General features: G+C 62.4%; 39 protein-coding genes. 10 read left to right on the top strand and 29 right to left on the bottom strand.

Translation table 11 applies throughout. From position 1 onward, the window contains the following. Nucleotides 1–26 precede the first annotated feature (26 nt). The gene (locus tag ACJO2E_RS12275; protein WP_406964178.1) at nucleotides 27–254 is read left to right on the top strand and encodes a hypothetical protein; all 228 of its coding nucleotides are present in this window, start codon (nucleotides 27–29) and stop codon (nucleotides 252–254) included. An 81-nt stretch (nucleotides 255–335) separates the two neighbouring features. On the opposite strand, the gene ACJO2E_RS12270 is transcribed toward ACJO2E_RS12275, so the two are convergent. From ACJO2E_RS12270 to cysM, 5 genes are all read right to left on the bottom strand, one after another. Next, complete coding sequence (locus tag ACJO2E_RS12270; protein ID WP_328185410.1) at nucleotides 336–680, bottom strand: pilin assembly protein; 345 nt, start codon at nucleotides 678–680, stop codon at nucleotides 336–338. A gap of 192 nt (nucleotides 681–872) precedes the next feature. Continuing rightward, nucleotides 873–1,718 carry a nucleoside triphosphate pyrophosphohydrolase gene (mazG, locus tag ACJO2E_RS12265; protein ID WP_406964177.1) on the bottom strand — a complete coding sequence of 282 codons (846 nt, stop codon included), beginning with the start codon at nucleotides 1,716–1,718 and terminating at the stop codon, nucleotides 873–875. Then, nucleotides 1,715–3,952: a GTP diphosphokinase gene (gene relA / locus ACJO2E_RS12260; protein WP_406964176.1), complete on the bottom strand. Its 2,238-nt coding sequence runs from the start codon at nucleotides 3,950–3,952 to the stop codon at nucleotides 1,715–1,717. Before relA ends, mazG begins: the two co-directional genes overlap by 4 nt. 42 nt (nucleotides 3,953–3,994) lie before the next feature. Beyond that, nucleotides 3,995–5,326 (bottom strand): 23S rRNA (uracil(1939)-C(5))-methyltransferase RlmD, encoded by a 1,332-nt coding sequence (gene rlmD, locus ACJO2E_RS12255; protein ID WP_406964175.1) that lies wholly within the window; start codon nucleotides 5,324–5,326, stop codon nucleotides 3,995–3,997. 28 nt (nucleotides 5,327–5,354) lie between these two features. Continuing rightward, entirely contained in the window at nucleotides 5,355–6,248 is an 894-nt protein-coding gene (cysM, locus tag ACJO2E_RS12250) for a cysteine synthase CysM (RefSeq protein WP_406964174.1), read from the bottom strand. A 480-nt stretch (nucleotides 6,249–6,728) separates the two neighbouring features. On the opposite strand from cysM, the gene ACJO2E_RS12245 reads away from it, so the two are divergent. After that, nucleotides 6,729–9,620, top strand: coding sequence for an ATP-binding protein (locus tag ACJO2E_RS12245; protein WP_406964173.1), 2,892 nt, complete (start codon nucleotides 6,729–6,731; stop codon nucleotides 9,618–9,620). 191 nt (nucleotides 9,621–9,811) lie between these two features. On the opposite strand, the gene pdxJ is transcribed toward ACJO2E_RS12245, so the two are convergent. The 13 genes from pdxJ to rpoE all read right to left on the bottom strand — a co-directional run bounded on the left by pdxJ (nucleotide 9,812) and on the right by rpoE (nucleotide 23,505). Further along, entirely contained in the window at nucleotides 9,812–10,546 is a 735-nt protein-coding gene (gene pdxJ / locus ACJO2E_RS12240; RefSeq protein WP_406964172.1) for a pyridoxine 5'-phosphate synthase, read from the bottom strand. A gap of 13 nt (nucleotides 10,547–10,559) precedes the next feature. Continuing rightward, complete coding sequence (recO, locus tag ACJO2E_RS12235; protein WP_406964171.1) at nucleotides 10,560–11,279, bottom strand: DNA repair protein RecO; 720 nt, start codon at nucleotides 11,277–11,279, stop codon at nucleotides 10,560–10,562. Between the two features lie 7 nt (nucleotides 11,280–11,286). Continuing rightward, nucleotides 11,287–12,204 (bottom strand): GTPase Era, encoded by a 918-nt coding sequence (gene era / locus ACJO2E_RS12230; protein WP_406964170.1) that lies wholly within the window; start codon nucleotides 12,202–12,204, stop codon nucleotides 11,287–11,289. Next, nucleotides 12,201–12,893 carry a ribonuclease III gene (gene rnc, locus ACJO2E_RS12225; RefSeq protein ID WP_406964169.1) on the bottom strand — a complete coding sequence of 231 codons (693 nt, stop codon included), beginning with the start codon at nucleotides 12,891–12,893 and terminating at the stop codon, nucleotides 12,201–12,203. The genes era and rnc overlap by 4 nt, the downstream gene beginning before the upstream one ends. Beyond that, nucleotides 12,890–13,264 carry a DUF4845 domain-containing protein gene (locus ACJO2E_RS12220; protein ID WP_406964168.1) on the bottom strand — a complete coding sequence of 125 codons (375 nt, stop codon included), beginning with the start codon at nucleotides 13,262–13,264 and terminating at the stop codon, nucleotides 12,890–12,892. Before ACJO2E_RS12220 ends, rnc begins: the two co-directional genes overlap by 4 nt. A 39-nt stretch (nucleotides 13,265–13,303) precedes the next feature. Then, entirely contained in the window at nucleotides 13,304–14,140 is an 837-nt protein-coding gene (gene lepB, locus ACJO2E_RS12215; RefSeq protein ID WP_406964167.1) for a signal peptidase I, read from the bottom strand. Between the two features lie 11 nt (nucleotides 14,141–14,151). Beyond that, nucleotides 14,152–15,954: a translation elongation factor 4 gene (lepA, locus tag ACJO2E_RS12210; protein ID WP_406964166.1), complete on the bottom strand. Its 1,803-nt coding sequence runs from the start codon at nucleotides 15,952–15,954 to the stop codon at nucleotides 14,152–14,154. A gap of 213 nt (nucleotides 15,955–16,167) precedes the next feature. Next, a complete protein-coding gene (locus ACJO2E_RS12205) occupies nucleotides 16,168–18,891 on the bottom strand; it encodes a bifunctional diguanylate cyclase/phosphodiesterase (RefSeq protein WP_406964165.1) in 2,724 nt (907 codons plus the stop codon). Between the two features lie 271 nt (nucleotides 18,892–19,162). Continuing rightward, nucleotides 19,163–20,596: a DegQ family serine endoprotease gene (locus ACJO2E_RS12200; RefSeq protein ID WP_406964164.1), complete on the bottom strand. Its 1,434-nt coding sequence runs from the start codon at nucleotides 20,594–20,596 to the stop codon at nucleotides 19,163–19,165. 146 nt (nucleotides 20,597–20,742) lie between these two features. Then, nucleotides 20,743–21,186, bottom strand: coding sequence for a SoxR reducing system RseC family protein (locus tag ACJO2E_RS12195; RefSeq protein ID WP_406964163.1), 444 nt, complete (start codon nucleotides 21,184–21,186; stop codon nucleotides 20,743–20,745). A gap of 10 nt (nucleotides 21,187–21,196) precedes the next feature. Continuing rightward, nucleotides 21,197–22,216: a MucB/RseB C-terminal domain-containing protein gene (locus tag ACJO2E_RS12190; protein ID WP_406964162.1), complete on the bottom strand. Its 1,020-nt coding sequence runs from the start codon at nucleotides 22,214–22,216 to the stop codon at nucleotides 21,197–21,199. A gap of 81 nt (nucleotides 22,217–22,297) precedes the next feature. Further along, nucleotides 22,298–22,897 (bottom strand): sigma-E factor negative regulatory protein, encoded by a 600-nt coding sequence (locus ACJO2E_RS12185; RefSeq protein ID WP_406964161.1) that lies wholly within the window; start codon nucleotides 22,895–22,897, stop codon nucleotides 22,298–22,300. Beyond that, nucleotides 22,894–23,505, bottom strand: coding sequence for an RNA polymerase sigma factor RpoE (gene rpoE, locus ACJO2E_RS12180; RefSeq protein ID WP_406964181.1), 612 nt, complete (start codon nucleotides 23,503–23,505; stop codon nucleotides 22,894–22,896). The genes ACJO2E_RS12185 and rpoE overlap by 4 nt, the downstream gene beginning before the upstream one ends. Nucleotides 23,506–23,719: 214 nt before the next feature. Between rpoE and nadB the strand changes: the two genes are divergently transcribed. The 5 genes from nadB to ACJO2E_RS12155 all read left to right on the top strand — a co-directional run bounded on the left by nadB (nucleotide 23,720) and on the right by ACJO2E_RS12155 (nucleotide 28,031). Next, nucleotides 23,720–25,324: an L-aspartate oxidase gene (gene nadB / locus ACJO2E_RS12175; protein ID WP_406964160.1), complete on the top strand. Its 1,605-nt coding sequence runs from the start codon at nucleotides 23,720–23,722 to the stop codon at nucleotides 25,322–25,324. 46 nt (nucleotides 25,325–25,370) lie between these two features. Next, nucleotides 25,371–25,631 carry an FAD assembly factor SdhE gene (locus ACJO2E_RS12170; RefSeq protein ID WP_406964159.1) on the top strand — a complete coding sequence of 87 codons (261 nt, stop codon included), beginning with the start codon at nucleotides 25,371–25,373 and terminating at the stop codon, nucleotides 25,629–25,631. Beyond that, complete coding sequence (locus ACJO2E_RS12165) at nucleotides 25,615–26,136, top strand: hypothetical protein (RefSeq protein ID WP_406964158.1); 522 nt, start codon at nucleotides 25,615–25,617, stop codon at nucleotides 26,134–26,136. Before ACJO2E_RS12170 ends, ACJO2E_RS12165 begins: the two co-directional genes overlap by 17 nt. Then, nucleotides 26,126–27,121, top strand: a complete 996-nt coding sequence (gene ygfZ, locus ACJO2E_RS12160; protein WP_406964157.1) for a CAF17-like 4Fe-4S cluster assembly/insertion protein YgfZ — start codon at nucleotides 26,126–26,128, stop codon at nucleotides 27,119–27,121. Before ACJO2E_RS12165 ends, ygfZ begins: the two co-directional genes overlap by 11 nt. A 76-nt stretch (nucleotides 27,122–27,197) precedes the next feature. Continuing rightward, entirely contained in the window at nucleotides 27,198–28,031 is an 834-nt protein-coding gene (locus tag ACJO2E_RS12155) for an HDOD domain-containing protein (protein WP_406964156.1), read from the top strand. 120 nt (nucleotides 28,032–28,151) lie between these two features. On the opposite strand, the gene ung is transcribed toward ACJO2E_RS12155, so the two are convergent. The 6 genes from ung to ACJO2E_RS12125 all read right to left on the bottom strand — a co-directional run bounded on the left by ung (nucleotide 28,152) and on the right by ACJO2E_RS12125 (nucleotide 33,702). Next, nucleotides 28,152–28,886 carry a uracil-DNA glycosylase gene (ung, locus tag ACJO2E_RS12150; RefSeq protein WP_406964155.1) on the bottom strand — a complete coding sequence of 245 codons (735 nt, stop codon included), beginning with the start codon at nucleotides 28,884–28,886 and terminating at the stop codon, nucleotides 28,152–28,154. 3 nt (nucleotides 28,887–28,889) lie between these two features. Beyond that, nucleotides 28,890–30,422: a lysine--tRNA ligase gene (gene lysS / locus ACJO2E_RS12145; protein ID WP_406964154.1), complete on the bottom strand. Its 1,533-nt coding sequence runs from the start codon at nucleotides 30,420–30,422 to the stop codon at nucleotides 28,890–28,892. Between the two features lie 54 nt (nucleotides 30,423–30,476). Continuing rightward, a protein-coding gene (gene prfB / locus ACJO2E_RS12140; protein ID WP_406964153.1) for a peptide chain release factor 2 occupies nucleotides 30,477–31,572 on the bottom strand; the annotation gives its coding sequence in 2 pieces (ribosomal slippage) (nucleotides 30,477–31,499 and nucleotides 31,501–31,572; 1,095 coding nt in all). 120 nt (nucleotides 31,573–31,692) lie between these two features. Then, nucleotides 31,693–32,199: a pilin gene (locus ACJO2E_RS12135; RefSeq protein ID WP_406964152.1), complete on the bottom strand. Its 507-nt coding sequence runs from the start codon at nucleotides 32,197–32,199 to the stop codon at nucleotides 31,693–31,695. Next, nucleotides 32,196–33,020: a hypothetical protein gene (locus ACJO2E_RS12130; protein ID WP_406964150.1), complete on the bottom strand. Its 825-nt coding sequence runs from the start codon at nucleotides 33,018–33,020 to the stop codon at nucleotides 32,196–32,198. Before ACJO2E_RS12130 ends, ACJO2E_RS12135 begins: the two co-directional genes overlap by 4 nt. A 124-nt stretch (nucleotides 33,021–33,144) precedes the next feature. Further along, on the bottom strand, nucleotides 33,145–33,702 hold the full coding sequence (locus tag ACJO2E_RS12125; RefSeq protein ID WP_406964149.1) for a zinc ribbon-containing protein: 558 nt from the start codon (nucleotides 33,700–33,702) through the stop codon (nucleotides 33,145–33,147). Between the two features lie 227 nt (nucleotides 33,703–33,929). Between ACJO2E_RS12125 and leuS the strand changes: the two genes are divergently transcribed. The 3 genes from leuS to holA are packed head-to-tail and all read left to right on the top strand — an operon-like array spanning nucleotide 33,930 to nucleotide 38,104. Then, nucleotides 33,930–36,515, top strand: a complete 2,586-nt coding sequence (gene leuS / locus ACJO2E_RS12120) for a leucine--tRNA ligase (RefSeq protein WP_406964180.1) — start codon at nucleotides 33,930–33,932, stop codon at nucleotides 36,513–36,515. Nucleotides 36,516–36,548: 33 nt separating this feature from the next. Beyond that, complete coding sequence (locus tag ACJO2E_RS12115) at nucleotides 36,549–37,106, top strand: LPS-assembly lipoprotein LptE (protein ID WP_406964148.1); 558 nt, start codon at nucleotides 36,549–36,551, stop codon at nucleotides 37,104–37,106. Next, entirely contained in the window at nucleotides 37,103–38,104 is a 1,002-nt protein-coding gene (holA, locus tag ACJO2E_RS12110; RefSeq protein WP_406964147.1) for a DNA polymerase III subunit delta, read from the top strand. The genes ACJO2E_RS12115 and holA overlap by 4 nt, the downstream gene beginning before the upstream one ends. Nucleotides 38,105–38,108: 4 nt before the next feature. On the opposite strand, the gene ACJO2E_RS12105 is transcribed toward holA, so the two are convergent. The 5 genes from ACJO2E_RS12105 to ACJO2E_RS12085 all read right to left on the bottom strand — a co-directional run bounded on the left by ACJO2E_RS12105 (nucleotide 38,109) and on the right by ACJO2E_RS12085 (nucleotide 43,562). Continuing rightward, nucleotides 38,109–38,372: a hypothetical protein gene (locus ACJO2E_RS12105; RefSeq protein ID WP_406964146.1), complete on the bottom strand. Its 264-nt coding sequence runs from the start codon at nucleotides 38,370–38,372 to the stop codon at nucleotides 38,109–38,111. A 136-nt stretch (nucleotides 38,373–38,508) separates the two neighbouring features. Continuing rightward, nucleotides 38,509–40,299: an acyl-CoA dehydrogenase C-terminal domain-containing protein gene (locus ACJO2E_RS12100; protein ID WP_406964145.1), complete on the bottom strand. Its 1,791-nt coding sequence runs from the start codon at nucleotides 40,297–40,299 to the stop codon at nucleotides 38,509–38,511. Between the two features lie 240 nt (nucleotides 40,300–40,539). Then, nucleotides 40,540–42,339: an acyl-CoA dehydrogenase C-terminal domain-containing protein gene (locus ACJO2E_RS12095; RefSeq protein ID WP_406964144.1), complete on the bottom strand. Its 1,800-nt coding sequence runs from the start codon at nucleotides 42,337–42,339 to the stop codon at nucleotides 40,540–40,542. Nucleotides 42,340–42,593: 254 nt separating this feature from the next. Continuing rightward, a complete protein-coding gene (locus tag ACJO2E_RS12090; protein WP_406964143.1) occupies nucleotides 42,594–43,295 on the bottom strand; it encodes a putative metalloprotease CJM1_0395 family protein in 702 nt (233 codons plus the stop codon). A gap of 21 nt (nucleotides 43,296–43,316) precedes the next feature. After that, nucleotides 43,317–43,562 carry a flagellar biosynthesis protein FlgE gene (locus tag ACJO2E_RS12085; protein ID WP_406964179.1) on the bottom strand — a complete coding sequence of 82 codons (246 nt, stop codon included), beginning with the start codon at nucleotides 43,560–43,562 and terminating at the stop codon, nucleotides 43,317–43,319. Nucleotides 43,563–43,698: the final 136 nt, after the last annotated feature.

Here is a 43,698-nt window from a genome sequence, read left to right as displayed (position 1 = left end):
CACACCAGGGGTTAAAAGGAGATTCCATGAAAGTAACCGACCTTCCCAAGCACTGGCAGGAAGAAAAGAAACCCGCCGACCGTACCCATGACTACAATCTGAGACTGCCGCTGGAAGACGCGGCACGGGTGGCTGCCCTGGCGGAGATGTACCCGGACCGCAGTGAGGCGGATATCCTCAACGACATGATTGCCGCGGCGCTGGATGATCTGGCGGAGAGTACGCCGCTGAAGGAGAAGCTGAAGCGGTCTTGAGGTGTAGCCCCTCTCCCTCCGGAGGGAGAGGGGCTGTTCTGAGCGAGCCTTGGGGGGAGCCCCGGCTTCTACTTGCCGGTATCAGGCCACCGACACCAGCTGTCGGTGCTTGAGATCTTCCATGTGCTTCTGGCTCAGGGCCACGAACCGGGGTGTCAGGCCCACGTCCTCGTAGATCTCGAAACCGTCTTCGTCGTAGGCCACCACCTTGTCGCCTTCCACGTAGGGGAAGGAGGTTTCCAGCTCATCAAGGGCGGCGGAAATAAGGTCCCGCATCAGGTCCTGGGGAGACTTCATCGGGTAGAGGGCAGCAAGTCGCGACAGTTCCTCGTGGTGGCTGTCGGCCAGCTTGACGTAATAGGCGTCCCGGGTCAGACGACCCTTGGCGTGTTTATCCCAATGACTAACCAGATCGCGGATCTTCATATGCTTCGACTCCTGCCTTCGACTGCGCCCGATCAAATTGGTGGCTGAGGGCGGGAGAGTCCGGTTTCAGGCCCCCTGGCCTGGGAACTCCCCTTACCCCGCAGTGTAGTTGAATGGTGCAGAATACAAGCGTTGAAATCGGTAAAGATTTGTACCTATTTGCGGGTTTTGCGTATCAGATCGCCCATGGCCTTACGAGCGCTCCACACCCTTGACGCGGTTCCAGATCTCATCGAGGGCCTCCAGGGATTCGTCATCCATGTCCCTGCCCTGCTCCCGCAGTATGCCCTCAATGGCACGGAAGCGGGCCTCGAACTTGCGGTTGGTCCGCCGCAACGCCTGTTCCGGGTTAACCTTCAGGAACCGCGCCAGGTTGACACAGACGAACATCAGGTCGCCCAGCTCATCCTCCACCTCATCCCGGGCGGCGGGGTCCTGCTGAGCGTTCTGCCAGGCCACTTTTAACTCGGCGATTTCCTCCTGCAGCTTGTCGAACACCGGTTCGATATCCGGCCAGTCAAAGCCGTGGCGGGAGGCGCGGCGCTGCAGCTTGTCCGCCCGTGTCAGGGCCGGCAGGGAGGCGGGGATGTCGTCGAGCCGGCTGGCCGGTTGCGCGGGTCTGGTCTCGCCTTTTTCCGCCCGCTCCTCGGCCTTGATCCGTTCCCAGCTCGCCGCGATCCATTCATCGGTGGGCCGGTTGTCGGGATCCACCCGGCTTTCCAGGGTGCCTTCGGGGAATACGTGGGGGTGCCGGCGCAGCAGTTTGCGCACCAGGGTGTGTACCACGGCATCAAAATTGAACAGATCCTGTTCCTGGCCCAGTTGCGAATAGAAGATCACCTGGAACAACAGGTCCCCCAGTTCCTCCTTCAGGTGGGCATAGTCCTCCCGCTCGATGGTGTCGGCCACTTCATGGGCCTCTTCCAGGGTGTGGGGCACGATGGTGCGGAAGGTCTGTTTGGTGTCCCAGGGGCAGCCGGTGTCCGGGTCCCGCAGTCGGGCCATCAGGGTCTTCAGGTCCTCGATGCTGTAATTCATGACCGTTTGCGCCTTACCTCGATGATGTTGGGCAGGTTGCGGATCTGGGCCAGCAGCCGGGCCAGTTGCTCCAGGCTGTGAATTTCCACGGTGACCAGCATGGTGGCGGTATTATCGTCCACATTGGACAGGGTGTTCAGGGACAGCACGTTGCTCCGGGACGCGGTCAGCACCTGGGTGATGTCCCGCAGCAGGCCGTAGCGGTCATAGGCCTCGATCTCGATATCCACCGGATAGGTGGCCTCGGGCCGTCCACCCCAGCTGACCTCGATAATCCGGTTGGGCTCGTACTCCTTGTGGTGCAAAAAGGTCAGGCAGTCCTGACGGTGCACGGTGACCCCCCGGCCCACAGTGATATAGCCCCCGATGGCGTCCCCGGGCAGCGGCTTGCAGCACTTGGCCACCTGGGTCTTGAGCTTGCCCACGCCGCGGATCTGGATGTCCGAGTCGGTGTCGTACTTGCGGTTGCGGCTGCCCAGCAACTTGAGGTCAAGCTGCTTCTCCCGGGGTTCCAGCATCTCCTGGCCGACGTTGGCCACGTGGGTGGGACGCAGGTCGCCAGCACCGATGGCGGCGAACATGTCATCCGCCGCCGGGTAGTTCACCTTGCGGGCCAGTTCGTTCAGGTCCAGGTCGTAGATGGACAGGCGCTTGAACTCGTCCTCCAGGATCGCCCGCCCGTCCGCGATGTTCCGGCCCCGGTCCTGCTGCTTGAACCAGTGGGTGACCTTCGCCCGTGCCCGGGGCGTCTGGATGTACCCCAGACTGGGATTGAGCCAGTCCCGGCTCGGCGCCTGGTTGTTGGAGGTGAGGATGTACACCTGGTCCCCGGTCTGCAACGGATAGGTCAACGGCACGATGCGGCCATTGACCCGGGCACCCCGGCAGGCATGCCCCACCTCGGTATGCACCCGGTAGGCAAAGTCCACCGGTGTGGCCCCCTGGGGCAGGTCCACCACGTGGCCCTCTGGGGTGAACACGTAGACCCGGTCCGAGGCGATATCGCCGGTGAGGTGGTCCTCCAGCCCGGACAGGTCACCCAGATCCTCCTGCCACTCCAGCACCTGGCGCAGCCAGTTGATCTTGGCCTCGTAGCCGGTGGAGCGATTGCCGGTATCGGTGCCCTTATAGAGCCAGTGGGCACAGACTCCCAGTTCCGCTTCCTCGTGCATCTTGTGGGTGCGGATCTGCACCTCCATAACCTTGCCCCCGGGCCCGATCACGGCGGTGTGGAGCGACTGGTAACCGTTCTCCTTGGGGTTGGCGATGTAGTCGTCGAACTCGTTGGGAATATGCCGCCAGAGGCTATGCACAATGCCCAGGGCGGCGTAGCAGTCCCGCATTTCAGGCACCAGCAGGCGCACGGCGCGGACGTCGTAGACCTGGGAGAAGTCGATGCCCTTGCGCCGCATCTTCCGCCAGATGCTGTAGATATGCTTGGCCCGGCCCGACAGCTCAGCGTTGATACCGGAGCGGCGCAATTCGTCCCCCAGTTCCCGGAGTACTTTCTGGATGTAACCCTCACGGTCCAGTCGCTTCTCGTCGAGCTGCTTGGCGATCTTCTTGTAGGCGGTCTCGTGCAGATAACGGAAGGACAGATCCTCCAGCTCCCACTTGATGTGACCGATACCCAGCCGGTGCGCCAGCGGTGCATAGATGTCGAACACCTCCCGGGCTACCCGCATGCGTTTCTCGTAGGCAGTATCCTTCACCGCCCGCAGGGCGCAGGTCCGCTCCGCCAGCTTGATCAGCGCCACCCGGACATCGTCGATCATGGTGACCAGCATCTTTCGGACGTTGTCCAGCTGGCCCTCGGTCTGGCCCAGCACATTGCCCTTGAGGGGGTGATGGATAGCGGAAATGGCAGCCATCTGGGCCACGCCCTCGATCAGGCCGGCCACTTCGTCGCCGAACTCTTTCTGGATCTCCTCCAGACCAATACGACCCTCCCGGACCGCCCGGTAGAGGATGGCGGCCACCAGGCTGGCCTGGTCCAGGTGCAGCTCCACCAGCACCTGGGCCATCTCGATGCCAGTCCGGAAACTGCTGGCGCCAGGGGCCCAGAGGCGGTCTTCCTGCACGGCACGGCGGTCGATCTCGGCACTGAGCTCACAGGCCCGGCGGAACTGGTCCGGGTTCTCCAGGCGGGTCTGGGCCGCGATATGGCGTACCCAGCCTTCGATATCCACCTGTCCGTCCGCGGTAACCGCGTAGTCTTCCCGTACTTTTACCATGCTGTTGCTGCCGTTTGTGTCCGAACAAAAGCCCGCCGCTGGTCAGTCCCTCTCGAACAGCGCGATGGACTCCACATGGGTGGTGTGGGGGAACATATCCATCACACCCGCCTGCTTCAGGCGATACCCCTTGCTGACGATCACCCCCGCATCCCGTGCCAGGGTGGCGGGGTTGCAGGAAACATAGACGATTCTCCGGGCACCGAAAGCAGTCAGGTGCTCACAGATCTCCTGGGCGCCGGACCGGGGCGGATCAATCAGAATGCGATCAAAGCCCTCCGAGGCCCAGCTCTCACGGGTGAAGTCCCCCTGCAGGTTGGCGCCGTGGAAGGTGACATTGTCCAGCCCGTTGCGTTCAGCATTTTCCCGCCCCCGTACCACCATGGCATCGTCGCCTTCCACGCCTACCACCTGGCCGGCCTTGCGGGCCAGTGGCAGGGTGAAGTTGCCCAGGCCGCAGAACAGATCCAGCACCCGCTCGCCAGGCTGCACATCCAGCCACTCGATGGCCCGGTGTACCATGCGCTGGTTGATGTCAGCATTGACCTGGGTGAAATCCATGGGATGGAAGCTCATGGTCAGGTCGAATTCCGGCAGCCGGTAGCTCAACCGTTCCTCGCCGCCGTCCGGCCAGATCCGGTGGACCGTATCCGGCCCCTTCGGCTGCAGGTAGATATGCAAGTCATGGGCCTTGCCGAATGCCACCAGCGCCTCGCGATCCGATTCGCTCAGGGGAATCATGTTGCGGAAAATCATGGCGGCGTCATCGTCGCCACAGGCCACTTCCACCTGGGCGATGTGCTGGTAGGCCTCCAGCCCATAGAGCAGGACACGAAGGTCGTCAATGCGGTCACCGATGCGAGGGTCCAGCACCACGCAGCGGTTGATGTCCGCCAGGAAGCTGTTGCGCTTCTCCCGGAAACCCACCAGCACCGAATCCCGCTTGACCACGAACCGCACCCCCAGCCGCGCCTTGCGGCGATAGCCCAGGGAGGGCGAGCGCATGGGCTCGATCCACTGCTCCGGCTCGATGCCCCCGAAATGGGCAAAGTGTTCCCGCAGGGTGTTCTCCTTGAACCGGATCTGGGCATCCGGCGCCATGTGCTGCAGGCTGCAGCCGCCACAGAGGTCGGCGAAATCACAGGGCGGTTCGGTCCGCTCCGGTGACGCCTCCAGCACCTCTTCGGTACGCAGCTCATCAAACTTGCTGCGGGTGGAGATCATCTTCGCCATCACCCGCTCGCCGGGCAGGGCACCGTCCACGAATCGGGTCTTGCCCTCCTCGCGGGCGATGCCGCGCCCATCGTGACTGAACGCCTCAATGGCACACGGCAGCGGTTCCCTGGGCAGGGGTTTCCTGCGTCTACGACTCATACACAATGTCTCTGGTAGGAAAATACAGTCAGGCGCCCGGAAACACCCCGGTGGAGAGATAGCGGTCGCCACGGTCACAGATAATGGCCACGATCACCGCGTTTTCAACCTGCTCCGACAGCTTGAGGGCGGCCGCGATGGACCCGCCGGAAGACACTCCGCAGAAGATACCCTCTTCCCGGGCCAGGGCCCGCATGGTGTTCTCGGCATCCTCCTGGCTGACATCCAGCACCTCGTCCACCCGTGAGGCATCGTAGATCTTCGGCAGGTATTCCTCGGGCCAGCGGCGGATACCGGGGATGGACGAGCCTTCCTTCGGTTGCAGGCCGATGATGCGGATATCCGGGTTGCATTCCTTCAGGTACCGGGACACGCCCATGATGGTGCCGGTGGTGCCCATGGAGCTGACGAAGTGGGTGATATGGCCCTGGGTCTGTTCCCAGATCTCCGGCCCTGTGGTCCGGTAGTGGGACAGCGGGTTGTCCTGGTTTGCAAACTGGTCGAGTACCAGCCCTTCCCCCTGTTCCTGCATGCGGGACGCCAGGTCGCGGGCGCCTTCCATGCCCTCCTCCTTCGATACGGTAATGATCTCGGCACCATAGGCCCGCATGGAGGCCCGGCGTTCCTCGCTCATGTTGGCGGGCATGATCAGCTTCATGCGGTACCCCTTGATGGCCGCTGCCATGGCCAGCGCGATACCGGTGTTGCCACTGGTGGCCTCGATCAGGGTATCCCCCGGTCGGATATCCCCCCGCTGTTCCGCCTCCTGGATCATGCTGATGGCGGGGCGGTCCTTGACCGAACCGGCAGGATTATTGCCCTCCAGCTTGGCCAGGATGACATTGCTGGTATCACCGGGCAGTCTCTGCAACCGGACCAGCGGGGTATGGCCGACGTAGTCCTCGATGGTGGGGAAATGCATGGCGTGGGTGCTCCTCGTCGAGATGGGCTGCACAGCTTTTCAAAACGCTTATGTTACACTTGAGGCGTTTTTGAGACAGTTTTGAGTTGTTAAGTTCAACAGGTTGTTAAGTTCAACAGATTGTCAGGACGGTTTCGATGGTCCTGTTGCCCCACCTGGCTGGTTCGTTAACGTGCAGGGGCACCAGGGTGCACATCATACGCATAACCAGGCAACTCGCCCAATACAGGTTCCCGCTATAACCATTGCCGTGGGCTATAAGAAAAAAGCGGCCGGCCACTTCAGGGTGGGAACGCCAAGGACCGGCAGGCGAAATCGCGCTTGGCGAGAGCGTCCCACTTTGAGGCCATTTTGACGGTCATTTGAGGCGCATAGTGGTTCTATGTAACGAAAATGAGCGCTCAAAAGGGGCCAAAGTGGGGCGGTCGCAGCGGCGGGTGACCATAAACCAGGGATCGGACAAGGGGTAGGCACAGACGTATGCGTCGTTGGGGTATTCGCAAAAAAGTCCTGGTGGTAACGCTGGTTCCCACCCTGGTTACCACCGTCCTGCTAGGGGTGTTCTTCTCCTGGAGCTGGGTGCAGAACATCAACCAGTTGCTGGACGACCGGGGCGATTCCCTGTCCCGCCAGTTATCCGCGGCTGCCGAGTACGGCATGTTCACCTCCAACCGCAGCCTGTTGAGCAGCCTGTCCAACGCCCTGCTGGAAGAGCAGGACGTGCGCTCCATCACCTTCTACAACGCCCGCCGGGAGCGGCTGCTTCACACCGGCCCGGCCACCAGCTTTAAAACGCCGGACCAGTTCCCGGACGGCTCGTCGGTGGCCCGCTGGACAGCCTCGGACACCACGGTATTCATGTCGCCGGTCTACCTGCAGGACCTGATGCTGGACAACCTGCTGGACCTGGAGTCGGGAGCCACCACGGCCTCCGACGATATGGAACCCATCGGCTGGGCTGCTGTGGAAATGTCCCACGTGCGCACCGAGAAGGAAACCTGGAAGGCACTGTTTATTTCCCTGCTGGTGATCGTGGCCGGCGTGCTGCTCAGCCTGGCCATCGCCCTGCGCCTGAGCCGGTCCTTCACCCACCCGGTGTTCGAACTCAACCGAGCCGTGGCCCGCCTCAAGGAAGGCCACCTGGATACCCGTGTCTACACCAGCGCGGGTCCGGAGTTCGAACAACTGGAATCCGGCCTGAACGACATGGCGGCAGAGCTGAGCAAGGCCCAGGCGGAGATGCAGCAGAACATCGACCAGGCCACCGAGGACCTGCGGGAAACCCTGGAAACCATTGAGATCCAGAACATCGAACTGGATTTCGCCCGCAAGGACGCCCTGGAAGCCAGCCGCATCAAGTCGGAATTCCTGGCCAACATGTCCCACGAGATCCGCACGCCGCTGAACGGCATCATCGGTTTTACCGAGTTGCTGCTGAAGGGGCCACTGCAGAAGCAGCAGGCGGAACATCTGAACACCATCCGCAAGTCCTCGGAAATCCTGCTGACCATCATCAACGACATCCTGGACTTCTCCAAGATCGAGGCCGGCAAGCTGATCCTCGACCGGGTGCCTTTCCACCTGCGGGAGATCGTGGAGGAGGTCATGGTGATGCTGGCGCCGGCGGCCCATGGCAAGAACCTGGACCTGGTGCACCTGGTCTACGCCGATGTACCCAACAACATGATGGGCGACCCGTTGCGGGTAAAGCAGGTGATCACCAACCTGGTAAACAACGCCATCAAGTTCACCCAGACCGGCGAGGTGGTGCTGCGGGCCAGCCTGGAAGAGGAAGACACGGAGAACAACGAGGTCACCCTGCGCATCAGCATTTCCGACTCCGGCGTCGGCCTGTCCCGTGCACAGCAGCAGTCGCTGTTCAACGCCTTCAGCCAGGCAGACGCCTCCACCGCCCGCCAGTACGGCGGCACCGGCCTCGGGCTGGTGATCTCCAAGCGCCTGGTGGAGGAAATGGGCGGCAATATCGGCCTGGAGAGCGAACTGGGCAAGGGCTCCACCTTCTGGTTCACCCTGACCACCGAACTGTCCACGGGCACTGAGGCGCCCCTGCCCCACGATGCCCTGCGCGGCGAACGGATCATCTACCTGGAACAGCAGAAGACCACTGGCCTGGCGGTGGAACACATCCTCCGGGACTGGGGCATCGACGTTACCCGGGTCAACTCCCCGGTGGAGGTGCTGGAGCATGTGGAAGAGGCCCAGCAGAAGCAGTCCGGCTACGCCGTGGCCATTGTGGGAATTACCCGGCACCTGCTCAATTCCAGCCAGTACCGGGAACTGATCCGCAGCCTGGAGGTAGACCGGGACTGCCGCACACTGCTGCTGACACCGACCCTGGAGTCCCACGATACCATCCTCACCGGGATGGCCAGCAGCCACATGATCAAACCCATCTGTCGCGAGCCGCTGTATGATGAGTTGCTGATGCTGGTCCACGGCATTGAGACCCGCAACGAGCGGAGCCCCCGGGAGCGGACGAAAGGCGCCCTGCCGCCACCCGGTGGTGCCGCCTCGAACCTGCCGAGGGTGATGGCGGTAGACGACAACGAGGCCAACCTGAAGCTGGTACTGACGCTCCTGAAGGATTGCGGCATTGCCGCCGAGGGTGCGGCCAGCGGCTTCGAGGCCCTGAGCAAGGCCCGCAACCAGAGCTTTGACGCCATCTTCATGGACCTGCAGATGCCGGGTATGGACGGCGTGGAAACCACCGCCCGGCTGCGGGGACTGGACAACAACCATCACCGCACCGCCATTATCGCGCTGACCGCCCACGCCCTGGCGGACGAGCAGGAACGGTTGATGCAACAGGGCTTCGACGGTTACCTGGCGAAGCCGGTCAACAGTAGCCAGCTCATGGAAACCCTGTCCGATTTCACCGGCTACCACCCCCCGGAACAGCCGGAGGAGGAGGAAACCCGTGGTGTCGCTGAATTCCGCGACACCCGGCGGCCACTGCGCCCTTCTACCCGTCGCCGCCAGAAACCGGTGGTGGATGTGGAGGAGAGCATCCGCCTGGCCGCTGGCAAGCCGGATCTGGCGGAAGAGCTGTTCAGCATGTTGCTGGAGCAGCTCCGGCCGGACCAGGAGACCATCAGGGCGAAATGGTCAGAGGAGGATTACGAGGCAGTGCTGGAATGCGTGCACAAACTGCATGGCGCCACCCGCTACTGCGGGGTGCCGGAACTGCGGGACGCCTCGGAACAGTTCGAGACCGCCATCAAACGGCGCTCGGAGGACATGGAGGCCCTGCGCGACAACCTGCTGGCGGCCATGGAGCGGCTGGAAATCTGGGGAAACGAGACGGACTGGCTGGCACTGTTCCGCAACAGTGATCATCTGAATCCCGTTTGATGGTTTGTGATTTCTGGCCCTATGCCTCCAGAACTTGGGCGACCTTCGGCAGTCACCCTTTAGGCTTGCTCAATTGCCCGGGGCCGAGGGGTGGGGGGAGCCTTTCTGCAGGGAAACGTTGTCTGAGCGAAGCGAGTTTGACGTTTTCCGGAAGAAAGGCACCCCCACCCCTCGACCTGACTCCAGAAACCTCAGGCCCGGGCCTGGTCCAGAATCACCCGCATATCCCGAACAGCATCTTTCAGCCCGGTAAAAATAGACCGTGCAATAATCGCATGGCCAATGTTCAGCTCATTGATCCCGGGAATGGCCGCCACCGCCAGGGTATTGTGGTAGTTCAGGCCATGGCCGGCGTTGACCACCAGCCCCTTGCGGCGGGCGTACTCCACTGCCTGCTTCAGGGTCTCCAGGGTGTGGGACTGCTCCGCCGGAGTATCCGCCTCGGCGTACTCACCGGTGTGTAACTCGATCACCGGGGCGCCGCAGCGCACCGCCGCGTCGATCTGTTCGGGGTCCGGGTCGATAAACAGCGATACTTCCGCACCAATCTTCGCCAGACGTTCGCAGGCCCGGGCGACCCGATCCTCATTGCCGGCCACATCCAGCCCCCCCTCAGTGGTCAGTTCCTCGCGCTTCTCCGGCACCAGGCAGACACACTGTGGGCGGACATTCTCGGCAAAGGCCAGCATGGCGTCTGTCACCGCCATTTCCAGGTTCATACGGGTATTGAGGGTCTGACGCATCAACAGCACATCCCGGTCCTGGATGTGACGGCGGTCCTCCCGGGGGTGGATGGTGATGCCATCGGCGCCCGCCTCCTCGGCCACCATGGCTGCCTGGACCGGGTCCGGGAAACGGGTGCCACGGGCCTGGCGCAGGGTGGCCACATGGTCCACATTCACACCCAGCAATACGCGATCTTTCATCTATCAATGCCCCTCAATAGTCAGTGGAACGTCCGCCGGCGAACAGCGCCCGGCTATTAAGCGGCTTGCCCTGTAACAGGAAATCCGTCAGCGCCCGCATCACCTGCTTGGCGGTGCGTCGGGCATCCGCCTCCTCCAGGTTTCCCGCCGCCAGTTTCAGCAATGCCTCGCCAGGCAGCCCCGTGAGACGGGCATGGTCCCCTGGTCCGGCAAGGATGCCATGCTGGGGATCATAGCAGTAGCGACCGCCGGGCTGCACCGGTTCGCCGCTGTCCATGGCAAGCCCCCAGTCAAAACCGTATCCCAGTCCCTCCGCCAGGCGCATTTCGAAACGACGCAGCACCGGCTCCACCTGGTCACCGGCGGTGGACAGGGCTTCCAGGGCATCCAGGTAGGCGGCGAACAGGTCCTGGGCGGGATCGAACGGGGAGAGCAGCTTCTGGAGCAGTTCGTTCAGGTAGAAACCGCTGTAGAGCCCCTTGCCATGGCCGAGTTGCACACCTGGACGGTTGTCCGCGTGGGTCAGGGTCTTCAAGTCCGATCGACCGGTCCAGTCCACCAGCAGGGGCTGGAACGGCTGCAACTGGGCTTTCATGGCACTGCGGGTGCTGTTGGCGCCACGGGCGATAACGCCCACCTTGCCATGATTCAGCGTGAACAGATCCACCAGCAGACTGGTTTCCCGATAGGGTCGCCGGTGGAGAACGTAGGCGGGTTCCTGGCTTACCTGCATGACGGCCTCAGCCGTCGTTCATGCCCAGGCTCTTGAGCGCCCGGTCACTATCGGCCCAGCCGCGTTTGACCTTGACCCAGAGTCGGAGCATCACCTTGCAGTCGAACATCCGTTCCATATCGGCCCGGGCCTCCTGGCCGATCCGGCGCAGACGCTCGCCCTTGTCACCAATGACAATCTTCTTCTGCCCTTCCCGCTCCACCAGGATCAGCGCGGCAATGTGCAGGGTCTTGCCATCGTGCTTGAATTCCTCGATTTCCACCGCTACCGAGTACGGCAGTTCCGCCCCCAACTGACGGGTAATCTTCTCCCGCACCATTTCGGCGGCGACAAACCGCTCGCTGCGGTCGGTGATCTGGTCATCCGGATAGAAATGGACGCTTTGCGGCAGGAAGCGGGCCACCGCCTCTTCCAGTGGTTCCAGGTTCTGGTCCTTCAGGGCGGACAGAGGAATGATCTCGGCAAAGTCCCGTTTGGCCGCCAGCTTTTCCAGCACCGGCAGCAGGGTTTCCCGCTTCTCCACCTGGTCCACCTTGTTGACCGCCAGGATCACCGGGCATTTCAGGTGCGTCAGCTTCTGCAGCACCATCTCATCCGCCGGGGTCCAGTGGTGACGATCCACCACGAACACCACCACATCCACATGTTTCAGTGCCGATGAGGCAGCCCGGTTCATATACCGGTTCAGGGCCCGGGGCTCCTCTTCGTGCATGCCCGGGGTGTCCACATAGATCGCCTGTACCGCCCCCTCAGACTTGATACCGAGGATCTGGTGCCGGGTGGTCTGGGGCTTGCGTGAGGTGATGCTGAGTTTCTGGCCCAGGATATGGTTCAGCAGCGTGGATTTGCCCACATTGGGGCGGCCGACGATGGCCACGAAGCCGCAGCGGCTGTCGGGATCATCAGGCCGGGTCATATCCGTCATTCGTTCGTCTCCACGCCCAGTTGCTGAAGGGCGGCGCGGGCCGCCTGCTGTTCGGCGATCCGCCGGCTGCTGCCCACGCCGGTGGTCTGGCGGTCCAGGGACGGTAACGCACAGGACACATGGAAGGTCTGGGCGTGGGCTTCGCCATCCACGGATATCACGTCATAGCGCGGCAGCGGGAACTGCCGGGACTGAAGGTATTCCTGCAGGCGGGTCTTGGGGTCCTTCTGGGTATCCTGGATATCGAGGCGCTGGAGGCGTTTTTCGAACCAGTGCAGCACCTGCTGCCGGCAGGTGTCGAAACCGCTGTCCAGGTAGATGGCCCCGATGATGGATTCCACCGCATCGGCAAGGATGGAGTCCCGCCGGAAACCGCCGCTTTTCTTTTCCCCCGACCCGAGCCTCAGGTACTGGCCCAGCTCGAACTCGCGGCCGATCTCCGCCAGCGTCACCCCTTTCACCATCCGCGCCCGCAGGCGACTGAGCTGACCTTCCCGGGCCCGCTCGAAGTGGTGATACAGGTGCTCGGCAATGATCATGTTGACCAGCGAGTCACCCAGGAACTCCAGCCGCTCGTTGTTCTGGTTACCAAAGCTGCGATGGGTCAGCGCCAGCATCAGCAGTTCCGGGTCGTGGAAGGTATAACCAATGCGGCGCTGTAATCGGTCCAGGTCGGGTTGGTTTATCACTGTCCTCTCAGCTCATAGAAATGACTGAAGTTGATCACGGCATCCACATTGGACACCACATGGGTGCGAACCTCGTAGTCCAGGCTGATGATCACCAGGTCACCGTCCTTTTCGATGTTGATTTCCTTGGCATCGAAGCCATCCACGTTGTTCACGCTCAGGCGCTTGGTGACCAGGCGCCGGACATCGGCGGGCGTCATCTCGGACAGCCCCTCTTCGCCGTCGAGACCCTCCAGGGCCCCCTTCACAGTGTAGTCATCAAGATAGGCCGGCCCCAACTTGATCACCAGGGTCAGTAAGCTGGCGAAGAACAGCACGGCAATCAGGATGCCCACGGTGGACGCGCCACGCTGGTGGAATGGAGTTTTCATACGCACGTACCTCATAAAAAACGGCGACTCATTCGCCCATCAGTCGATGGTGCCCACCCGGTCGAATGAAGGCAGGCTGGTCAGTGATGGCCACTGCATCCAGATCAGGAATGCCTTGCCAACCACCATCTCATCCGGAACCATACCCCAAAAACGGCTGTCATTACTGTTATCCCGGTTGTCTCCCATCATGAAGTAGTGCCCATCCGGAACAATCCATTCACCCTCACCGGCGCCACCCCGGCTGCCCAGGTTGCGATAGATGTTGTGTTCCACATCCCCGAGCTGCTCTTCCAGCATTTCAAACGGCGGCAGGTGGGCCACGAAACGGGTGGGAACCTCCTCGCCGTTGATGGTGAGGGTCTTGTCGCGATAGCGGATGCGGTCGCCCGGCAGGCCCACCACCCGCTTGATGTAGTTGGTCTTGCCGTCTTCCGGGAAACGGAACACCATGATGTCACCCCGCTCAGGATCACCGATCTCGACAATCTCGGTGCCCAGCACCGGCAGGCGCAGGCCATAGGCGTACTTGTTCACCAGGATGAAATCCCCCACCTCCAGGGTCGGCAGCATCGAGCCGGAAGGAATCTGGAAGGGTTCCACCAGGAACGACCGCAACACCAGGACAATGGCCAGTACCGGGAAGAATGAACGGCTGAGGTCCACCAGGTAGGGTTCCGGGGGGCCGGCCTGCTCGTCCTCATCCACGGTCGGGGCGGAGCCCTCCGGTGCATCGCTTCCGCCGGCGGCCACCACACCACCGGACTCCTGCCAGGCGGCTTCCCGACGCGGCCTGAGGAACAGCCGGTCGCCCAGCCAGATAATGCCGGTGGCAAAGGTCAGTACGACCAGGATCAGCGGAAAGTTTATGTCCATTCAGTAGAACCCTAGTTGTCCACTTTCAGCACCGCCAGGAAGGCTTCCTGGGGTACCTCAACGTTACCAAGCTGCTTCATGCGCTTCTTGCCTTCCTTCTGCTTCTGGAGCAGCTTCTTCTTACGACTGACGTCGCCACCGTAGCACTTGGCGGTTACGTTCTTACGCAGGGCCTTGACCGTCACCCGGGCGACGATCTGGTTACCGATGGCGGCCTGGATGGCAATATCGAACATCTGCCGGGGAATCAGCTCCTTCATCTTGTCGATCAGCGCACGTCCCCGGTAATGGGATTGCTCCCGATGGACGATCAACGCCAGGGCATCCACCCGTTCGCCGTTGATCATCACGTCCAGCCGCACCAGATTGGCCGCCTGGAAACGCTTGAAGTGGTAGTCCAGCGAGGCGAAACCACGGCTGGCGGATTTGATGCGGTCGAAGAAATCGAGCACCACTTCCGCCATGGGGAGTTCGTAGGTCAGTTGCACCTGGTTCGCCAGGAACAGCATATTGGTCTGCACACCGCGCTTTTCCTCGCACAGGGCAATCACGTTGCCCAGGTGCTCCTGGGGCACCAGGATGCTGGCTTCCACGATGGGCTCACGCATTTCCTCAATGGAGCCAATGTCGGGCAGGCTGGACGGATTGGAAACACTGACCGTATCGCCATTGCGGGTCACCACCTCGTAAACCACGGTGGGCGCAGTGGTGATCAGGTCGATATTGTATTCTCGCTCCAGCCGCTCCTGGATGATTTCCATATGGAGCATACCCAGGAAGCCGCACCGGAAACCAAAACCGAGCGCGTCGGAGTTTTCCGGCTCGAAGAACAGCGAGGCATCGTTGAGCGTCAGCTTGGACAGGGCGTCGCGGAATTCCTCGTAATCATCTGAGCTGACCGGGAACAGGCCGGCGTAGACCTGGGGCTTGACCTTCTTGAAGCCCGGTACCGGCAGGGTGTCATCCGCATACTTGTGGGACACGATGGTGTCCCCCACCGGGGCCCCATGAATATCCTTGATGCCGGCCACCACGAAGCCAACCTCACCGGTGCCCAGCTCGCCGGTCTCGGTGGGCTTCGGCGTGAAGATACCCACCTTGTCCGCGTTCCACGCCTTGCCGGTGGACTTGATCTGGATCTTATCGCCCTTGCGCAGCACGCCCTGACGAACACGAACCAGGGAGACAACACCCAGATAGTTGTCGAACCAGGAATCAATGATCAGCGCCTGCAGCGGTGCGTTCTCCTCACCCTGGGGCGGCGGAATCCGCTTGATCAGGTCTTCCAGCACGTCTTCCACGCCCAGGCCGCTCTTGGCGCTGCAGCGCACCGCATCGGTGGCCTCGATGCCGATGATGTCCTCGATCTCCTGGGATACCCGGTCCGGCTCCGCCTGGGGCAGGTCCATCTTGTTCAGTACCGGCACCACTTCCAGACCCTGCTCGATGGCTGTATAGCAGTTGGCCACGGACTGGGCCTCCACGCCCTGCCCGGCATCCACCACCAGCAATGCGCCCTCACAGGCGAACAGGGATCGGGATACCTCGTAGGAAAAGTCCACATGGCCGGGGGTATCGATGAAGTTGAGCTTGTACTCCACCCCGTCCCGGGCCTTGTAGTTCAGGGTAACGCTCTGGGCCTTGATGGTAATGCCCCGTTCCCGCTCAAGGTCCATGGAATCCAGCACCTGCTCCGCCATTTCACGGTCGGTGAGGCCGCCGCAGACCTGGATAAAGCGGTCTGCGAGTGTGGACTTGCCATGGTCGATGTGGGCGATGATCGAGAAGTTGCGGATGCGGCTCAGTTCAGTCACAGACAAATGGTTACCCGTAGAAGACGTCGTCACCCGGAACCCGGCCCCGGACGAAAATCCGGCGGGAGGAGCCCCGGTGGAGAATTTCAGTGCCGGTGCCGGCACACGGGCCGACAATTGCAAAGGCGGGATTTTACCGGTTGTGGGGCCTTATTACCATCAGCGAACCGCCAACCAGTACCCGCAATAACCGAGTCATGGGATATAACCGCGTCATGGGATCAATGCCCTTTCATACTGGTTGACCAGGAAACTGATCAGGGAATCCTCATCCAGGGGATAGCTGAACAGGTTGCCCTGGCACTGGGCGCAGCCGGCCTTCTCCAGGAACTGCAATTGGTGCGGGGTCTCCACTCCCTCCGCCACCACGGTCAGTCGCAACTTGTGGGCCAGGGCAATCACTGCGGAAGCCACGTCGGTGGCGTTGGCATTGTAGGGGATATCCCGAATGAAGCGGTCATCGATCTTCACTGCATCCAGGGGTAACTGCTGCAGGGCCGCCAGGGAGCAGGCACCGCTGCCGAAGTCATCCAGGATAAGCCGGGCGCCGGTATCGTGGAGCGCCCCCAGCAACACCCGCAGCCCCTTGGGGTCCTCGTTGAGCAGGGAAGCAGGCAACTCAAGCTCCAGCCGTTCCGGTACCACGCCGGTTTCGGTGATGACGCGGCGGAACAGGTCCAGGAAGCCGGGATCGGTCACCTGTCTTACGGACAGGTTTACCGCCACCTGCAGCCGCTCAAAGCCCGCCCGCTCCAGGGCCTGGATCTGGATGCAGGCCTGCCGCAGGGCCATTTCGCCCAGGCGGACAATCAGACCGGACTCTTCGGCCAGGCGGATAAACTGGTGGGCGGACACCAGCCCCCGTTCCGGGTGCTGCCAGCGCAGGAAGGCCTCAACCCCGACCACCCGCTGCTCCGCCAGGTCGACCTTGGGCTGGTAATGCAGGACAAAGCGGTCCTCATCCAAGGCATTGGTGAGTTCTTCCTGCTGCAGCAGCCGACGTGCCGCCTGCAGATTCAGTGCCGGAGTGAAGAACTGGTAGTTGTTACGCCCCCGCTCCTTGGCCCGGTACATCGCCAGGTCCGCGTACTTCATGAGCACGCCCGGGTCCTCACTGTCGTAGGGGATCATCGCGACCCCGATACTGACCGTGATTCCCACGTCATGCTCGTTCAGGCGCACGCGCTGACACAGGCGTCGCAGGATGGTCTCCGCCACCTTGGCGGCGGCGTCGGGACCGCTGATCCTCGACAGCAGCACCACAAATTCATCGCCCCCGAGGCGGGCAACGGAGTCCTCTTCCCGGACACAGCCGGTCAGCCACCGGGCCACGTGCTCCAGCAACTGGTCACCGGAATCGTGACCCAGGGTGTCGTTGATACGCTTGAAGCCATCCAGGTCCAGGAACATCAGTGCCGCCGGCTCATCGCTGCGGCGACTGCGACGGACCACATGGGCCAGCCGATCCCGGAACAACTGGCGATTGGCCAGCCCCGTCAGTGGATCATAGAACGCCAGGCGATGCAGCTCGGACTGGGCGGTGCGCAACTGGGTCAGGTCACGCAGACTCAACACCACGCCTTCCACTCCCGGCACCCCCAGCATGGAGGTGAACGAGCCTTCCATCTCACGCCACTCACCGGAGGCGTCACGTACCCGGGCGCGGGTGACCGGCATCTGCTCACCCGGCTTCTCCAGGGCGGCCCGGAACCCGGCCTGCAGCCTAGGCCAGTCGTCGCTGTGGACCCGGGATTCCGAAGGTATGCCACGGGCCTCCTCCGGGTCATAACCCAGGATGGTGTAGCAGGACGGACTGACGTAGGTGGGCCGCCCCTGCTGGTTCATCACCAGGGTGATGTTGCTGGCACCCTCTGTGATGGCCCGGTAGCGACCGGCACTCATCTGGGCCAGCAACCGGGAGCGTATCAGCGCCAGCGCGAAGGCAAACAGCAACAGGCTGACCATAATGCCCGACGCCATGACAATAGCCGGACGCGGATCAGACGCCAGGAAATCAAAGGCCGGTGTCGAACGGGTCTGGATCACCCAGGTACGCCCGCCATATTCGATCTTCTGGGACTTCTCGAAGCTGAAATCCTCGTCCAGGGACCCCAGGTTGGAGCCATACATCTGGGTTTCCCGCCCTATGCTGCCATCATAGATACGCACATCCAGGAACGGCGCAATCAGGCCGACAATACCATCGAGCAGGTTGTTGGTGCGAAAGGCACTGAACACGAACCCCTTGAGCAGGATACGACGTTCTCCGAGGGAGGCCGGCACCTGACCGCCATGGTAGACCGGGTAGTACATCAGGAACCCCGCCTGGTCCTCCGCCAGTTCCTCCTGAACCAGCACCACCTTGCCCGTGACTACCGGACGGGCGGTGTCACGGGCCCGCTCCATGGCCTGCCGGTGAATATCATCCTGGTAGGCATCATAGCCGAACGCCCGGCGATTACGCTCGGTGGCGGGTTCCAGGTAGACGATGGGGTGGAACTCTTCCCTCAGCCCCCGGGGCCGGACCACATAGTCCTCAAACCCCTCGGCATGGAGTTCATCCAGATGCCCCCGCAACTCATTGATGCCAATACGGCGGGTGACACCGATACCCTGGATACCGGGGTAGTAACGGTCGATATTGACCTTGTCGATGTAGGTGTGCCATTCCTCGCGGCTGATCTCGCCCGCCACGGATAGCAGACCGGCACTGCCTGCCAGTACCTGTTCGTAGTTGAGCAGGCGGTCTTCTATGGCGGTTTTGAGCTGGAGGGACTGGGTGTTGAAGCGGCTCTCGGTGCGGTCTTCCACCAGGCGCATGGACAGCACCCACAGGGCAACGGTCACGCCAAGGGCAATCACCAGCACCAGCCACGCCATGCGGGAATATTGGGGGCGCAGGAGATCTTTGAGCGCAATGTCCTTCTTATTGATCATGTCCGGATCCGTTCCCTGGCCATGTCCCTGGTAAAGCCGGCGGAGTGTCCGGGAAGACCCGTCCCGGAGCAACTCCATACATATGCCAGTGTGGCGAAAATGTAACAAAAACGCCAGTAAATGCCCTGGAACCGGACACTCGTGTCGTTATTGCCAACAGGTAAAGCTATCAGAAAAGCCGTCAGCGAAACAGTTCGCCAGAGACAGAAAAACCGCCAACTGTTTCACAGCTGGCGGTTTTTCCGATCCTGGTCCGGGATCTGTCCGGCAATCAGGGACGCATGACCAGATAGGTTGCACGACCCTCGCGAATGATCCGCACCGACACCGCACGGTCGTCCGGCAGATCCTTCACCACATCGCGGAATGTTTCCAGGTTGGTCACCGGCTGACGGTTGAGTTCGGTGATCACGTCATTTCGACGGATACCCGCCTGGAAGGCCGGACCGCGCCCAACACCGGTCACCAGCACCCCACCGGGGATATCCAGGCGACTGGCCAATTGGTCCGGCAAGGGTTCGACCTGCATGCCCAGGGGACCACCGGCAGAGCCTGATGGCTCACCCCGGCTATCATCGGCACCCTCCTCTTCCGGCAGGCGTCCGATTTCCACGTCAATGGTCTGCCGCTCGCCCTGGCGAAGGATTGTCAGTTCCGCGTCGTCACCGACCGGTGTTCGACCGACCATGGGCGGCAGGTCCGATGAGCGTTCGATGGATTCACCTTCATAGGACAACACGATGTCCCCGGCCTCCAGGCCGGCCTGCTGGGCCGGCGAATCCGGCATCACTTCGGCAATCAGCGCACCCCGCGGACGGCTGAGCCCGAACGATTCGGCCAGGTCACGGTTCACCTCCTGGATCAGCACACCCAGCCAGCCCCGGGCAACGCTGCCCTCATCCCGGATCTGGCGGAACACGTTCATGGCGTCATCGATGGGAATGGCGAAGGACACGCCCATAAAACCACCTGACCGGGTATAGATCTGGGAATTGATACCAATGACCTCGCCATCCATGTTGAACAGCGGTCCGCCAGAGTTGCCCGGGTTGATGGCCACATCTGTCTGGATAAAGGGCACATAATTCTCGCTGGGCAGCGACCGGCCAATGGCACTGATAATGCCGGAAGTGACAGTGTAGTCGAAACCGAAGGGTGAGCCGATGGCGAAGACCCACTGCCCCGGTTTCAGCCCGGAGGATTCGCCAATCTTGACCACCGGCAGGGGTTCCTCGTCCTCGATCTTGAGCACTGCCATGTCCGAACGCGGATCGGTACCAATCACCTCCGCCTGCAACTCCCGCCGGTCGTTCAGGCGGACCATGATCTCATCTGCCCCCTCGACCACGTGGTTGTTAGTGAGCACATAACCATCTTCAGACACGATGAAACCGGAACCCATGGAACGGCGAGGCTGCGACGGACCGCCATAGGGGGACTGTGGTCCGCCGAAGAACCGCTGGAAGAAGTCCGGCATCTGTTCCAGTTCACGGTCGCTGAACGGTGATTGCTGACGCCTCGGGTCCGGTTCGGACACGGTGCTGATGTTCACCACGGCGGCTGAGTTTTCCTCCACCAGCCCGGTAAAATCCGGCAGCGAACGTGCGGCAGCGGACTGGGCCGTCAGTGTCAGTAGCGATGCGACCAGAAGGAGTAAAACGGATGGCAGCCAGGCGCGCTGGCCAGGTTGAAACTGTCTTGTCATGGAGGCTCCCTTAACTTGCCGTTTCTACACAACCGGCCCCTGAAAACATGCCGTGCGGCGGGATGATCCTGCCGCTCGATGCCATTTCAGCGACCCGAAATATCTGGTGATGACGTAGAACCGTTTCAAATTAAAAACTGTACAGGTCAGTGCCCCGACTCCAGGGGAATCACCCTCCCCATGACCGGCTGCCAGCGAGCGGCGTGCCGGTGCGAGACCCATCGTGCGAGCCACAGGCCACCGCCCAACCCCACCAGGGCGGCGAGTATTGCCAGCCCGTCTCTGCCGGGCAGCAGGGCGCCGGCCAACCCAGTAGCCACGATCATCAATACCAGGGGAACCGCATAAACCAGCAGCGAGGCCCTGAGCAGCGCCGACTCCTCGATAGCCACGGTCACCTGGTCGCCAGGGCGGGCGTCCAGGGTGTTGAACACACGGATCTGTCGCGACTGCCCGCCACTCATGGTGGCCAGGGCCTTCTGGCCGCAGCCATGACGGGCACTGCAGGACTGGCAGGCACTCTCGCGAATGGTCTGCACCCAGGCTTCATTGCCGCTGACGGAGATCACCGTGCCGGTTTCGTGAATCATGCTCGCCCCATCAGTCCATCAGTGTTCGCGCCAGGGCGTTACTGTCATCCACAGTGACCGATTGCGCCACTCGCATCGCCGTGCGGGGCGGAATCTCACCCACCACCGTGATCAGGAACCGTTCCCGGGCATCCTCCGGGCCCGGATTGGCATAATGCATGTAGATTGTGGTCGCCCCGACACGGGACGCTCCCTGGGGCATGTCCACGCCGCTGGCAGGCTCAACAAACACCGAGAAGGTGGCGAGGCCGTCGGAAAACGACACCGCCTGGCCCCGGTCCGTGCGGGGAGCCGCCGCCGGCATGAACCCCTCCGGCTTCCAGCCCAGGGTCCAGCCATCCATTTCGCCGGGCCTGTCCGACATCGGCAGGTCCGGAGTGACATCCTGGACCTCAACGCCGGACTCAATCACGAACTCCGAATCGGGCAACTCGTTGGTGATCTCCAGCATGGTGAACTGGAAGTGTTCGAGGACGTCCCCTTCCTGGCGCACATGACTCTTGAGTAACAGGCCGGTGTGTTTCTCCATCCACAGGCGGTAGCCGTACCGGTGCTCGTCCCGGGGCTGCAGACCGATCACCACGGTGGGATAACCGGCAATGCGGTCGTCACCCAGCAGTTCCGGCTGATACCAGGCCCCCACCGGCACCCGCTGGCTGGCGAACGCCTCGCCGAAGGGGCCGGAAGGAATCACCTGGTCAAGATGGATGCGGCCATGCTCCGGTAATACGCAAAGCACCTGGTTACCCCGACGCAGGATCTCGCCATTAGCCCCGTCCTGCTGTACCAGGCGCTCCTCCACCCGGCCATCCCGGTAACGGTGGGCAATCATCATGGAACTGACCTGATCGCCACGGGAGTAGACAAAGATCCCCCGGTAGGTGGTCATGTTCAGGGCCGGCCCCAGCTTCAACAGCCAGGCGTCCGCGGTTTCCTGTTCAGCCCCCCGCACGGGCCAGGCGGCAAGCATGGTAACCGCCAGCACCATCATGATCGCGGTATGCGCTGCAACCCGGGCGCGTAGTTTCAAGACACTCCCCTCTGAATAGTGCAACTGCCAGTCAGACAGAACGGTTAAACGATGTTGCCGGCGAGCCGGCACCGACCAGGCCTAATACCCCGTACCGGCACCGGACATGCTTGTCAGGCGGGCGTAACCCACAGCTCCCTGGCCAGCCACCACGCTGTTGTTCTGCGCGTGCTCCAGCAGGTAGCGGCTGACCTGTTCACGCTGGCGGGCATCCAGCCCCTGCAGGGTGACCTGCGGCACAGCGGAGTCCGGTGCAGCTGAGGGCACCTGCGCCTGGACCGGCACCAGTGTATCGCCCCCGGTGCCGGACATGACGTCCCAGCCACTACCGGCGCCAAAGCCAATGGCGACCCCGAAGGTTATCATGGCGACTGCGGACCAGCGCCAGGGTGCATGACGACGTCGTACCGCCTGACGGTGGCTGTATTCAGCCGAGGCCGATCGGTCCAGGCTGGCATTCACCGCGTCCCGTACATCCAGGCCGGCATGACCACTGGGGGTTTCATGGATCACGTCACGGATGCGTTGCCAGCGTTGCCACTGGTCCCGCACGGCCGGCTGGTCGTGGTGGGACAGCACCCGACGCACCGCCAGCTCATCCGCCTGGTCATCCATCATGGCAGACAAGGTTTCTCTTAGCCGATCATCCATTGCCTGTACCTCGCTGTTCTCATCACTCATGTATTATCCAGCATCGGGCCCAACTGGCGGTCAATGGCGTCCCGCGCCCGGAAGATCCGTGAACGGACGGTTCCGATGGGGCACTCCAGAATCCGCGCAATGTCCTCATAGGACAGGCCCTCGTATTCCCGCAACAGGAAGGCGGAACGCAACTCTTCCGGCAACGATGCGATGGCCGCTTCCAGCGCCTCCCGTAACTGGTCCCGCTGCAGGAACCCCTCCGGCGAACCAACGTCCCGCAGGCGGAAGCCATCCTCGAAGCTTTCCGCATCGTTGACATCCGCCACACCCTGGGGCCGACGCCCCCGGGCCTCCAGGAAATTCTTGGCGGTATTCACCGCAATCCGGTAAAGCCAGGTATAGAAGGCGCTGTCGCCCCGGAAACGCTCGATGGCCCGATAGGCCTTCACAAAGGTTTCCTGGGTAAGGTCCAGCACCTCCTGGGAGTCATAGATATAACGGCTTATTATGGAGGCCACCCGCGACTGGTACTTGAGCACCAGCAGGTCAAAGGCCGAGCGGTCACCCTGCCGGGCCTTACGCACCAGTTGAAGGTCTGTCTGGCCATCGGGAGCCGAGGGCCGGGTCTGTTCGGCGTCCGGTTTCATGGTGGGGCCGGCGGGTGCCTCCTTTAACTGGGCCGCTGGACCTGGCTGCCGTCTCTCGCTCATGATCATAGGCGCTTCTTCCACAAGTTGGCGGCGGAAATCCGGGCTTACTGAACCCCGGTTTGCACGTCGGTTCCGCTGTGGGCAAATAGACAGCAGGCAGAAAGTTTAGTTCAATACTCGCCACACTATTATGGCCCGCGAAAACGACCACATGCCACAGTCCCACGAATACGATGTTCTCATTATCGGCAGCGGCGCGGCCGGCCTGACCGTTGCCCTCAACCTGCCCACGCACCTGAGCGTGGGCGTGATCAGCAAGGCCGACATCACCAGCGGCGCCACCCTGTGGGCGCAGGGCGGTATTGCCGCCGTGCTGGACAGCGACGATTCCCTGGAGGCGCACGCCGCCGACACCCTGGCCGCTGGCGGTGGCCTCTGCCACGAGGACGCCGTACGCTACACCGTGGAGAACGCGTCCGAAAGCGTCCGCTGGCTGATTGACAGCGGCGTGCAGTTCACCCGCGACGAGAACGAACAGCTTCATCTGACCCGGGAGGGTGGCCACAGCCACCGGCGCATCATCCATGCGGCGGACGCCACCGGCAACGCGGTGTCCACGACGCTGAGTGAACAGGCCGCCAGCCGCGCCAACATCGACCTGCTGTCCCGGCGGGTGGCGGTGGACCTGATCACCAACCGCAAACTGGCGCTGCCGGGCAACCGCTGCGTGGGCGCCTACATCCTCAACCTGGACACCGGCCATGTGGAGCTGTTCCGGGCCAGGTTCACGGTAATTGCCACCGGTGGCGCCAGCAAGGCATACCGCTACACCACCAACCCGGACGGTGCCTCCGGTGACGGCATTGCCATGGCCTGGCGGGCCGGCTGCCGGGTGGCCAACATGGAATTCAACCAGTTCCACCCCACCTGCCTGTATCACCCCCACGCCAAGTCCTTCCTGATCAGCGAGGCCGTGCGGGGCGAAGGCGGCCTGCTCAAGCTGCCGGACGGTAGCCGCTTCATGGACCGGTTCGACAGCCGGGGCGAACTGGCGCCCCGGGACATTGTCGCCCGCGCCATCGACCACGAGATGAAGCGCCTGGGGGCGGATCACCTGTACCTGGACATCAGCCACAAGCCGGCGGACTTTATCCGCGAGCACTTCCCCACCATCCACGAACGGTGCCTGGGCTTCGGCATCGATATTACCCGCGACCCCATCCCGGTGGTGCCGGCGGCCCACTATACCTGTGGCGGCATTATCACCGACGAGCGGGCCCGCACCGACATCAACCAGCTCTACACCGTGGGCGAAGCGGCCTTTACCGGCCTGCACGGAGCCAACCGCATGGCCAGCAACTCGCTGCTTGAATGCCTGGTGTATGGCCGGGCCGCGGCGGCGGATATCGCCCGGCGCGAGTCCGATATTCCGGCGCCGCCACCGGCCCCGGACTGGGACGAGTCCCAGGTACGGGACTCCGACGAGGACGTCATCATTTCCCACAACTGGGATGAACTTCGTCATTTCATGTGGGACTATGTAGGCATCGTACGCACCACCAAGCGACTGCAACGGGCCAAGCACCGGGTCGACCTGCTGGCCAGGGAAATCAGCGAGTTCTACAGCAACTACCGGGTCAGCAACGACCTGCTGGAACTGCGCAACCTGGTCACGGTGTCAGACCTGATCATCTGCTCTGCCCTGCAGCGCAAGGAAAGCCGCGGCCTTCACTTCACCCTGGACCATCCGGGTCTGCAGAACGAGCCGGAAGATACGGTGCTGGTGCCGACAACGTACCGGATTGCATCACCCTGAGCGCAGGTCCCGGCCTGCGCCCCATTTCCTAGCGAGCACTGAATCAATGTCCGAAAAGAGCAACCCCGAGTTCAATCGCCTGTGGTGGCACAGCCGCCGTGGCATGCTGGAACTGGACGTCCTGCTACTCCCCTTCCTGGAGCAGGCCTACCCCTCCCTGCCGGAGGAAGACCAGCAGCGCTACCACAAGCTGATTGGCTGTGAGGACACGGACATGTTCGAATGGTTCATGCAACGCAGTGAACCGGAAGATCCGGACCTGCGACGCATCGTGCGCATGATCCTGGACCGTGTACAACCGGATTGACCTGTCCCTGTCCCCCAGCCGGGTTGCTGGCCTGGCTGCGGCGGGCCCCTGGCTTCTGCTATTGCTGGTAACACTGGTGATGGCCTGGAGCGGCCTGCCCTGGGTGGCGATACTGTCTCCCCTGGCGGGGTTGGGAGCGGTGGACCGCTGGCGCCGGTGCGGCTCCCTCGGTCACCGCCAGGCGGTGGTCCGGTTGACCGTCCACGGGCCCCAACTGTTCGCCACCCTGGCAGACCAGACCGGAACCGAGGTCCATGTGCTGCCGGACAGCCGGCTATCCGGCCAGAGCCTGTTCCTGGCGCTACGCACGGTTACCGGCGGTCAACGGCTGCAAGCGGTACTGGTGCCGGAAGCATCCCGGGGCAATTCGCCGACCGACGCCCTCAGGCGATTCAGGACCTGGCTGAGGTTGATGCCGGAGGCACCCGCCCCCATCAATGCTGCCACCGTACAACCAAACCCAACGCAACACCCATGGCCCGGAGGCAAGACCCATGACCACTGACGCCACACCCCTCGCCCGAACACAGCCGGTACTCCCGGCTGCGGCCCATCTCTCCGACCGGGTCCTGTTCCGCATCAGTGGCCCCGGTACCAACGATTTCCTGCAGGGGCAGATGAGCCAGAACCTGGCGGACGTGAGCCCCGGCTACTCACCCAGGGCCGCCGCCAGCACGCCCAAGGGCCGGGCCTACCTGCTCACCCGGCTGGTCAGGGACGGTGATGACATCCTGCTGACCATGCCGACGGCCATTGCCGACGACGTATCCAGACACCTGAACAAGTACCTGATGCTGTTCCGAGGCACTTCCATGGAGCGGCTGGACAGCGGCGAGGTCATCGGACTGCTCGGCGAGGAGTCCGCCAGGACCCTCCTGGACGACACCACCCTGCCCACCGAACCCGGTGGAACGATGGCCCTCGGCGACGGGCACCTGATCCGGACCCAGCCCACGGCCGAGGGCCTGCCCCGTTTCGAACTCTGGCTGCCATCCGCAGCAGCCCCGTCAGTACAGGCAAGACTGGAACAGCTCGGGGACGCCACCCTGGCGGACTGGAATGCCAGCGAAATTGCCGCGGGCGTTGCCGAGCTGGATGCCGACACCCGGGAGAAGTGGGTACCCCAGATGCTGAACTGGCAACACCTGGATGGCATTCACTTTAAAAAGGGCTGTTACACCGGCCAGGAAGTGATTGCCCGCATGCACTTCCTGGGGCAGCTCAAGAAAAGTGTCTATCGCCTGAGCGCCCCCGGGGGAGAGGCGCCGGCACCCGGGAGCAGTATCGTCGCCGATGGCAAGCCGGTGGGAGAGGTGGTGCGTTCCGTGTCACTGGATGACGGCAGCGTTCAATTGCTGGCGGTGATCAAGCACGCCGCAGCCGATGCAGGATTGAACCTGGAAGCCACCGGCCAGCCCCTGACCATCCTGCCGCTACCCTATGCCGTACCTGAGCGGGAACAGCCCGCCGAGCAGTCCCCGGATACATAAGGTGACAGGAAAAGCTGGCGCATTCTGCTATAACAGTGACCATTAATATCAATACGATCGGGAACCCAGACACACTATGTCCGAATTTGTTGACGCCATTCGCAGCGAGATACTCACGGCCATCGAGAACGACAAGCTGATCCTGCCGACATTGCCGGAAGTGGCATTGCAGGTACGCGACATCGCCGAGGCCGAAGACTCCTCGATCATGGATCTGGCCAAGGTCATCAGCAATGACACGGCGCTGTCCGCCCGCCTGATCCGGGTCTGCAACAGCCCCCTGTTCCGGGGCTCCCGGGCCATCGAGAACCTGAACATGGCAGTCAGTCGCCTGGGCATGGCCTATACCAGCAACCTGGCCATGGGCCTGGCGATGGAGCAGATGTTCCAGGCCACCACGGATATGATCGACAAGCGCCTGCGGGCCACCTGGCAAACCAGCACCGAAGTGGCCGGCGTCTGCCATGTACTGGCACAGCAATACACCCGCCTGAAGCCGGACCAGGCCACCCTGGGGGGTCTGGTACACCTGATCGGCGTGCTGCCCATCCTGCGCTATGTGGAAGATAATGATGTCCAGGTGAGCAGCGTGATGCTGGATAACGTGGTGGACGAGATCCATCCGCGTATCGGCGCCGCCATTCTCAGGAAATGGGATTTCCCGGAAGAGCTGCAGATGGTTCCCCTGGAATACCAGAACTACAAGCGCCAGGTGGCGTCGGCGGACTATGCCGACCTGGTGATGGTTGCCAACCTGCAACTGCTGGCCGGCACCGACCATCCGGTCAACGACATGGACTGGAGCACCGTCACCGCCTTCGACCGCCTGGGCCTGGATCCGAACCTCGACATGAGTGAGGAGGAAGACCTGAACGCCCAGATGGAAGCGGCCATGGCGTTACTGAAGTAACGCTTGAGCCCCCGGACTCCCACTCTGCGTCCGACGCCCTGCGCGCCCTCTCCCAGGCCCTCTCCCTCGTTGGGGAGAGGTGGGAGCGCCCCCACTCCACTGTCCGGTCTCCAGCACCCTCTACCTCTTCCTGTAACGCTCCAGCAGCTCCGCCTTGCTGGGTAGCGACCAGTCGATGGGCGTCTGGCCCTGCTCCTGTAACCATTGGTTGGCGCGGGAGAAATGCTTGCAGCCGAAGAAACCACGGTAGGCACTGAGCGGGGACGGGTGCGGACCTTCCAGCACCAGGTGACGGTTGCGGTCGATGATGCGGCCCTTCTTGCGGGCGTAGCTGCCCCATAGCAGGAACACCACGCCCTCGCGGCGCTGGTTGATGGTCTCGATAACCCTGTCGGTAAAGGTTTCCCAGCCCTTGCCCTGATGGGCACCAGCATTACCCTGCTCCACCGTCAGTACAGCATTGAGCAGCAGCACACCCTGCTCGGCCCAGGGCTGCAGACAGCCGTGATCCGGCGGCGCAATGCCCAGGTCATCCTGGATTTCCTTGAAGATATTCACCAGCGACGGCGGCACCTGCACATTGGGCCGCACCGAAAAGCACAGGCCATGGGCCTGCCCCGGACCGTGGTATGGGTCCTGCCCCAGGATCACCGCCTTCACCTGATCCAGCGGCGTGCTGTTCAGGGCGTTGAAGCAATGCCGGCTCTCCGGAAACAGCACCTTGCCGGCCTGTTCCTCACTGGCCAGGAACTCCGCCAACTGTTCCATGTAGGGTTGGCGGAATTCGTCGGCAAGACACTGGCCCCAGCCCCGCTCGGGCCGGAGTTGCTGCGCCAGTCCTTCGGCCGGGGTCATGACTTATTCCTCCTGCCCGTGGCCAGCCTTATGCTCCGGGCGCATGGCCGGAAACAGGATGACGTCGCGGATGGACGCGGAGTCGGTCAGCAGCATGGCCAGGCGGTCGATACCGATGCCCTCACCGGCGGTGGGCGGCAGGCCGTACTCCAGCGCCATGACGTAGTCCTCGTCGTAGAACATGGCCTCGTCGTCGCCGGCGTCCTTTTCCGCCACCTGGGCCAGGAAGCGCTCAGCCTGGTCCTCGGCGTCATTGAGCTCCGAGAAGCCGTTGGCGATCTCGCGACCACCCACGAAGAACTCGAAACGCTCGGTGACGAAGGGATCAGTGTCCTTGCAGCGGGCCAGGGGCGACACTTCCTTCGGGTAATCGGTGATGAACGTGGGCTGCATCAGACGATGCTCGGCGGTCGCCTCGAAAATCTCGATCTGCACCTTGCCCAGACCCCAGCCCGGCTTCAGTTGGATGCCCAGATCCTTGGCCACCTGGCGTGCGCTGGCATCGTCTGCCAGCTGTTCCCGGGTAATGTCCGGGTTATGGCGCAGGATGGCGTCCACCACGGTGAGACGCTCGAAGGGCTTGCCGAAATCGTACTCAACAGTTTCCTCGGTGCCATCCGCCAGAGTACGGGTATTGGTCACCGTGGTGGTGCCCAGTACCTTCTGTGCAATGGTGCGCAACATGTCTTCGGTGAGGTCCATCAGGTCGTTGTAGTCGGCGTAGGCCTGGTAGAACTCCACCATGGTGAACTCGGGGTTGTGACGGGTGGACAGGCCCTCGTTACGGAAGTTGCGGTTGATCTCGAACACCCGTTCGAAACCGCCCACCACCAGGCGCTTGAGGAACAGCTCCGGGGCGATACGCAGGTACATGTCGATGCCCAGGGCATTGTGATGGGTCACGAACGGCTTGGCGGTGGCACCGCCGGGGATGACCTGGAGCATGGGCGTCTCCACCTCGGTGAAGTCCCGCTCGGTGAAGTACTGACGCATCACGTTGATGATCTTCGAGCGGGCCTTGAAAACCCGCCGGCTGTCCTCGTTCATCATCAGGTCCACGTACCGGTGACGGTAGCGGGCCTCGGTGTCGGTCAGCCCTTTGTGCTTCTCCGGCAGCGGGCGCAGGGACTTGGTGAGCAGCACATACTCGTCCATGGTCACGTAGAGGTCACCCTTGCCGGACTTGGACAGGGTGCCGCGGACACCAACGATATCCCCCAGGTCCCATTGTTTCGTATCCTTCTGCACGTCCTTGGACGCGTAGATCTGGATACGGCCGGTCATGTCCTGGACCACCTTGAACGCCTTGCGATCAAGCATCATGCGACCGGCAATGGCCACCTGGATGCCCATTTCCGCCAGCTCTTCCTTGGATTTATCCCCGTATTTCTCCTGCAGTTCGGCGGCAGTGGCATCGCGGCGGAAGTCATTGGGGAACGGATTGCCGCCCTCACGCAGCTCGGCCAGCTTGGCCCGGCGCTCGGCAATCAGCTTGTTGTCCTCGGAATGGGTGGCGTTCGGGTTGTGATCAGTCATTTTGGCTCACAATAGGTCGGGGTTTCCGGGTTAATACGATTGAGACGGCGCTGGTTACAGCGCCATCTTCAGACTGGCTTCGATGAACTTGTCGATATCACCATCCAGTACGTTCTGGGTACTGCTGGTTTCCACCTTGGTTCGCAGGTCCTTGATGCGGCCATCATCCAGCACATAGGAGCGGATCTGGCTGCCCCAGCCGATGTCGGACTTGGCATCTTCCTGCTTCTGCTTCTCGGCGTTGCGCTCCTGCATCTCACGCTCAAACAGCTTGGCCTTGAGCTGCTTCATGGCCTGGGCCTTGTTCTGGTGCTGACTGCGACCAGCCTGACAGGCCACTACAATACCTGTGGGGTTGTGGGTCAGACGCACTGCGGACTCCGTCCGGTTAACGTGCTGACCACCAGCGCCGGATGCCCGGTACACGTCCACCCGAAGGTCCGAGGGATCAATCTCTATCTCGAAGCTGTCGTCCACTTCTGGCGATACAAACACAGACGAGAACGACGTATGACGGCGATTGCCGGAATCAAACGGCGACTTGCGAACCAGGCGGTGCACGCCGGTCTCGGTGCGCAGCCAGCCATAGGCATGGTCGCCCTGGATATGGATGGTGGCACTCTTGACACCAGCAACCTCGCCCTCCTGCAGCTCGACAATCTCGGCCTTGAAGCCACGGCGTTCGGCCCAGCGCAGGTACATGCGCAGCAGCATGTTGGCCCAGTCCTGGGCCTCGGTGCCGCCGGAGCCCGCCTGGATATCCAGGTAGGCGTTATTGGCGTCCATCTCGCCGGAGAACATGCGGCGGAACTCGAGTTTTTCCAGCTCCCTGTCCAGCGCGTCCAGATCGGACTCGATATCGGCTACCGTGCCCTCGTCCTCTTCCTCGGCAGCCATTTCCAGCAGGCTGTCGGCATCGTCGAGGCCGGTGGTGAGGTTGTCGATGGTGCGGACAATCAGCTCCAGATCCGCGCGCTCCTTGCCCAGGGCCTGGGCCCGGTCCGGATTGTCCCAGACGGATGGCTGCTCCAGCTCGCGTTCGACTTCGGTCAGGCGTTCACTACGTTGATCGTAGTCAAAGATACCCCCTGAGCGCTTCAGTGCGCTCACGAAGTTCCTTGATCTTCGTAACAATAGGATTGATTTCCATGGAGCCCTTACTCGTTATGGTCAATGGCATTGCGGAACCCCCGGAAACAGCATCGACGCCATACCGGAGGGTCCTGAAAACAGAGGCGGAATTCTACCGGAAAATTGGCGTCAGTTCAGCCTACCCCTGAACCCGACGCTCGCGACAGGAATGAGGCAGGAGTTCGGGGGCTATATCGGTACGGTTCTCCCCCACCGCACTCATTCCCGGCACCGGGGTATCGTAGCCGCAGAGCCAGGAAATGGGGCTGACGGGACTGCCGTCGACCCGTGCCGGCCGCAGGGTCAGGATACTGCCCTGCAGGGGGGCACCAATCTTGTTGCCAAGGTGGATGTGGATCGCGCCTTCCGCCACCTCAACGCCCGTTACATAGTTGGACGGCAGCAGCTCCGGAGCCGGCACTCCCGACGCCCTGTTGTCCTCCGGAAACGCCAGGTACTCCCGGTAGTAACTGTTGACCGCCTCCTTGATGGGGGCTGACAGGCTCAGGGCCTCCGCCATCTGGGCCCGCTGGATGTACTCCTGGTACCGGGGCAGCGCAATGGCCGCCAGGATGCCGATAATCGACACCACCACCATCAGCTCGATCAGGGTAAACCCCCGGGAAGCCCGAACCTTCCTGTTCATACAATCGCTCCTGTTGAGAAGATGGGTGAGTATGCGCCTGCCAGGAACAGCCCGATGCCCAAGGCGATCAGCACGCCAACCAGCGCGACCGCAACCTGCAGACACAGGACCACCCTGCGCGCCAGCTCTTCCGCCTGACGCCGGATAAGGCGTGGCAGGTCAGGTCCCGGAACCCGGCCCTGACAACAGGCCAGGTATTCCCGGGCGGTCGCGCTGCCCGGCGACTCGCCAACGGCATGGGCAACCGGCACCTGGATCAGGTCCGCCAGTTCCCGATAACGCCTGCCGATACCCCCGGGCATCCATCGCAATACCAGGCTGTCGGCACCGGAGGCGGGGAACCGGTACAGGCGCCGGACCTGCCAGGCAAGCAGCCAGACCAGAACCAGCAGGACAACCACCACACCGAGCAGGGCGCTACCCTGCTCGATCATGGCAAACGCCGGTGCGGTGCCGGGCACCTCGACACTGGTATAGAACTCCCGCATGCGCGGCAGCAGCACCAGGTGATAGATCGCCATCATGAACCCCAGGACCAGCGACAGGGCGCTGAGATAAAGGAGCACGCCGCGCACCCGGGGAGGCGGCGCCAGGATGGGGCTGAAATCCTGTTCGCCGTACCAGCTCAGCAGGGGTTCGGCCGTATCGGGAGGTAGCCCCTGCAGACGCCGCAACAATGCCGCCCCCAGTGACCGGGCCGGCAGGGGTGTACCGAGCGCTGTCAGCTCTCCCTCCTGGTGACAATCGGTGCCACCCGGCAGCAGACGACCGGGTGAGGCCTGGTAGTGACGACAGAGGAAATGGAAACGGTCCCAGTCCATGGGCAGCGACTCTCCCGGAGGAAAAAAGTGGAAGGCCGCATGCTATCGCAAAGCAGCCTGCAGTTCAGTATCTGTCGTCACAGATACCGCTACGGGTTAACCGGAAGTCCCCGGACATCCACCACTACTCCCGTTCCGGCCACTGCCCCGTCACCCGCTCGAAGTAATGGCTCTCGCAGGCCTCGCAGGGGGCAATCTGGCTGGTCGCCGTGAGGCATTTCATGTGGCCGCAATTGAGGCAGCGAAACATACCGGCGGTGGCCACCTCGCCGGAGAGGTAATGGGTGACGTTCTCGTTGTGGAGCTTCTGGTCCAGCTCCAGGGTATCCAGGCGGGTCTTGTCGGCGATGGAGAACAGCATGTCCGCCAGCTTGTGCTCCAGCAGTGACAGGTCCAGTTGCAGCCATTCCTTCAGGCCCTCGCCGGTGCCTTCCACATAGGTCACCAGGTGCTCCAGGTCCCGGCGCAGGTAGGCGGCCAGCAGGCTGGCCTCGTCCCGGGTCAGGCGCTTGAGCTCGGTCTCGAACTCCACCGCATCGTCGATCTCCTCGCGCAGGGTCTCCAGGGTCCGTTCCTCGGTCTCCGCCAGTCGGGCCTCCACCCGCTCCAGCATCCGGTCATAGGCCTTGAGTGCCTGTTCAGACAGTTGTTTTGGCTGCTGTTTCTTGTCCTGCTCGGTCATGGCAACTCCTCGCTACCGGGTTTCTTTCAGTGTGGCACATCAGGGCCACCGAACAAGTGCGGAATCACGCGGGGCGCGCAGCCCCCGGGAGCGGGTCGGACCGCTCTCACCGGCAGGCTACCTGTTGCGCCTGCAGTACGTTAGAATGTCCGGCCCATTTGACAACACTTTTCTGACAGGGGCCCTACACCCCTTTCGACACAAGGTAACGCACGGCAATGGCAGGAATGGACGAGCAATACAATCCCCGCGATGTTGAACAGAATGCCCGCAGATTCTGGGAAGACAACGACACCTTCACGGTGAAGGAGGAGCCCGGCAAACCCAAGTACTACTGCCTGTCCATGTTCCCCTACCCCAGTGGCAAGCTGCACATGGGCCACGTGCGCAACTACACCATTGGCGACGTGATCTCCCGTTACCAGCGCATGCAGGGCAAGAACGTGATGCAGCCCATGGGCTGGGACGCCTTCGGCCTGCCCGCCGAGAACGCCGCCATTGCCAACAAGTCCGCTCCTGCCAAGTGGACCCGGTCCAATATCGACTACATGAAGCAGCAGCTCAAGCAACTGGGCTTCGGCTACGACTGGCACCGGGAACTGGCCACTTGCGACCCGGACTACTACCGCTGGGAGCAGTGGTTCTTCGCCCGCCTGTACGAGAAAGGGCTGGTCTACAAGAAGATGTCCACCGTCAACTGGGACCCGGTGGACCAGACCGTTCTGGCCAACGAGCAGGTGGTGGACGGTCGTGGCTGGCGCTCCGGCGCCGTGGTGGAGCAGAAGAAGATTCCCCAGTGGTTCATCCGCATCACCGACTACGCCGAGGAACTGCTCAACGACCTGGATGACCTGGAAGACTGGCCGGAACAGGTCAAGACCATGCAGCGCAACTGGATCGGCAAGTCCATGGGCACCGAGCTGACCTTCCCGCTCAAGGACCGTGACGATGGTCTGACCGTGTACACCACCCGTCCGGATACCCTGATGGGTGTCACCTACATGGCGGTGTCCGCCGAGCACCCCCTGGCAAAGCAGGCTGCCGAGGAGCACTCCGACGTGGCCCGTTTCGTGGAGGAGTGCCGCAACAGCAAGGTGGCCGAAGCCGAGCTGGCGACCATGGAAAAGAAAGGCATCGACACCGGCCACAAGGCCATCCACCCCCTCACCCAGGAAGAGATCCCGGTGTGGGTCGCCAACTTCGTGCTCGCCGACTACGGTACCGGCGCCCTGATGTCCGTACCGGGCCACGACGAACGGGACCATGAGTTCGCCCGCAAGTACCGCTTGCCCATCCAGCAGGTGATTGCCGCCCGCGACGGCCGCGAGCTGGATGTCCAGGAAGAGGCCTTCACCGAGAAAGGCACCCTGGTATCCTCCGGCAGCTACAGCGGCCTGACCAGCGAGGAGGCCTTCGAGGCCATCGCCGATCACCTGGAAAAGAACGGCATTGGCAAGCGCACCGTCAACTACCGCCTGCGGGACTGGGGCGTATCACGCCAGCGTTACTGGGGCGCGCCCATTCCCATGATGACCCTGGAAGACGGCACCGAGATGCCGGTACCGGACGATAAGCTGCCGGTGCGCCTGCCGGAGGACGTGGAGATGGACGGCGTACAGTCCCCCATCAAGGCGGACCCGGAGTGGGCCAGAACCGACTACAATGGTCAACCGGCCACCCTGGAGACGGACACCTTTGACACCTTCATGGAGTCCTCCTGGTACTATGCCCGCTTCTGCAGCCCCAATTATGACAAGGGCATGCTGGACCCGTCTGCGGCCAACTACTGGCTGCCGGTGGACCAGTACATCGGCGGTATCGAGCACGCCATCCTGCACCTGCTCTACGCCCGCTTCTTCCACAAACTGTTGCGGGACGTGGGCCTGGTGACCAGTTCCGAGCCTTTCAACCGCCTGCTGTGCCAGGGCATGGTGCTGGCGGAGACCTACTACCGCACCGACGACGCCGGCAAGACCACCTGGATCGCCCCGGCGGATGTCACCGTCGAGCGGGACACCAAGGGTCAGGTGGTTAAGGCCGTGCATCGGGAAGACGGCCAGCCGGTGGAGATCGGCGGCGTCACCAAGATGTCCAAGTCCAAGAACAACGGCATCGATCCCCAGGCCATCATCGACCAGTACGGGGCCGATACCGTTCGCCTGTTCATGATGTTCGCCGCTCCCCCCGAGCAGTCCCTGGAGTGGTCCGACAGCGGCGTGGAAGGGGCCAACCGGTTCCTCAAACGCCTGTGGCGCCTGGTGCGCGAGCATACTGGCGGAGGCCCGGTGGCGGCCATTGACGTGGAGCAGTTGACCGACGCCCGCAGGGACCTGCGCCGCAAGACCCATGAGACCATTGCCAAGGTCAGCGACGACATCAGCCGCCGCCTCACCTTCAACACCTCCATCGCCGCCGTGATGGAGCTGCTTAACGAAGTGGCCAAGCTGGAGCCGAAGGACGAGCAGGACCGCGCCGTGATCCAGGAAGCCCTGGACGCCGCCGTGCTGATGCTCTCCCCCATCGCACCCCATATCTGCCATACCCTGTGGCAAGCCATGGGCCATGAGGAGCCGGTGGTGGACGCACACTGGCCCGTGGCCGATGAAAGTGCCATGGTACGCAGCCAGATCCAGGTGGTGTTGCAGGTGAACGGCAAGGTGCGCGCCAAGGCCGATGTGCCCGCGGATATCGACAAGGCCGACCTGGAGAAACTGGCCCTGGAGCACGACAACGTCACCCGCTTTACCGAAGGCAAGACGGTACGCAAGGTCATCGTGGTACCAGGCAAACTGGTCAACGTGGTTGCCAACTAACAGGTACCGACAGGTCAGTCCCGGGAGACGGCAATGAAACAGCTCAGACACGCCAGCACCCTTGCCCTGCTGACCCTGCTGGTCAGTGCCTGCGGGTTCCAGTTGCGGGGCGCCTCACCGGTGCCATCCGCCCTGGAGCCCATCTGGGTTGGTTGCCATGACGGCGTTCCCACGGAACTGTGCAACTCGCTGAAGTCCCAGTTCACCATTGGCGACGTGCAACTCGCCGACAGCCGGGAAGAGGCCGCCCACCTGCTCCTGCTGGGCGACTTCCGCCAGAACCAGCGTACCAGCGCCATCACCGCCCAGGCAGAAGCGGCGGAGTACGAGCTGCGCCAGACCGTCAGCGTGGTCCTGCAGACCCGCGAGGGCATTCCCCTGCTACCGGAAACCGAGGTCAGTGCCTCCCAGAGCTATCGCTTCGACTCCACCAGCGTGCTGGCCAAGCGCCGGGAGCGGGAGGAGATTGAACGTCAGCTCTACGACAACCTGGTACGACAGATCGGTTACCGGCTGGTGTCCTTCGACCAGGAGCGGATCGACGAGATCCTGGAAGCCACCAAAGACCAGCAGCAGAAGCCGTCACAATGAAGATCAACCCCGGGCAACTGGCACAGGCACTGGAGAAATCCCTGGCGCCAGTGTACCTGGTGTCCGGGGACGAACCCCTGCTGGTACAGGAAGCCTGCGACCAGATCCGCGCCAAAGCCCGGGACGCCGGCTTTAACGACCGCCAGGTCTACCATGCCGACCAGCACCTCAACTGGGGTTCGGTACGGGATGAGCTGGGGGCCATGTCGCTGTTTGCCGAACGCCGCCGCATCGAGATCCACCTGCCTTCCGGCAAGCTGGGGGACGGTCGCGATGTGATCGAACAGGCCCTTCTGGAACCCGCCGACGATATCCTCCTGCTGCTGATCAGTGCCCGCCTGGATGCTGCGGAAACCAAACGCAAGTGGTACAAGCAAATGCAGAAGGCCGGGGTCCATGTGACGGTGTGGCCCATCGATAACGACAAGTTCGGTGGCTGGCTGCAGCAGCGGGCCCGGTCCCGGGGATTGACCCTGACCCAGGGCGCCCTCGATCTGCTGACGGAACGGCTGGAAGGCAACCTGCTGGCCGCCAGCCAGGAACTGGACCGCCTGGAGTTGCTGACACGGGACAAGACGATCAACGAGGATGTGGTGGAGGACGCGGTGCAGTACAGCGCCCGCTTCAATATTTTCGAGGTGATCACCGACCTGCTGGCGGGCCGGGCTTCCCACGCCCAGAAAGTCATCACCTCACTGAGGCAGGAAGGGGAGAATCCCCTGGGCCTGCTGGCCATGCTGGTGCGGGATATCAACATGACACTGGAACTGCAGCAGGCCATGAAAAAGCGGGAGGTGCCCGGAAACTTCCTGAAGAAAAACGGCGTATTCCAGCCCCAGCGGGCCAGGGCCATTGAGCAGGCTGCCCGCCGGCTGAACGCCGCCCGCCTGCATCAGGCACTGAACCTGTGCAGTGACGCCGACCGGGCCGCCAAAGGCTTTGGTGACCTGCCGCCCTGGCACCATCTGTCCAACCTGGCGGCTTTACTACGGCAGTAAGCCGTTACTTCAACCGCTGGCGGATCCGCTCATACCCGGCTTTCAGCTCCTCACCCAGTTTGTGAGCGGTTTGCCGGGTTTCCTCGCCCACTTCCTCGGCATCGTGACGGACTTCATCCAGTTTCTGGCGGAATTTTTCCCAGTACTCGTCCAGGTCATCCCACTCGTCGCGGACATCCTGCCGGGCCAGATGGAGCTGGACTCTCAGTTCATCACGATACTGCTTGACGGTCTCCGAAAGTTTGTTCAGGTCGTCTTTCATGCTCATGGTTACCTCCTTGGTAACAATGATTGAACGAACTTAAACATGCGCCTGTTTCGGAAATGGTGTCAATACCCCGGAAACACAAGAGGCCGGCAATGGCCGGCCTCTTGTGAGGTTTCCAGCAATACCTTGATCTGAATCAGAACTCGTTGTCGGCATGCTCCATCATGGAGTGGCTGCCACTGCGAATGCTCTCCGCCAGCGCCACGGTCTGGGGCAGCAGACGCTCGTAGTAGAAACGGGCGGTCTTGAGCTTGCCGGTATAGAACCCGGAGCTGTCACCCTCCGCCTTCGGCGCCGCAGCCACCACGATCTTCGCCCACATGTAGGCCAGCGCGGTCATACCGAACAGATTGGTGTAGTCGGCGGAGGCTGCCCCCGGGGCATTCGGATCGTCCTTGGACTGGGCCACTACCTGCTCGGTGACATCGGACAGGCGCTCCAGGGCCGCAGCCAGGGGGGCCAGGAAAGGTGCCAGGGCGGGGTTGCCCTGCTCTTTCTCGATAAAGTCCGCCATATCCCCGGCAAACAGCTCGTACAGCTTGCCCTGGCTGCCCACCACCTTGCGGGCCATCAGGTCCAGGGCCTGGATGCCGTTGGCGCCCTCATAGATCTGGGTGATGCGGGCATCACGGACCAGTTGCTCCTGACCCCACTCACGGATATAGCCGTGGCCGCCAAACACCTGCTGGCCCAGCACACACATGTCAAAACCACGGTCGGTCAGGAACGCCTTGGCAACGGGGGTCAGCAGGGCCACCAGGCCCTCCGCCCGCTCACGGTCCTCGTCGTTATCCGAGAACTTGGCCACGTCCAGCCACTGGCCGACATAGGTGGAGAAGGCACGGCCACCTTCCACATAGCCCTTCATGGTGAGCAGCATGCGACGCACATCCGGGTGCACCACCAGCGGGTCAGCGGCCTTCTCCGGCTCGCGGGCACCGGTGGGGGCACGGCTCTGGATCCGCTCGAAGGCGTATTCCCGGGCGCTCTGAAGCGAGGCTTCCGCCGCCGCCAGGCCCTGGATACCCACACCCAGGCGTTCGTAGTTCATCATCGTGAACATGGCCGCCAGGCCCTTGTTCTCCTCACCCACAAGCCAGCCTTTGGCGCCGTCGAAGTTCATCACGCAGGTGGCGGAACCCTTGATGCCCATCTTCTTCTCCAGGGAACCGCAGCTGAAGGCGTTACGCTCACCCAGGGAGCCGTCATCGTTGACCAGGAACTTGGGCACCAGGAACAGGGAGATGCCCTTGGGCCCCTTGGGGGCGTCCGGCAACTTGGCCAATACGAAATGGACGATATTCTCGGCCATGTCATGCTCACCCCAGGTGATGAAAATCTTGGTACCGGTAATGCGGTAGCTGCCGTCGTCCTGGGGTTCCGCCTTACTGCGCATGATGCCCAGGTCGGTACCGCAATGGGGCTCGGTCAGGTCCATGGAACCGGACCAGACACCGGAGTAGAGGTTGGGCAGGTACTTTTCCTTCAGCGCCTCGCTGCCGTGGGCGTCCAGGGCCAGGCAGGCACCGGCGGTGAGCATGGGGGCCAGGCCAAAGGCCATGTTGGAGGCCTGCAGCATTTCCTCGAACTGGACGACCAGGGTCTTGGGCATGCCCATGCCACCGAAATCCGGGTTGCCACCCAGGCCGTTCCAGCCGCCTTCCACGATGGTCTGGTAGGCCTCCCGGAAGCCGTCCGGTGTAGTGACGTTGCCGTTGTCCCATTGACAACCCTGCTCGTCGCCTTCGCGGTTCAGGGGAGCGATGACATTGGTGGTGACCTTACCGGCCTCCTCGACAATGGCGTCAGCCGTATCCGGATCGACCCGTTCAGCCAGCCGGGGCATCGATGCCCAGAGCGACGGCGCGTCAAATACCTCGTTCATGACGAAACGGATTTCCTGTAACGGAGCCTTATAGTCAGCCATCGTGTTTTCTCCAGTCTATTGGTATGGGGGAATAACGCCCTCTTTACGGGGCTTTCTCACAAAATAAAGGGGAAACAGTCTACCGCATCCGCCGCCTTTGGGGCAGCCTGAAGCGCCCGCAAAAAAGCCCGCGTCCTGACGGAGCGCGGGCTGGACTGGCCGTGGGCCGAAATCCACAGTATGCCTGAATCCGGCCCTGGCAACCGGGAGGTCACCAGGGTTTCACTCAGGTTGCGATCCTCAGAACGCGAAGTGCTCTTCCTGCATGTCCAGCAAGGTATCGGCACCGGCAAACATGGTTTCCACATGGGTGCGGGTACGCGGCAGCAGGCGCTTGAAGTAGAAACGGGCGGTCTGGACCTTGGCGTTGTAGAAGGCTTCCTCGGGAGTACCTTCACGCATGGCATCCAGCGCCACCTTGGCGGACCGGGCCCACAGATAGGCGAATACCGCGTAACCGGAGTACATCAGGTAGTCCACCGCAGCTGCACCCACTTCTTCACGGTTCTGCATGGCGGTCATGCCCAGCTTCATGGTGATCTCGCCCCACTCCTTGTTGATCTGTTGCAGCGGCTCGATGAACTCCTTCAGTTGCTCGTCGTCGGCATTTTCCTTGCAGAATACGTGGACAATCTTGGTGAACTGCTTGAGCGCCTCACCCTGGGTCATCAGGATCTTGCGGCCCAGCAGGTCCAGCGCCTGGATACCGGTGGTACCCTCGTAGATCATGCCGATACGGGCGTCACGGACGTTCTGTTCCATGCCCCACTCGGAGATGAAGCCGTGGCCACCGAAGACCTGCATGCCCAGGTTGGCGGACTCGTAGCCAATCTCGGTCAGGAAGGCCTTGGCGATTGGGGTCAGGAAGCCCAGCATGGCGTCAGCCGCCTTGCGCTCTTCCTCGGTCTTGCCGCGAACAACAATATCGGACTGCTGCGCCGCAAGGTAGATCAGGGCACGGGCGCCTTCGGCCACCGCCTTCTGGGTCAGCAGCATGCGGCGTACGTCCGGGTGGACGATGATCGGGTCGGCAATGCCGTCCGGGTTCTTGGGGCCGGACAGGGAGCGCATGGCCAGACGTTCCTTGGCGTAGGCCAGGGAACCCTGGAAGCCCAGCTCGGCGGCACCCAGACCCTGGATGGCGGTACCGATACGGGCGGTGTTCATGAAGGTGAACATGCAGTTCAGGCCCTTGTTCTCCGGGCCAATTAGCCAACCCTTGGCGCCATCGAAATTCATGACACAGGTGGCGTTGCCGTGGATACCCATCTTGCGCTCCAGGGAGCCACAGGACACGGCGTTGCGCTCACCGGCGGAACCGTCGTCGTTGGGCAGGCACTTGGGCACGATGAACAGGGAGATACCCTTGGTGCCTTCCGGTGCGCCCGGCAGGCGGGCCAGCACGATATGGACGATGTTGTCCGCCATGTCGTGCTCGCCGGCGGAGATGAAGATCTTGGTACCGGTGATGCTGTAGGTGCCGTCAGCGTTAGGTTCGGCCTTGGTACGCAGGGTGCCCAGGTCGGAGCCGCAGTGGGGCTCGGTCAGGCACATGGTGCCAGTCCATTCGCCACTGACCAGCTTGCTCAGGTAGGTCTGCTTCTGTTCTTCGGTGCCGTGGGCCTCAACGGTGTTCATGGCGCCGTGGCTCAGGCCCGGATACATACCCCAGGACCAGTTGGCGGTGCCGACCATCTCGCTCATCACGATGCCCACGGAATTAGGCAGGCCCTGGCCACCGTATTCGGGGTCGGACGTCATGGAGGGCCAGCCGCCTTCCACGTACTGCTGGTAAGCTTCGCGGAAACCGGTGGGGGTCTTCACGCCGTCCTCGCTCCAGGTGCAGCCTTCACGGTCACCCACCTGGTTGAGCGGAGAGAGCACCTGCTCACAGAACTTGGCACCTTCCTGGACAATGGCATCCACCATATCCGGAGTGGCATCTTCCCCACCCTCGATAGAAGCGTAGTGCTGTTCGCTGCCAAGCAGCTCCTTCATTACGAACTGGATATCACGCAGGGGCGCTTTGTATTCGGGCATGAAATTCACCTCACGTCGATCAGGTTCGATCGCATATCGGACCTGATGATAAATCTGGTTGAACCGGCCACTCCCGTAACAGGGCAAACCGGAGAGTCCCGGGTTCGAAGCACTTTGACAGTGGCGCGGAGCAACATTGTAATGGGCGCTTCAAACGGCTGTTTGAAACATACGTTTATAGCCATCGTCTTGTCAAGACTTTTCGCTCGCTATAAACAGCTGCTGTGGGGAGTAAAAACGACGGACGGAAGGTTTCAGGCAACAGCCTGGAAGGCGGCCCTGCCACTGGCGGGATCAACCATACCGGAAACATCACGGTAGGCATTGGAGGCGCTGATACTCTGGCTACGACCAGATTCACGATCAGGGGATGCTTCTCCGGTTTCCCGGCTCTCGGATGACATTTCCATCTGGGCCTGCAACATCAGTTGCATGGCTTCGGCTGCCACGGCCCGGTCCTGTCCGGAGGGTTCCGCTGGTGCCAGGGCGGCGGCGCGAACGGTCCGCATTTTTTCGATGGTGGCCTGGGGGTCCCCCTGCACGGGCGAGGTGTCGATGGATACTTCCCCACCAACAGCATACTGGTTGCCGTCCGGGCCCCGCTCATAGGTGTAGCTGATGGATCCGGCGTACTGGCCGCCAACGGCCTGGTGGGCCTGTTCGTGGGCACGAACTTCCCGGTCGCGGGCCTTGAGTTCCCGGAGTTCTTTGAGCTGGGCCTCGTCCAGTTGCTGGCCGTTCTGCCCGGTCTGGTCGCCGGCGCTGTCGGAGCGCTGTTTTTCGCCCCGCTCACCCCTGGCTTCAGGGGCCTCGTCGGTCGCCCGGGCGGTTTCGGGGTTGCGGGATTCGGCGATATCGCGGCTTTCGGAGCCGGTTACGGGCTGTATGGTTCCCCGGCCGGTGGTGGGTTGTACCGGGAAGGGGTTGACGGTAGGCAGAGCAGAGGAGATTGCCATGGCCGGGCCCGTGTGTTGTTCCTAGGCTTTGAGGTCGAGGAGTGTGCCGAGGGTTTCGTCGGCGGTCTTGACGACCTGGGCGGAGGCTTCAACACTGCGCTTGTAAAGTTGGAGGTCGGTGATCGGTTCGATCAGGCTGTTGCCGCCGTCGGCACTGCCACGGGGGCCGTCAACGCCACCACGGGCGATTTGCCGGGCGGCGCCGTCCATACCGCGCATGCCGTCCTGGACACCCTGGATGCCAATGTTCAGTGCATTGTTGATCATCATGGGACTGCTGTCTCCCGGACTTTTCACCAGGGTATATTGGGCCACAGGAGTGTATAAAATTCAAACAGGTTTGGTTACGGAATGTTGCTAGCCTTTGGGTGTGGTGCCTGAGCAATCGGCGGGGTGCCCTTTT

Source organism: Marinobacter shunpengi (genome assembly GCF_045449695.1).
Taxonomy (GTDB): Bacteria; Pseudomonadota; Gammaproteobacteria; order Pseudomonadales; family Oleiphilaceae; genus Marinobacter.
This window is presented reverse-complemented; position numbering and strand designations above follow the sequence as displayed.

Excerpts from the sequence above, each read along its gene's own strand:
- ACJO2E_RS12275 (WP_406964178.1), top strand. The coding sequence starts at position 27 with ATGAAAGTAACCGACCTTCCCAAGCACTGGCAGGAAGAAAAGAAACCC.
- ACJO2E_RS12270 (WP_328185410.1), bottom strand. The coding sequence starts at position 680 with ATGAAGATCCGCGATCTGGTTAGTCATTGGGATAAACACGCCAAGGGT.
- mazG (WP_406964177.1), bottom strand. The coding sequence starts at position 1,718 with ATGAATTACAGCATCGAGGACCTGAAGACCCTGATGGCCCGACTGCGG.
- relA (WP_406964176.1), bottom strand. The coding sequence starts at position 3,952 with ATGGTAAAAGTACGGGAAGACTACGCGGTTACCGCGGACGGACAGGTG.
- rlmD (WP_406964175.1), bottom strand. The coding sequence starts at position 5,326 with ATGAGTCGTAGACGCAGGAAACCCCTGCCCAGGGAACCGCTGCCGTGT.
- cysM (WP_406964174.1), bottom strand. The coding sequence starts at position 6,248 with ATGCATTTCCCCACCATCGAGGACTACGTCGGCCATACCCCGCTGGTC.
- ACJO2E_RS12245 (WP_406964173.1), top strand. The coding sequence starts at position 6,729 with ATGCGTCGTTGGGGTATTCGCAAAAAAGTCCTGGTGGTAACGCTGGTT.
- pdxJ (WP_406964172.1), bottom strand. The coding sequence starts at position 10,546 with ATGAAAGATCGCGTATTGCTGGGTGTGAATGTGGACCATGTGGCCACC.
- recO (WP_406964171.1), bottom strand. The coding sequence starts at position 11,279 with ATGCAGGTAAGCCAGGAACCCGCCTACGTTCTCCACCGGCGACCCTAT.
- era (WP_406964170.1), bottom strand. The coding sequence starts at position 12,204 with ATGACGGATATGACCCGGCCTGATGATCCCGACAGCCGCTGCGGCTTC.
- ACJO2E_RS12220 (WP_406964168.1), bottom strand. The coding sequence starts at position 13,264 with ATGAAAACTCCATTCCACCAGCGTGGCGCGTCCACCGTGGGCATCCTG.
- lepB (WP_406964167.1), bottom strand. The coding sequence starts at position 14,140 with ATGGACATAAACTTTCCGCTGATCCTGGTCGTACTGACCTTTGCCACC.
- ACJO2E_RS12205 (WP_406964165.1), bottom strand. The coding sequence starts at position 18,891 with ATGATCAATAAGAAGGACATTGCGCTCAAAGATCTCCTGCGCCCCCAA.
- ACJO2E_RS12200 (WP_406964164.1), bottom strand. The coding sequence starts at position 20,596 with ATGACAAGACAGTTTCAACCTGGCCAGCGCGCCTGGCTGCCATCCGTT.
- ACJO2E_RS12195 (WP_406964163.1), bottom strand. The coding sequence starts at position 21,186 with ATGATTCACGAAACCGGCACGGTGATCTCCGTCAGCGGCAATGAAGCC.
- ACJO2E_RS12185 (WP_406964161.1), bottom strand. The coding sequence starts at position 22,897 with ATGAGTGATGAGAACAGCGAGGTACAGGCAATGGATGATCGGCTAAGA.
- rpoE (WP_406964181.1), bottom strand. The coding sequence starts at position 23,505 with ATGAAACCGGACGCCGAACAGACCCGGCCCTCGGCTCCCGATGGCCAG.
- nadB (WP_406964160.1), top strand. The coding sequence starts at position 23,720 with ATGCCACAGTCCCACGAATACGATGTTCTCATTATCGGCAGCGGCGCG.
- ACJO2E_RS12170 (WP_406964159.1), top strand. The coding sequence starts at position 25,371 with ATGTCCGAAAAGAGCAACCCCGAGTTCAATCGCCTGTGGTGGCACAGC.
- ygfZ (WP_406964157.1), top strand. The coding sequence starts at position 26,126 with ATGACCACTGACGCCACACCCCTCGCCCGAACACAGCCGGTACTCCCG.
- ACJO2E_RS12155 (WP_406964156.1), top strand. The coding sequence starts at position 27,198 with ATGTCCGAATTTGTTGACGCCATTCGCAGCGAGATACTCACGGCCATC.
- ung (WP_406964155.1), bottom strand. The coding sequence starts at position 28,886 with ATGACCCCGGCCGAAGGACTGGCGCAGCAACTCCGGCCCGAGCGGGGC.
- lysS (WP_406964154.1), bottom strand. The coding sequence starts at position 30,422 with ATGACTGATCACAACCCGAACGCCACCCATTCCGAGGACAACAAGCTG.
- ACJO2E_RS12135 (WP_406964152.1), bottom strand. The coding sequence starts at position 32,199 with ATGAACAGGAAGGTTCGGGCTTCCCGGGGGTTTACCCTGATCGAGCTG.
- ACJO2E_RS12130 (WP_406964150.1), bottom strand. The coding sequence starts at position 33,020 with ATGGACTGGGACCGTTTCCATTTCCTCTGTCGTCACTACCAGGCCTCA.
- ACJO2E_RS12125 (WP_406964149.1), bottom strand. The coding sequence starts at position 33,702 with ATGACCGAGCAGGACAAGAAACAGCAGCCAAAACAACTGTCTGAACAG.
- leuS (WP_406964180.1), top strand. The coding sequence starts at position 33,930 with ATGGACGAGCAATACAATCCCCGCGATGTTGAACAGAATGCCCGCAGA.
- ACJO2E_RS12115 (WP_406964148.1), top strand. The coding sequence starts at position 36,549 with ATGAAACAGCTCAGACACGCCAGCACCCTTGCCCTGCTGACCCTGCTG.
- holA (WP_406964147.1), top strand. The coding sequence starts at position 37,103 with ATGAAGATCAACCCCGGGCAACTGGCACAGGCACTGGAGAAATCCCTG.
- ACJO2E_RS12105 (WP_406964146.1), bottom strand. The coding sequence starts at position 38,372 with ATGAGCATGAAAGACGACCTGAACAAACTTTCGGAGACCGTCAAGCAG.
- ACJO2E_RS12100 (WP_406964145.1), bottom strand. The coding sequence starts at position 40,299 with ATGGCTGACTATAAGGCTCCGTTACAGGAAATCCGTTTCGTCATGAAC.
- ACJO2E_RS12095 (WP_406964144.1), bottom strand. The coding sequence starts at position 42,339 with ATGCCCGAATACAAAGCGCCCCTGCGTGATATCCAGTTCGTAATGAAG.
- ACJO2E_RS12090 (WP_406964143.1), bottom strand. The coding sequence starts at position 43,295 with ATGGCAATCTCCTCTGCTCTGCCTACCGTCAACCCCTTCCCGGTACAA.
- ACJO2E_RS12085 (WP_406964179.1), bottom strand. The coding sequence starts at position 43,562 with ATGATCAACAATGCACTGAACATTGGCATCCAGGGTGTCCAGGACGGC.